Consider the following 56,967-nt stretch of genomic DNA (forward strand, 5'->3'; position numbering starts at 1 on the left):
GCGTCTGCATCGGCATCGGCGTCTGCGTCTGCATCAGCGTCGGCATCCGCGTCGGCGTCTGCATCAGCGTCAGCATCGGCATCCGCGTCGGCATCGGCATCAGCGTCTGCGTCGGCATCAGCGTCAGCATCAGCGTCTGCATCGGCGTCGGCATCCGCATCCGCGTCGGCATCGGCATCCGCATCAGCATCAGCATCCGCGTCGGCATCAGCATCTGCGTCGGCATCAGCATCGGCGTCGGCGTCGGCGTCTGCATCCGCATCAGCATCGGCGTCAGCGTCTGCATCTGCATCAGCATCTGCATCGGCATCTGCGTCCGCATCAGCATCAGCATCAGCATCAGCGTCTGCGTCGGCATCGGCATCCGCGTCGGCATCAGCGTCGGCATCGGCATCTGCATCGGCATCAGCATCCGCGTCGGCGTCTGCGTCGGCATCTGCGTCGGCATCCGCGTCTGCGTCTGCATCAGCATCGGCATCAGCGTCAGCATCCGCATCGGCGTCGGCATCCGCATCAGCGTCAGCATCCGCATCAGCGTCAGCATCCGCATCAGCATCCGCATCTGCGTCAGCATCCGCATCCGCATCCGCATCAGCATCCGCATCCGCATCCGCGTCAGCATCCGCATCCGCGTCGGCGTCGGCGTCGGCGTCTGCATCAGCATCCGCATCAGCATCCGCGTCGGCGTCTGCGTCAGCGTCTGCGTCTGCGTCTGCATCAGCGTCTGCGTCTGCGTCAGCATCAGCGTCGGCGTCTGCATCTGCGTCAGCATCTGCGTCGGCATCAGCGTCTGCGTCAGCATCGGCATCGGCGTCTGCATCGGCGTCTGCATCGGCGTCTGCATCGGCATCAGCATCCGCGTCTGCGTCGGCATCCGCATCCGCATCCGCATCGGCGTCTGCATCGGCGTCAGCGTCAGCATCTGCGTCGGCGTCGGCGTCGGCGTCGGCATCAGCATCGGCGTCTGCGTCGGCATCCGCATCAGCGTCTGCGTCAGCATCGGCGTCTGCATCAGCATCCGCATCAGCGTCGGCGTCTGCATCCGCATCAGCGTCGGCATCAGCATCAGCGTCAGCATCACCGTCACCATCATCAGGATCTACGGGTCCCTTACCGCCCGAGCCACCGGAGGAATGACTGGATGCCATTGCAACACCCGTCAAGCCAGCCAGCAGCAGGCCAAGGACCCACGGTGGAGGTGTGCTAGTGCCAGCGGCAGCAGCGCACACAGTTTCGGAAACAACAGGAGCCGTATTTGCAAATACGGCATCCTGGGCGGAGATTTCTACCAGCTCTCCGCTGCTGTTGAGCCACCACAGTTGGCAGGCTGAATCTTCCAGAACCAGCTCGCTATGTTCGCCGTCTGGGTTTTCGTTGAAGAAACCTTGCAAGGTGACCTGTTGACCATTGGCCATCACCAGGACAAGGTTATTTCCTTGGCGGGTAATACTGACAATATCGCCAGGACTCGCGTTCAATTTGACGAGATGAGGGGTGGCCAGCACTTGATCCGCTAATTGCGTCTCCAGTACTGGCTTTCCCGCTCCCGATCGTTCTGCTAGGATCATTTTCATGAATAGCCCAACCTTTTAATAATAAAAATGGCCACAAGGCCCCTCTTCACAACGGTTAATTCAAGGCAGGCACATTGAATCCAGCGCTCAACAATCCCTGGGAGTAAGCGCACTCAATCTGCGAAGCTTTCAAATCCAACTCACTGTTCAACACCTCGACACGGGCCTGGTGGTATTCCTGTTCGGCATTCAATAAGTCGACCAGTGAACGCGTACCTAAATCCAAATACTGTTTTCTGTACAAGTCTTTCGTGCCGCTAATGTTCACGACACGATTGGCCAGCAGCGCCTTGCGACGCTCCAGCCCTTGATAACGATTGACTTGATCGGCCAGGCGCTGCTCCACCTGCAGGCGGACTTGAGACTTTTCAGCGCTGGCAGCGCGCAAGGCGCCCGAGGCTGCGCGTTTACGCGCCGACAAGCCTCCCCCTTGATAAAAGGGCATGGAGAAATTCAGGCGTATGCCGGTCTCGACACGACTGCCATAGAGCGGGGTCGCGTTCAAAGCGCGGGAGGCATTGGCTTGTAAAGAGAGGGTTGGCCATTCTTCAGAACTGGCCAGATCGACATCAGCCACCGCTTCTTCGGCAGCCATATCCACCATCACCACTTCTGGAACACGCGCCCAGTTAATGCGGGAGATCGTGCAGCTTTGATTGAGCTCGAGAGGGAACTGCGCCAAGGACACGGCGCTAACGTCAGGAAGTTGTGCAAGTAGTGCAATTTCCTGCAACCATTTGCGATATTCTGCATCGACGTTCAATACCAGCGCCTGGACGGAATCCAGGCGGGAGCGCGCTTGTAAAACGTCGGACAGGTTGCTGGCACCTTTTTCGTGGCGCTGCTCGACCAAGCGGGTTAGCTGCTCTACTTCCTGGACGTGCGCTTGGGCCAGATCCAGAAAACCCTGATAACGCACCGCTTCCAGTACCGCGTTGGACGCTTCGCGAACCAATTGCTCGACAACCAAATCCGTTCTGGCTTGGGCTTTCAGTTCCCCGAACTCGGCTTTTTTGACTGAATTGGCGGTTTTGCCGAAGTCGTAAAGTAGCTGTTGTACGTTCAAGTCCAGGCTTTGCAGGGCCTTTTCGTCATAGCGACCGGAACGGTACTTTTCATAGCTACTTGAAACACCTCCGCTAACTTGCGGGTAGTAATGAGCCTTGGCAACATCAATCATCTCGCGTGCGCTTGCTTCGTAACCCATGGCACTTTCCCGCCCGGGGTGACGCGCAAGGACGCGGTCGACAACGTACTGAATACTCAAGGGTGCGTCATGATCGGCTTGTTCCAGAACTGAATTTTCCTGAAGCCGTTCAAGCATCGTTTGTGCCTTGCTCGATGTGGCAAGAACAGCCATAGCCAACACGATCCCCACTGTTTTTGTTCTAGTCATAAGGCACCCAAGCAAGTGACTTTTTGTATCCTCAGCGGAGGGACAAAAAGCCGCACATTCAACACAAACGCACTCTCAAGAGGTAGAATCACCGAACGCAGGGCGCAAAAAAGCCACCTGCCTATCCAAAAAGCAAGCAATGCAAAACTGTCATTTACCTGGATTGCGCGCTACCTCCGACACGCCTCACACAAAGAAGCAGACGCAGCACAACGCGTTCTTATCGAGAGAATCGATTTTGTGACAAAAGAATAAGCTATCGCATGAAATTAGCGTTTTTGTGTAAAAAAGCGTATTTCCGGTTAGTTTTCTGTTCAGGAAGAATATTACGACAAGATCTTGTCGCTATCAAGCGATTACTTGGCGCAATTGAAAATAATTGACAAGAACATGAAGAAAAAGACGCAGAATTGTAAATTAAAACCGTTGGGGCCCCTTACCACCACAACTTTTGGGCAGACCAGACCACAAGCATATGGAAAATGAATTTAAAGACTTCTCGGACCGGATAAATCTAGCCATCGCCCGTGCAGGCGGAGCCAAGAACTTGGCGGACAAAATGGGAATGTCCACTTCTGTACTGCGAAGCTGGCGCTCTGGAAACTCCGACCCATCCCGATCCAGCCTGGTCAAAATGGCTCAGGCCAGCAACTTGTCTGTCAGCTGGCTGGCCTCGGGAGAAGGCAACCCATCCCCCTCGGAACCCTCTTCAACCTTGGTTGATCTGGACATCCTGGAAGAGATCATCGCCAAGACCCAACAACTATTCCAAGGTCAAAACGTGAACTTGAAGCCAGAAGCCGAGGCACGCATCATCCGCTTGGTCTATGAGTTCTACTTGCGCCAGGGGCAACAAATGGATGAAGCCAGTTTGAATAATCTGATTGAATTGGCTTCATTTCGATAAAAACACACCAGAATACTCAGGCTGGGACCGGGAGCCGCCTGCGAAATGACTTCGCTTGAATACGAAAGTCATAGGCAACTTCATGCCTGGCGATAACCCAGCCTGTTATTCACTCCCCTTCTTTAAAACGATCAGGGTTTGCTCACGACTCAAAAAACAAATTCTGGCTAACGAGCAGAAAACACATAACCTACGCCCCATACAGAACGAATGGGCAAACGCTCGCCGTGCTGCGACACCTTACGTTTCAAGCGGCTAATGACGACATCAATGTAGCGGCTAGGTGTTTGATCCCCTTCCTTTTCGCTCAACAGTTTTTCCCGTGCAACAGGCTCAGGGCTTTCAGCCAGCAGTATTCGCAGTACGCGTCGCTCCGCCCCTGTCAAGGTAATGGCATGCCGTTGTGGTGTCATCAAGCGCCACCCGTCCTCCAGCAAGTCCCAGCCGAACACAGGCTCATGACCGATTCCGTTCGACCGGCTTTCTGAAAGCGCGATCGACAGGGACTTGTCGTTTACATCCGAATACTTGGCTCTCAGAGCCAGCTCCCGCCTGCGCAAGGCCTGGATACTAGCCAGCACTTCCATACTGTGAGTTCGTTCATCAAAACAGATATCTGCGCCAGCCAATAGCAAGAGGCTGCTATGTTCAGGAGTCAGCGTTCCCTCAAAGCGCAGGACCACCAAACCCATTGCGGGAGACTGAGCCCGCAAGCGCCCCACATCCCTGAGCAGATCCTCATTCGAAGAGTGCAACATGATCAGCTCACCTGCATCGCTCTGTTCATCGTGAGTGAATGACACCGCACTTTGTACTGTAAGCACTTGCACTGGTATGCCCCACAAGGCCAAATCATCGATCAGCTTTTGTATCAAATCGCCGTTATCGAATAACAGCACGATTCTCTCTGTTTTCAACAGTACCAAGCCTCCCTCTCCCCAAAACCGTGGCTATCATTGCCCTGTAGGCCTGCACGCGTTCATGCGGCTTTGCCCGGCGCTCACCAACGTCTTTTTTTGTGTTTCTTACTCACCCAAGACCTGGCGCGCCTACAGCCGATCTGTTAGCAAGGCCACTCTGTCTTTCTGCTCCTGGCCCTCAAGGCCCGATGCGCATCCCTTCCGTGACGCGCCCCACTCAGCATAAGCACAAAATCTTGCCGAAACAGTCAAGTTCTTAAAACAAAAGTAAGAAAACCACATCATTTACATTTTTTATGCAAATTCTTGTGTAGTTAACTTGGTTTTCTGTTCAAATTGAATAATAAGGCAAGTATATATCACCATCAAGCACTATCTTGGCCAAATAACCAATAACGACAAGAACATGCAATCTCTGGAGGTGGCAATGTATTTCAAACACTCAGTAAAGCGATTAAGCCAGGCCGGTCAAAATAGCGTAGAGGAAAGCTTCCTGAACTTCCCGGAACGAATCAAACTAGCGATTGAGCAGGCAGGGGGAGCACAGAAGCTGGCAGAAAAAGTTGGTGTGTCTCAGCTGATACTACAAGGCTGGCAATCAGGGAAAACAGAGCCATCTCGACTGGCTTTGATTAAGTTGGCAAACGCCTCCAAGCTGCCCATTCAGTGGCTGGCTTGCGGCGATGACAGGCTTGGTAAGCTCGCTTCTCCCCAAACAAATCCCAGCGTGGTGGACATGGACTCCCTGGAAGAGATCATTCTAAAAATCCGGCGGCTGTTTGTGCAGCAAAAGCTCAGCCTTCGTTCTCGAGCTGAGGCCCAAGCGATTCGTCTTGTGTACGAGTTCTATCTGCTTCAAGGACGCCAAATGGATGATGCCAGCCTGAACAGTTTGATTGATCGCCTGACGCCTCAGTAAAGGTCTGCTCACGAAATAAAGCACCTAAGTACAAGCCAATAAGCGGGTGCCCATTCGTCTTTTATTGATTCAACTCCAAGTCTTCCTGTATTGGCGGGCGTTTAACCTGCCCGCCCTGCAAGATACTGCTTTCAAAAAGCATCGTTATGTTCCATCTGTATCAAATTCCATTCTCCGTTCGCCACATGAGTTCTTATTTATATAAGCCTGAAGGTTTCAGGTCTGAACGAAAGAAACGTGAGCTTAAGAAGCGAAATTCATACAAATCTCTCTAGTGGGAGATAAGCATAAACCCTAGGAAAAGTTATAGGCTTCAGTTTTATCCGAGCAGAAAATTGAAGTATCAGGGATCTGATGAGATGCAGAAAAGGAAAGATGAGGTTTAATGAAAACCTGACTTTAAACGCCTTAGCCATTGTTTTTATGTATAGATACCAGGCGGAAATCGAGTCATTTTTTTTGAGCAGTTTAGTGTAGTCAGAGAGCGGACCCAGACCAGGCGCCCAACGACACATAAGGGATTGAGCTAAAGCTTACTGTCCAGTGTTAAACGACATTGCAAACAGGCCCCAGCCCCCTTAGACACACGTTTCCAGTTACTTCGCATCTGCAGATGCAAAAAAGCCTGCAGAATATGCAGGCTTTTTCTTTTACAGCATCCCTAGTTGCAAGCGGGCTGATTCGCTCATGCGCTCCCGGCTCCATGGTGGGTCCCAAACCAGGTCCACCACCGCCTTTTCCACGCCCTGGATGGTCTCCAGCTTGTAGCGGGCCTCGTCGGCAATCATCGTACCCATACCGCAACCCGGAGCCGTCAACGTCATTTCCATGGTGATGGAAAAGGTTTCAGGCCCGGTCTGTTTCACGTGACAGGCATACACCAGCCCCAGGTTCACGATGTCCACCGGAATCTCCGGATCATAAACGCTAGCCAGCACAATCCAGGCGGCGTCTTCAATGGTTTTTTCGCTCAGGGGCAGCTCGGGTACAAAAACCTCGGGCTTGTCCTGGGACTCAAAACCCAGCGCATCGGCATCGACACCTTCAATCCGGTACAGGTTGCCCTCTACCATCACGGTATAGCTGCCACCCAGCTTCTGGGTAATCGTTGCTGTACAACCCGCCTCGATCGTAACGGGAGCACCGTAAGGGATACTGACAGCCGGACAATCCCGGCTGACCAGCACATCATGTCGTTCAAAGTAGCTCATGGCTTGTTTGCGCCTTTATTCGGTTTGCGCGGTTTCTTTGGCCTGATTGATGGCGTTATGCAGGGTATGCCAGGCCAGAGTGGCACATTTAACCCGTGCGGGGAATTCACGCACACCAGATAACACTTCCAGCTTGCCCAGATCTCGATCGGGATGGGCCTCTGTCAACATGGCGTGCATATCTTGAAAAAGAGACTCAAACTCGGCCAGACTCAGGCCTTTTACGGCTTCGGTCATCAAGGATGCCGACGCTTTGGAAATAGCACAGCCATGCCCCACAAAGCTGACTTTCTGCACAATGCCGTCTTCAACCACGGCGTACACAGCCAGTTGATCCCCGCACAGAGGATTGTGGCCATTGGCAAAATGACTGGCGTTTTCTATTACTTCAAAGTTACGCGGGCTACGGTTGTGGTCAAAAATGACCTCTTGGTAGAGCTCGCGCAGCCCGTTGAAATCCTGGCTCATTTAGCCAACTCCAAATAGTTTTTGAGCTTTGCGCAGGCTGCCCAGCAAAGCGTCAATATCAGCGTAATCGTTGTACAAGGCAAAAGAGGCACGAACCGTACCGGGAATGCCAAAGCGCGTCATCAAGGGCATGGCACAGTGGTGACCGGCACGCACGGCAACACCGTCCATATCCAGAATGGTGCCCAGATCGTGCGGATGAATGCCGTCGACCAGGAAGGACACGATGCCTGCCTTGTGTGCGGCCGTACCGATAATGCGAATACCAGGCATGGCCAGCAAGGCCTCGGTGGCGTAATCCAGCAGCAGCGCTTCGTGATCAGCAATACGCTGCATGCCTATGCCCATCACATAATCGATGGCGGCAGCCATGGTAATGGCGCCAGCGATATTGGGTGTACCTGCCTCAAAACGCTGTGGTACAGGCGCGTAATTACTTTGCTCGAAGCTGACCGTGGTGATCATGTCACCGCCGCCCATCCAGGGCGACATGCTGTCCAGAATCTCGTAACGCACGTACAAGGCCCCCATACCTGTGGGGCCGTACAGCTTGTGTGCCGAGAAAGTGTAGAAGTCCGCATCCAGAGCCTGTACGTCCACCACACCGTGGGGAACGGATTGGGCACCATCCACCAGCACCTTGGCGCCGACGGCATGCGCCTGACGGATCATTTCAGCAACGGGGTTGATCGTGCCCAGGGCATTGGATACATGGACCAAGCCCAGCAAACGGGTTTTCTCGTTCAGCAGTTGCTTGAACGCTTCCTGATCCAGATCGCCGTTGTCCAGCACAGGCACCACGCGAATGACCGCGCCCGTGCGTTGAGCCACAAGCTGCCAAGGCACGATATTGGAGTGATGCTCCAGGCCTGTCAGCAGGATTTCATCACCCGCCTTCAGGTTGTCCATGCCCCAGCTATAGGCCACCAGGTTGATGGACTCTGTGGTGCCACGCGTAAATACAATTTCTTCGTCGCGCGCGGCATTCAGAAATGCCCGCACTGTACTTCTGGCCTGATCGTACAGCTCAGTAGCATGCTGAGACAGCCAATGCACACCACGGTGGATATTGGCATTGGACTGCTCATAGAATCGCGCCTCGGCTTCAATAACCGAGCGCGGCTTTTGCGTCGTCGCGCCATTGTCCAGATAGGACAGGCGTTGGCCCCGGATAGGGCGAGCCAGGATAGGAAAATCCGCGCGGTGATTCAGCAAACCAGCAGCAGTTACGGGCATAGGCGCATTCATGCAAGCTCTCCAAGGGCAAGACCGCCAGGCAACAAAGCGTTGATACCGACCGTGGCACGGCTACGCAGGCTCTCGGAAGCAATGCGTTCCAGGGACTGGGCCGCAAATGCGTAGATCAGCATATTGCGTGCATCTTCCATGGTCATGCCGCGCGAACGCAGATAGAACAGACTGTCTGCATCCAGCTGACCCACCGTGGCGCCGTGTGCACACTTGACGTCATCAGCGTAGATTTCCAGCTCGGGGCGGGAGTCCGCACGGGCCATCTTGGACAAGAGCAGGCTGTCCGAGCGCTGTACCGAATCCGTACCATCCGCGCCCTTGCCGACCAATACACGACCGCTGAATACACCACGGGCGGTGTCGGCCAGAATACCGCGGTAAAACTCACGGCTTTGGCAGTTGGGCTGAGCGTGATCAATGATGGTGTTGTGGTCGACGTGACGGCGGCCGTCTACAAAGTACAAACCATTGAACAAGGTTTCGCAGCGCTCGCCATTGAAGACGGTAGCAATGTCGTTACGGGCAATACGGGCACCGAAGGACAGGGAGTGCGAATTGAATACCGAGCCACGACCTTGCTGCACATCGATTGCAGCCAGGTGGAAGTCTTGCAGCGCTTCCTGCTGCAACTTCATATGCGTCAGGTTGGCATCAGGCGCCACGTTCAGGCGAGTCACGACGCTGCTCAAGGAAGCATCCGTTCCTTCCTGACCTACATAGTGTTCAACCACCGTTGCGCTGGCACCAGACTCCAGAGAAATCAGGTTACGCGTGAAGCTGGCGCTGCCACCTTGGGTGCGCACAAAAACCAGATGAACAGGCTGCTCCAGATGCTTGCCAGCAGCAATGTGCAAGGCAGCGCCATCCTGGGCCAAAGCCAGGTTCAAGGCGGCGGTCGAGGCGCCCAGGGACTCGTCCCCGTAAGCCTGCTGCAACCAGTCTGCATCTTGTTCCAGACAGGTACTGAGCGCGGACAAACGCACGCCTGCTGGCAACTCGTTCAGGTGCGACAAGGCCGCATCGTAGTGACCATCCACAAAGACCAGAAAGTACCCGTCTTCTTGCTGGCGTACCGACGCCACCAGTTCTGCGGCCGAAGCCGACTTCTGAGGCGCAAAGCTTTGTTGTTCCAGTAAAGCCAAAGAGGTGTGATGCCAGGCTTCAATACGCGTAGTTGGCCAGCCTTCTTGTGCGAAACGATCCAGCGCGCGCTGACGCACAGCGCTTAGCCATGGCAGGCCGGCTCCAGGTGCTTGTGCAGCCTGAGCGGCAAAGCTGTTGACCCAATCCGGCAGACTCATACCGCAGCTCCCTTGGCTTTTTGTTCGGCGGCTGCTTGTTCCAGCACCCAGCCGTAGCCACGCTCTTCCAGTTCCAGAGCCAATTCACGGCCACCGGAACGAATGATCTTGCCACCGGCCAACACGTGCACAAAGTCAGGCACGATGTAGTCCAGCAGACGTTGGTAGTGAGTGATCACCAGCAAGGAACGCTCGGGGGAACGCAGACGGTTCACGCCGTCGGCAACCACGCGCAAAGCGTCAATATCCAGACCGGAGTCGGTTTCGTCCAGAATGGCCAGCTTGGGCTCCAGCAGGCTCATTTGCAGAACTTCGTTGCGTTTCTTTTCGCCGCCGGAAAAGCCTTCGTTCACGGAGCGGTACAGAAACTCTTCACGCATGCCAACCGTCTTCATTTCCTCTTTGACGCGCTTGAGGAAGTCCATGGCGTCCAGCTCGGGCAAGCCCTGATGACGACGCACGGCGTTCACGGAAGCACGCAGGAAGTAGGCGTTGGACACACCGGGAATTTCGATGGGGTACTGGAATGCCAGGAACAGACCGGAACGGGCGCGGTCTTCAATCTTCATTTCCAGCAGGTCCTGCCCCAGCCAATCAACCGAACCACCTTCCACGGTGTAGTCTTCACGACCAGCCAGAACCTGGGACAAGGTGCTCTTGCCCGAGCCGTTCGGGCCCATGATGGCGTGGACTTCACCGGGTTTGATTTCCAGGTTCAGGCCTTTAAGGATAGGTTTATCTTCAACCGAAGCGCGCAAATCTTTAATCGTCAGCATTTCATTATTCTCCTTAACCTACACTGCCTTCCAAGCTGACGCCGAGCAAATTCTGTGCTTCGACCGCAAACTCCATGGGCAATTCTTTAATCACTTCTTTACAAAAGCCGTTCACGATCATGGAGACGGCATCTTCGGCAGTCAGGCCGCGCTGCATGGCGTAAAAGAGCTGGTCCTCGCCAATGCGCGAAGCAGTTGCTTCGTGTTCCACACTGGCGCTGGGGTTCTGCACTTCCATCGTGGGGAAGGTGTGTGCAGCGCAGCGCTTGCCAATCAGCAGCGAATCACACTGGGTGTAATTGCGGGCATTTTCTGCCTTGGGGGTAATACGAACCAGGCCGCGATAGGTGTTAATACCTTGGCCAGCCGAAATCCCCTTGGAGATAATCGTGCTGCGGGTATTGCGACCCATATGAATCATTTTGGTGCCGGTATCGGCTTGCTGGCGGTGGTTGCTCAGAGCAACCGAGTAGAACTCGCCTTGGGAGTCGTCGCCGCGCAGCACCACACTGGGGTATTTCCAGGTAATGGCCGAGCCGGTTTCAACCTGCGTCCAGGAGATGTGCGAACGTGCGCCACGGCATTCGCCGCGCTTGGTGACGAAGTTGTAAATACCGCCTACGCCGTCCTTGTCGCCGGGGTACCAGTTTTGTACGGTGGAGTACTTGATTTTGGCGTCGTCCAACGCGACCAGTTCCACGACCGCTGCGTGCAATTGGTTTTCATCGCGCATCGGCGCCGTACAGCCTTCCAGGTAGCTGACCGAAGCGCCCTCTTCCGCAATGATCAAGGTGCGCTCGAACTGGCCGGTGTCACGGGCGTTGATACGGAAGTAAGTGGACAGCTCCATCGGGCAGCGTACGCCTTTGGGGATGAACACAAAGGAGCCATCGGAGAACACAGCCGAGTTCAGTGCAGCGTAGAAGTTGTCGCTAGGCGGAACCACCGTACCCAGGTACTTTTTCACCAGTTCCGGATATTCACGCACGGCCTCGGAAAAGGAACAGAAGATCACGCCCACTTCTTCCAGCTCTTTGCGGAAGGTGGTGGCAACCGAGACCGAGTCAAACACGGCGTCAACGGCCACACCGGCCAGACGAGCGCGTTCGTGCAAGGGCACACCCAGTTTTTCATAGGTGCGCAGCAATTCAGGATCCACCTCGTCCAGGCTCTTGGGGCCGTCGGCCTTGCTCTTGGGCGCGGAGTAGTAGCTGATGTCCTGGAAGTCGATAGGTGGATATTCCACAATCGACCACTTGGGATACTTCATGGTCAGCCACTGGCGGTAAGCAGCCAGGCGCCATTCCAGCATGAACTCCGGTTCGCGTTTTTTCGCGGACAGGAAACGGATGACGTCTTCGTTCAAACCTTTCGGTATGGTTTCAGACTCGATGTCGGTGACAAAGCCTGCCTCGTAATCACGATCGAGGAAGGTGTCCAGATGTTCGTTGACGGTACTCATTCGGTTAACTCCACGTTGGAGGTGTTCGCCTTGTTTCTGTTTTTCAATTCGGGACCCGGCTTGTGTGTCAGGGGAAATTCGTTAACGGGCACGCGTATCATGTCTGCAACACTGACCTCTTCGAGGGTGCGCCGGACAATATCGTTGATACGTTGCCAATTACTGCGTATATGGCAATCTGACTCCACGGAACAGGCTCCAGGAGTAGCTACACATTCAGTCAAGCCAAAGGGTTGATCTTCCAGTGCATCAATAATCTGCGCTACACTAATCTGTTTGGCGGGGCGGCCCAACACATACCCTCCGCGTGCGCCTCGGCTGCTGATTACCAGCTCGTGCTGGCCCAGCAGTTTAAGCACCTTGCTGACAGTTGGTTGGCCCAAACCCAGGATGGCGGCCAAGTCAGACGCACTGAACACACGGTCTGGATCGCCAGCCATGTGTGTCAGCACCAAAGTGCCGTAATCAATGATTTTACTGATTCGCAGCATTCCTTCTCTCTGAACAGGTCGTAGAGCCATATAGTACCGCTTTGGTACTATATGGTCAAATTATCCCTCCAGACTTTGCTGGATATTCCACATACGGGCATAGGCGCCATCCAGGGCTAAAAGCTCGCTGTGTGTGCCCTGCTCCACGATCTGTCCGCGCTCCAGAACCAGAATCAAATCCGCGTCCGTAATCGTGGAAAGACGGTGAGCAATGATCAAGGTGGTGCGGTCACGGGCAATCTCGTTCAACTCCGCCTGAATCGCCCGTTCCGTGCGCGTATCCAGCGCACTGGTGGCTTCATCCAGAATCAGCACCGGCGGGTTCTTCAGCAAGGTACGGGCAATGGCCACACGCTGTTTTTCGCCCCCGGACAACTTCAAGCCACGTTCGCCCACGACGGTCTCGTAACCATCGGGCAAGCTTTCGATGAAGTCATGAATACTGGCGGCACGGGCCGCAGCCACGATTTGCTCTTTGCTGGCCTCGGGACGGCCATAGGCAATATTGTGCAAAATCGTATCGTTGAACAGGACGGTGTCCTGGGGAACGATACCGATATGACGGCGCAAGCTCTCCTGCGTCCATTCGCGCAGCTCACGGTCATTGAACAGGATGCGGCCTTCCGTCACATCGTAGAAACGGAACAAAAGGCGCGACAAGGTGGACTTACCCGCGCCCGACGAGCCCACAACCGCTACAGTCTTGCCTGCGGGAATCTCGAAACTCAGGTTCTGGATGACTTTGCGGCGGCTGTCGTAGGCAAAGCTGACGTTCTCGAAACGAACACCTGCCTGCTCACAGGACAAGACCTGGGCATTCGGCGCATCTTTCACCTCTTGCTTGCGACGCAGCAAGGAAAACAGGCGCTCCATATCGGCCAGGGAATTCTTGATCTCGCGGTACACAAAGCCCAAAAAGTTCAAAGGCGCATAAAGCTGGGTCAGAAAGGCAGACACCAGTACAACATCACCTACAGTCATGGTCCCGGCCAACACACCTTGCGCCGACATGAACAGCAAGGCCGTCACCCCGACACTGATAATCGAAGCCTGGCCAATATTGAGCAGATTCAAGGAGACCTGATTACGCACGGCAGCCTGGACCCATTTGCCCATATTCTGGTCATAGCGATTGATCTCGTAGTCCTCGTTACCAAAGTATTTGACTGTCTCGTAGTTGAGCAAGGCATCAATCGCGCGGGAATTAGCGCGACTGTCCAAGTCATTCATGGCTCGTCGATAACGCATGCGCCGCTCGGTCACCAGCAAGGTAAACACAATATAGGCAGCAATCGTCCCCAAGGTCACCGCCGCAAAGGCCCAGTCGTAACGCCAGAGCAAGATGCCACAGACCAGTGCAATTTCCAGCAAGGTAGGCAGGATATTAAAGACCAGGAAATTCAGCAGAAAGCTGACACCTTTGGTGCCCCGTTCAATATCCCGGCTCAAACCACCCGTCTGCCGTTCGGTATGAAAGCGCAAGGACAGATCCAGCAAGTGCCGAAAGACGTGGTTCGCAATCAGGCGCACCGAGCCTTGCGTGACTCGGGCAAACAAGGCATCTCGTATTTCCCCAAAAGCGCTGGAGGCCAGACGTACGGCGCCATAGCCCAACAAGGCCGCCACCGGCAGCATCAGCGCGGTAGCGGGCAGGCTCAGCGCATCGATTACCTGCTTCAGGTAGATCGGCATCATCACTGTGGCGACTTTTGCCAGCAGCAAACAGGACAAGGCCAAGACCACGCGAGTCTTGAATCGCCAAACGTAAGGAAATAAGGATTTCAGGGTGCTCAGACCACCGGAGACACCATCAAGCACTTCAGGACGAGGAGGCACACGCAATAGGTCCGTGTCCATCAGCACAAAGCCGAAGAACCACGGACAGCTTAAAAATAAGTTGCAGCACAAAGCTGAAATCAAGGCAGGACAAGCGCAAACGCTTTCCACTGGCAGGTAGGCCCCTGCTATGTCCTTGATGCGAATACAGAAATGAGGCTCTTTGCCTAAGTAAAGATCAACAACACTCAGGCAGCGCATAACTAATAAGTATAGCCTTTTGCACTGCTCATCCCTGCCAAGACCCTGCCGTCGGCGTGCTTGTTTGGCTGATTATTGGCCTGCAAACCACAGTCGTGAAAGCAATGGCCCCCACCACAAAGCATTCCGTGCTGAAAATCAGGAAATTCACGTCTAGCCACTGCAAAGAAAATGCTGGCAATCCAGCACTTTGTTACCTTCAAGCCTTCAGCGAAAGGCATACAATACCTGCTTGTCTGAAACAGGTGCGGACAGAATGAAAACAGCGCCTGATACCGGACATCTGGCTCATGAATCCCTTTACCGTGCAAAATCCATCCATGCCGTCTTCTTCTTTTTCGTATTCTTCTTCCCTGGATCAGTTAGCCGCACAAGACAGCCAGGCGCTGGATGTGCTGTACGATCAGGAAGCACCCTTGATGCTGGCTTTGGGCCAGGCCGTATTGGGCCGCCGCATCGATGCCGAAGAGGTTCTGCGCGATAGCTTTGTCTTGCTGTGGAAGAACGCTGCCGGCTATGACCCCGATTTGGGCGAGGGGCGCGCCTGGATTTACAGCATTCTGCGCTTCAGGCTGCTGGCTCGCCTGCGCCAACGCACGCAAAGCGGCGACAACAATTACGCCCTTCCCGCCATCCAACCACAAGCCGGTCAGCGTTTCATCCCTGCCCTGGGCAAGCTGGACGGCACCAGTCAACGCGCCATGATCCATGCTTATCTGCATGGCAATAGCTACGAGCAACTGGGCCCTCAACTAAACCGCTCCCCCGCCCAATTGCGCGCGGTGGTTCAGCATGGCTTGCAGCAGCTCACTCCCCTGATCAATGAAGGCAATGCCAACGATCCGCGCCATGCGGTGATGATTGGCGAATACACCTTGGGCCTGCTCAGTCAGCACGAACTGGCTCAAGCTCATACTCTGATGCAGCAGAACGATCAGGCTGCGCGTCTGGCTTTGGCTTGGGAACAAGCCTGGCTGGAACTGGTGGATTGCCTGACCCCAACATTGCCTGCGCCCACTAGCCTGGCTCACATTCACCATACCTTGGGCTTGCCGCCACCCGCTGCACGCCGACAGGCTGGCAGCACAGCCGCTGCCACGGAAGCAACATCCAAACCGGAAAGCACCAGCCCCAATGCGAATGCTCCCGCCAGCAAGCCGGAACGCCAGGAACCGAGCATCAAGACCAGCGCTCCTGCAGACAGCACGACTAAAGTAGAAGCTGCCACCCGCACGGAACCTCGCTGGTCCGCCAACAGTTCGAACGACAAGGCCGACGATCACACGCCGCCCTTCCCCACCTTGTTACGAGCAGACTCCGACCCAGCCACGAAGGCCGCTGCTCTCACCCCCGAGCCAGCGCCGGCTGCCCCGAGCAAAGTGGCCGACAAGAAAAAACCCACTAAAAGCGAGCCTGAACCTGTCGCGGTAGAGAAGAAACGCAAACCCGAAGCTGTCGAAGGAGAACGCCAGTCTCGTGGTTTTGCCATGCCCCTGCCGATTTTATTGGGCGGTTTGGCAGCGGTCGTGATTCTGGGTCTGGTGATTGCCTTGCTCATGAACATGAATTCAGAGCCACCCATCAACGTCATAGAAATGAAGCCACGTCAGGCGGCCATCCTGCAAGCCCCTGGCCAATCCTCTACTCCGGCCTGGATTGCAACGGTGGACCCACAAGGCAATGTCCTGCTGGTACCCAAGGTCAGCACTGAAGTCAAAGCAACTCAGTCGGTACAGCTATGGACACACACCCCACGCGGCACACAAATTCGTTCATTGGGTTTGATTGATCCCAATCGCCCCATCACCGTTCCTGCAGCCTTGATAGGCACCGTGGAAGATGAGCAGATTTTTGAAATGACACTGGAAACGGAAGGTGGCTCCAATAGCGGTGCACCGGAAGGCCCCGTTCTGTATATTGGCCGCATCGTCAGTTTCGGGCAGCTGGATAACCTGCCCAAGCCCAATACCGAAGTTAACTCGTCGGCAACCCGCTCTTGAAAGCGGCATCCAGCCGTTCCAGCTCGTCGATTTCCTCGACAGTGAAGCCCGCCTCCAGGCGGGCTTCGCGATTAAAGGGGCCGCGCAAACGCGGTGCACGATAGCGCTGCGCCAACTCGCCATAGGTGTCAAAATCAGGCAGACCTTGCTCCTGACACACTTTGCGATACCAGTAATTCCCCAAGGCCACGTGCCCGACTTCATCGCGCAAGATGATGGCAATAATCGCAGCGGCTTTTTCATCACCGGCGTCCAGCAGCTTCCGGTGCACCAGGGGGCAAGCATCCAGGCCTCGCGCTTCCAGAGTACGGGGCACCAAAGCCATACGCGCCAGCAGATCAAAGCGCGTTCGCTCTGCCATCTCCCACAAGCCATCATGGACAGGCAAGTCCCCATAGCGGACACCCAGCGTTTGAAGATGGTTGCCAAGCAGTTCAAAATGCAACGCCTCCTCCACCGCCACCTGCAACCAACCTGCATAGAATGCGTCGGGTAACCCGGGATAACGCCACAGCACATCCAAAGCCAGATTGATGGCATTGAATTCAATATGCGCCAAGGAATGCAATAAGGCTGCTCGCCCCTGGATAGTCCGCACCGAACGTTTAGGCACCTGCTGAGGGCTCACAAAACGCAAACCCTCGGGCCGTCCAGGCACGCCTGGCGGCTCCTCCAAATGTTCATCCGCCCCTACGGGCAAGCCATGTGCAATCGCTCGTACCGCTGCCAGCTTGGCAGCCGGTTCTTGCACTAACAAGGCCTTTAAAGCCTGACGACGCAAGTTCACTGCTTATCCCTTCCATGAAAAAAGGCCGGCCCCAAGGCCGACCTTCATTCCTGCTGAACAATCCCGGTTTACTGGGCCGAGCCCGGATCCGTCATCGCCAAGGCTTGATCCAGCATCGCCTGGATCTGGCCCAGATTGGTGCGCAAGGCCTGCATCTCCTGACCGGTCAGTCGCACAGCGGCTTCCTGATCAAAAGGCATATCCGGACCATCGCCCAGACGATTGCGCGCACCACTGATCGTAAAGCCTTCGTCGTACAGCAAGCCGCGAATCCGGCGTATCAGCAGCACCTCATGGTGCTGGTAATAACGTCGGTTACCGCGTCGCTTGACGGGCTTTAACTGCGTAAACTCCTGCTCCCAATAACGCAGGACGTGGGGCTTGACCAAGCAAAGCTCACTGACTTCACCGATTGTGAAATAACGCTTGGCAGGGATAGGTGGCAAGGTCGCCGTCTTTTCGTTTGTGCTCATGGCCACTGATGCTCATCGACAATAGGAGTGATTTTACACGTTCAGTCAGGCAAAACTGTACGCAAACGTACCAAGGCTCAGTCCTGGTCATCCTCAGGCGCCACCGGCGCCCCTTCGACTACACTTTTGAGCTTCTGACTGGCATGGAAAGTCACCACTCGGCGGGCCGAGATAGGGATCACTTCGCCAGTCTTGGGGTTACGGCCAGGACGCGGGGGTTTGTCCCGTACCTGGAAATTACCGAAACCGGACAGCTTGACCTCTACGCCATCGGCCAAAGAATCGCGGATCTCGGCAAAGAAGGTATCCACAATATCTTTGGCTTCACGTTTATTCAAGCCAACACGCTCAAACAAGAGTTCGGCCAAATCCGCCTTGGTCAAAGTACGCTCTACGTTCATTGTGTCTCCTTATGCCCTTGCCCGTGCGCCATGCGCGGATACCAGTGCCGCCAACAATACCTCCAGGCATTGCTCCACGCGTTCATCATCCAGCGTGCTTGCGCTGTCTTGCAGCCAGAAACGAATCGCCAGACTCTTTTCCGATGCATCGTTCTTGTCGCGCCAGACGTCAAACAACTGAATGTCCTTGACGATGGCTGCTTGTGCTGCCGTGCTACGCACCTGGTTCAATGTATCCAGCACAGCTTGATAGGATACGTCCTTATCCAGCCAAACTGCCAGATCTCGTTGCACCACAGGCTGCTTGGATACTTCCTGAGCATGCACTACGTCGTCGTGAGAGATGGCATCTACATCTACCTCAAAGACCACGGGTGCCTGATTCAGGCCAAATTCGCTCAACCACTGAGGATGGATTTCACCAATCCAACCTATGGTTTTACCATCCAGCTTCACACTGGCGCTACGGCCTGGATGCAAGGCGGGGTGAGCCTCAGGCTCGAAACGAACTTGAGCAGCACGTTGGCCCAACAAGGTTTCCAGATCGCGCTTGACATCAAAAAAGTCAACCAGACGATCAGGCTGACCCCACTGCTCAGTCACAACAGGCCCCCAGGCAGCGGCCGCAATGCGGTTGGGCTGATGAATACCCGCCACAGTCAAAGGACCGTTTTCTTGGGAAGCATCGCGCATGAAGACACGGCCGAACTCGAACACACGCACGCGCGACTGACGACGGTTGGCGTTGCGTTCAATATTGGCCAGCAGACCCGGAATCAGGCTGCTACGCATCACCGCCAACTGGCTGGCAATGGGGTTCAGCAAACGGATAGGATCAGCCTGCCCATTAATGTCTTTTTCCCAGGACTCCTGCACAAAGGAAAAGTTGATCACTTCCTGATAGTCCTGGGCAGCCAGCACAGCGCGCAAGGCGTGCGGGCCACGCAAGGACTCGACCGGCACACGCATTTGCGCGGCGGCGACCGGAGGCAGGTCAGGAATATTTTCAAAACCGTAAATACGGGCCACTTCCTCGATCAGGTCTTCTTCAATCGTCAAATCGAAACGGAAGCTGGGAGGGTTGACCGTAAAGACACCGTCAGCCACCGAGAAGTCCAGGCCCAGCAAGGTGAAGATGCTTTCAACCTGCTTTTGATCCAGAGGAATACCCAGAACACGGCGGCAGCGATCCAGGCGCATGGCCACTGGCTTGCGCTCGGGCAAGGCCACAACCTGATCATCCATAGGACCGGCCTTGCCACCGCAGATTTCCAGAATCAATGCTGTGGTGCGTTCCAGATGCTGGGTAATGGAGTCGAAGTCCACGCCACGCTCGAAGCGGTGGCTGGCATCGGAAGAAAACTTGTAGCGACGGGCACGGCCCATGATGGCTTCTGGCCACCAGAAAGCCCCTTCCAGATACACATCCGTCGTGTCCAGCGTGACGGCACTTTGTTCGCCGCCCATGATACCGGCCATGCTTTGCGGTACATCGTTAACCGCGATCACGCCAACATCGGTATCCAGCTCGACGTTCAAACCGCTCAGCAGCTCCAGTTGTTCGCCTTTACGTGCCCAACGCACTTCCAGACCAGACTGTACGTGCTGCAAATCGAACACGTGCGTAGGACGGCCCAGTTCCAGCATGACGTAATTGGAGATGTCCACCAAAGCAGAGATCGAACGCTGGCCGCTGCGCTCCAGACGGGTTTTCATCCAGTCCGGGGTTTTGGCACGCGCATTGACGCCACGAATCACACGGCCGGCAAAACGGCCGCACAGATCAGCGTCTTTCACGGTAACGGAAACGCGATCTTCAATCGTGACAGGAACAGGTGTGAAGTCTGGCAGTGTCAGTGGTTCGCCCGTCAGAGCGGCCACTTCACGCGCCACACCCAGCACGGACAGGCAGTCCGCACGGTTAGGCGTCAATTTCAATTCGATAATCTGGTCGTCCAGATCCAGCAGTTCACGCAGGCTTTGGCCTACCGGCGCGTCTGCATCCAGTACCAGCAAACCATCGTGATCTTGCGACAGCCCCAGTTCGCGACCCGAGCACAACATGCCGGCGGACTCCACGCCACGCATTTTGACCGGGCCAATTTTCATGCCACCGGGCAGTTCTGCACCAACACGGGCGACCGGGATCTTGATGCCTTGAGCCGCATTGGGCGCACCGCACACAATCTGCAGCAGCTTGCCCGAGCCGTCATCGACCTGGCATACGCGCAGGCGGTCAGCGTCGGGATGAGGGGCAATCTCGGCAACAAAGCCAACGACAACATTCTCGAACGCTGGCGCGGCGGCTTGAATTTCTTCAACCTCCAGGCCAGCCATCGTCAATTGATGACCCAGTTCTTCAGTTCCCAGTTTGGGATTCACAAAGCGGCGCAGCCACGATTCGGAAAATAGCATGATGCAAAGATGGAGACGTAAAACGGCGTATACCGGAACCGACCGGGCCTAAGAGGCCCAGCGGCGCGAAGTAGGAATCAACGATTGAACTGCTTCAGAAAGCGCAGATCGCCTTCAAAGAACTGGCGCAAATCGTTAACACCATAGCGCAACATAGTCAGGCGCTCCAGTCCGGAACCGAAGGCGAAACCGATGTAACGCTCTGGGTCCAAACCGAAATTGCGCACCACTTGCGGGTGAACCTGCCCGGAACCGGAGATCTCCAGCCAACGGCCCTTGTTGGGACCGGAGGAGAACATCATGTCAATCTCGGCGGATGGTTCGGTAAAGGGGAAGAAAGAAGGTCGAAAGCGTACGACCAGATCGTCGCTTTCAAAGAAGGCACGCAGAAAGTTCGTGTAAACGCCTTTCAGGTCAGCAAAGGAAATATCCTCGGCAATCCACAGCCCTTCCACCTGGTGGAACATGGGCGAGTGGGTGGCATCACTATCGACACGATAGGTACGGCCGGGGGCAATAACCTTGATAGGTGCCTGATTCATGCGGGCGTAACGCACCTGCATGGGGCTGGTGTGCGTGCGCAGCAAATAGGGCAAACCTTGCTCGTCGTTCATATCGATATAGAACGTGTCTTGCATCGAACGAGCGGGGTGATTCTCCGGATTATTCAGAGCGGTAAAATTTGTCCAGTCATTTTCGATTTCGGGGCCGTCAGCCACATCGAAACCGATAGAGCGGAAAATGGCTTCGACACGCTGCCAGGTCTGGATCACCGGGTGAATACCACCGGTGCCACGACCACGGCCGGGCAAAGTCACATCAATCTGTTCTTGAGCCAGTCGCTGGTTCAATTGTTCTGCCGCCAGGGCAGCACGACGATCGTTCAGCAGATCTTCAATTTCGCGCTTGAGCACATTGATGCTGGCACCTGCTGCTTTTTTCTGCTCCGGCTCCATCTGGGCAAGGCCTTTCATCAAGGCAGTGATGGCACCTTGTTTACCCAAAAATCGAGCTTTAGCGTTTTCCAGCGAGGCGGCGTCCTGAGACTGCTCAAATAAGGCCCGAGCCTGGGCAATCAGATCGTCGTGAGAGGAAGTCATGGCGTGTTACTTTCCAAAAACAAACGGAGCCTCAAAGGCCCCGTTTGTGAACTATACAGTCAGATACCGCTTAAGCAGCCAGAGCGTTCTTAGCCTGTGCAACAACAGCAGCAAAACCTGCCTTGTCTTTAACAGCCAAGTCAGCCAGAACCTTACGGTCCAAAGCGATGGAGGCTTTGTTCAGGCCGGCGATAAACTGGCTGTAGCTCATGCCCAGTTCGCGGCAAGCTGCGTTGATACGGGTAATCCACAGCGAGCGGAATACGCGTTTCTTGTTACGGCGGTCACGGTAGGCGTACTGACCTGCCTTCATGACAGCCTGTTTGGCTATACGGAATACATTACCGCGACGGCCGCGAAAACCTTTGGCCTGGGCAATTACTTTCTTATGGCGTGCGCGTGCGTTAACACCGCGTTTTACTCGTGACATGTTCGATTCTCCCTAATCAAGCGAAAGGCATCATTGCTTTTACGGAAGCGACGTCGGCTTTATGAACCTCGACGGCACCGCGCAACTGACGTTTGTTCTTGGTCGTCTTCTTGGTCAGAATGTGACGCTTGAACGCTTGGCCCCGCTTGATGGAACCGCTACCACGAACCACAAAGCGCTTGGAGGCGCTTTTTTTGGTTTTCATTTTAGGCATGAAATTACTCGACTAATTTGTGTCTGCGGGTGGTCGCCTAGGAAGCTGGCTGACACTTGTATGACCCAAAACAGGCACTTATTTTTTTCTTTGCCCGCCGCCAGAACAGATCCAAACAGGGGAAAAGCTCTTGATTATAGGGTGATTCTTGAAGGATTGTCCAGATATCAAAGGGATTTTTTGCAGTTGAACCGTTGTTGGCAGGCCATCAAGGAAAACAAGAAACGGTGCCCTCGGCCGGATGCGCGTCAGCGTCATGGCGCCTGTCGGCCCTTAGCTTGTCCGATCCTGCCACACCTGGCGACGTCCGCCTTCCTGTTGGCTCGGATTCACGGCAACTCAGGCCTGAACTGCAATGCTTCGGCAATATGCGGTCTGGCAATCTGATCTACTCCGGCCAGATCCGCAATTGTCCGCGCCACCCGCAAGACTCTACCCTGCACGCGCTCAGACCAATGCCAGCGTTTGCGTGCACTGGCCAGCAGTTGCAAGGCCTCCGCAGACAAACGCCCATACTCCTTCAAACTCGCTACCGATAGACGAGCGTTACGTACCGTCTGGCGTGCCAACTGCCTCTCGATCGCCTCCTGTACCCGCAGCCTGACCTGACTGGATGCCTGAGCGGCCTGATCACGCTCCGGATCGGACTCGCTTAAGGTCACCAAAAGATCAATTCTGTCCAGCATCGGCCCCGATAGGCGCTGCCGATACAGCTCTCGTTGAGCAGGAGAACATCGACACGCCCGATGGCGACTTGCCGCCCAGCCACAGGGACATGGATTCATGGCAGCCACAAATTGAAATTGTGCCGGGAAGACTGCTTGCTTCTGCGCACGAGAAATATGTACGCAGCCCTGCTCCAGAGGCTCTCGCAAGGCCTCCAGAGAGCGCCGGCTGAACTCGGGCAGCTCATCCAGAAACAGCACTCCATGATGCGCCAGCGAAACCTCCCCTGGCCTTGGGCGGCTTCCCCCGCCAATCAAGGCAGGAGTCGACACGCTATGATGCGGGGCGCGAAAAGGCGGTCGCCTGCTGAAAAAGTCCTGCTCTTGCACAAAGGAATACAAGGCGGCCACTTCCAGCTGAGCGTACCGATCCAGATCAGGCAATAAACCCGGCAGGCGTTGAGCGAGCATGGTTTTACCCACACCCGGCGAGCCATTCAACAAAAGGCTATGTCCACCAGCCGCAGCTACTTCCAAGGCACGACACGCCAAAGCTTGTCCCTGCACGTCCGACAAACAAAGCTGTTGAACATCATTCGGCTCTGCCCAAGGCTTGGCCAGCGCAGGTTCCAGTTCCTTGTCCCCTCGCAGATACCCCGCTGCCTCAGCCAGACTGGCAACCCCGCAGACCTGCAGATCAGGAACATGGGCGGCAACTTCAGCACTCTGCGCGGGCAAAAGCAAACAAAGTTCCGGATGCCGACGCGCCATACCCAAGGCGATCGTCAAGGCGCTTTGAACCGGAACCACGGCTCCGGTCAAAGACAGCTCTCCGGCCATGACGTAACGCTCCAGGCCTGTAATAGCCTGCTCACGCTGCTTGTCGTCTGGACGGCTAAGTTGGCCGCTGGCCAGCAAAATTGCCAAAGCCACGGGCAAATCAAAGCGCCCCGAATCCTTGGGCAAATCAGCAGGCGCCAGATTGATGGTCAGTCGGGCTGCAGGAAAGTCAAAACCACTGGCTTGCAAGGCGGCGCGTATGCGCTCCCGGCTTTCGCGAATACCGGCATCGGGCAAACCAACAATATGGAAGGCGGGTAATCCTGGAGCGACATGCGCCTCGACACGCACGTCTATAAAATCCAGGCCCGACAAAGCGCAGCTATTTAAAACGGCCAAGGACATATGCCCTTCTCCCTTTCCAAGGCAAACGTTCAGTCTGCCTGTCAGGAAAAAGAAGCTCCAGATATCTGCCTTAAAACATCACTGGGTACTTGTACGACACACAGGTCTTACTGAACCTGCACGCCCATGGAGCTGACCAGCTGGACGGCCTGCTCTACGGACAAACATGCGCCTTGGAAAGAGTTATTCAAGTCGTACAAGGTGATGCTGCCCAGTTCCACACTGCGAAGGTCTGCTCCCTTGAAGTTCACCCCTCTCAGGCTGGCGCCCCTCAAGCTGCCGCCTTCAAATACGGCATCCTGAAAATTGCAGCCGCCCAGATCGGCATCGGAGAAATCCAGTTGCACCAGATTTTGTTTACGGAAGTTAATCGCACGCAAGGTGGCACCGACCAGCTTGCATTCACGCAGACTCAAATCCAGACCACGGGTTTCGTTGAAGATGGCCCCGCTTAGTTTGGAGTCCTCGATGTGCATGGAAGCAATCTGGGCACGCACCCACTTGCTCAAGTGCAGATCACACACCCGAAAGCGCGCCGAACTTAAATCAGCCAGGCTGAAATCCACTTGTCCCAGCTTGCAGCGTTGCCAGACTGTGTCTTGCAGATGCGCCCGTGCAAAGCGGGTATTCAAAAAGCTGCAGCCCGAAAACTGCACACCGTCCAGTTCCAGACCCGACAGATCCTCATCATCAAAGGTGCAGTTCTCGAAATTCAAAGACTCATGCGAGGCGGCCAAAAGATCGACCAACTCATCTCTTGTGACCTGGACATTACTGGCGAGCATCTTGCTGCTTTCCCCTCAAAAAAAACAGAGCCAGCATTATCGAGCTGGCTCCTTCATGATCTGATTCAGACGACCCGACTCCGATCAGAGCAACGCTTAACGGCCATTTGGCAGAACCAATCGAGACAAGCACCAGGCAATGATCAAGCCCAAAACAGCAAAACCAACTGTCGCGATCCAGGCCCACTGCCATCCGCCCAAAACATGCACAACCGATGCCACAACAGGCGGCCCTACAAACTGCCCCAATGAAGAACATTGCTGCACCCAGCCCACCGAGGTTGAGGTGGTCTCTGGCGAGGGGGCTGCCGTGACTGCCAGGAAGAACAAGGTAGCGGGAATTAAGCCACCCACAATCGAAAACAGCAGGATGGCGACAAACTGAACCACCAAACTTTGTGTCAGCCCGAACGCAACGATAGCACACGCGATCATACCCAAATAGCCTGCTTGCAGCAGCCTATGGGGCGGAATACCCGCATGCAGACAACGCCCTGCGCCCAGATTTCCCACGACATTCCCGGCCGCAATCAGGGCCGTCAGCAAACCGGCGGTGCCGACTGCTATCTCTGCCTGGTTATAAATAGTGGGCATAAAACCGACGACCGCCGCCCACTGTGCGGCATACACACCGAAGGCCAAGGCCAGCAACCAAACCCGGCCGGAACTTAAAGTGGTGCGCAGCAGACTGGACCAGCGATGAGCGGAGGCATGCTGTGCTGCACTTCTGGTTTGAGTCTGAGAGTCTGGCGGCACCAGCAGAAAGGTCAGGACCATGAAAATGACCGTCAATATGCCCAGAACCACCCACAAGGTACGCCAGGAACCAACTGCCAACCAGGCAGCGCCAGCCCACAGCATCAAGACTGCCCCGGCAGGCATGTAACAGCCCCACAAGCCCATGACTCGGCTCAACCGCGCCGCATCAGTAATACGCTTGATCAAGGCCGGAATGGGCAGCACCACCATCAGAAAGCCACAGCCTTCTATCATGCGGCCCAGTAAAACCAGAGAACTGTGCTCAAACACGGAGCCAATCAGCGAGGCTAGGCTCAATATACCCAGCCCGATCAAGATACAGCGGCGCAGGCCGATTTTCTCGGAAATCAGGCCTATGCATAAGCCCAGCAACATGCCAGCCATCTGTACGCTGGCCAGCAGGAACCCGGATTGCACCAGGTCCATGCCTAATTCCCGCTGCATAAAAGGCAAAGCCGGGGGTACCTTCCACACATGCAGTGCGGCGCACACCCCGGTCAAGACAAGAAAAACAGCAATGAAAAAGGGGCTGGCCGATTGTGTGCCCCCAGGCCTGGTGACCGTATTCAAATGAAGTGATCAGCCTTGGCTGCCCTCTTGAGCAGAGGTATCGCCATCTTGAGGAACAGGAGTTTGACGCCCTTCCAGGGCTTGCAAACGTGTTTCCAGAGCCGCCACACGAGCCAGTGCGCGTTCCAGCATCAGCTTGTAGGTATCAAATTCTTCACGGGTGACCAGGTCCATACGATTGAAGGCCTGACCCATAAAGGCTTTTACATTGCGCTCAATATCGGCAGCCGGACTTTTGGCGATCAGCTCCGAGACGTTTTTTTGCAAATCTTCCAGCCACTCGCTACGATTAATCATGGTCCTCTCCTGAAAATATTGACACTACCAGCAGTATAGAAAAAGCGGGTGCCAAAGGCACCCGCTTTTTGCATCTGGCCAGACAATCAGCCGAATTATTCAAACCTTAAGGTTTGGATTGCTCAGAAGGAACCGAAGATGGCGAGGAATCTACACCATTACCCAGCTTGTCCTGGATGGCTTTGTCCGCTTTGGCTGCACCATCTTTAATGGCATCACCAGTACGGCTGGCCGCATTGGCCACAGCGTCCTTGGCTTCACCTGCTTTTTCAGAGACTTTGTCGCCGGCAGCCTTGGCATCTTCCTTCAAGGAATTGGTATTTTCCTTGGCGTTTTCTTTCTGTTCCTCTGCTTCTTTTTTGACGTCGTCAGCAACTTTAGCGGCGTCCTGCTTCAGTTCTTCCGTTTTTTGCTCCAAGGACTTGTCAGCCTCAGGTGCGGGTGGAGTGGCAGGTGCTGTCGATTGTGGAGCAGCGGCAGGAGCAGGTGGCGCGCTCGTAGCGGCTTTATCGTCCTCTTTGGAACACGCAGCCAAAAGAGTCATCGAAGCAGCAGCGGCCATGACAGCAAAATGAGCACGAGTCAGTTTCATAAGATTTCCTTCCTACTATTCCAAGGTCGCTAGATAGAATGGGCCGATGCCTGGTGCGACTTCCGGCTCGGCCTTGGGTCTGTTACAACTCCCCTAAAAGCCATTCTATCGGTGCTGAGCACGCAGACCAATCTATTAGTGTAAATCCTGATTTCAATTATTCTGACGATATAGCTCAAGCTTCATGACAAACCCTTTAACAACAAGCACCTAGCGAGCGACCAGGCTCCGATACGCTGTTACAAATGGAATCCCTCATAGGACTACAGCCGGGCTTTGTTACATATTTGCCAACTAAATTGGCCTGTTTTCAATTACTTAGGCGGCTAAGGTGGCCAGATCGATGCGCTCGGCACGGTTCAAGGCACTGGCCACTTTCACGCGCAAGGCATTGGAATGCGATAGACGCACTTCTTTTTTCACATCCAGCAGTTGCTGCGGATGCATGGAGAATTCTTTCAGGCCCAGCCCCAGCAACATGCGAGTCACCGACGCATCCCCCGCCATTTCCCCACAGACCGCCACCGGTTTGCCAGCACGATCAGCCGCATTGATCGTGTGTGCAATCAAACGCAAGACGGCTGGGTGCATGGGGTCGTACAGGCTGGCAACCTCGGCATCGCCCCGGTCTACAGCCAGAACATATTGAATCAAGTCATTGGTGCCGATGGACAGAAAATCCAGTTCCTGTACAAAGGGCTCAATGGCGATGGCTATGGCGGGCACTTCCACCATGGCCCCCAACAAATAGTTGCGTGCGAATGGGGTACCGGATTTTTCCAGTTCCCGAGCTGCCGATTCAATAGCCTGACGACTGGCATGCACCTCGTTCATGGAGGAAATCATGGGGATCAAAATACGGATTTGTCCATGCAAGCTGGCACGCAACAAGGCGCGTAGCTGGGTGGCAAACATCTCGGGCTTGTCCAGACAGTAGCGAATTGCACGCAAGCCCAAGGCCGGGTTAGTCGCTACCGTAGCATCTCCATCCAGGGTTTTATCGGCCCCAATATCCAGTGTACGGATAGTGACGACCTTGCCTTTCATGGCCTTCACCACACGGGAATACGCTTCGTACTGTTCCTGCTCGGAAGGCAGATCCGTGCGCCCCATGAAGAGAAATTCGCTGCGAAACAGGCCAATACCGTCGGCACCCGCCTTCAAGGCCAGCTCGGCTTCTTCAGGAAGCTCGATATTGGCTTCCAGGCGAACGTTAATGCCATCCAGTGTCACTGCAGGCGCATCCAGCAAGGCTTCCAGCTCGGCTCGCTCACGACGATAGGCTTCCTGACGCTCCCGGTATTCAGCCAGAACCAGCTCGGACGGATTAACAATAACCGCACCTGAAAAGCCATCCACGATCAGAAAATCGCCATCGCGAATCAGACTGCGGAAGCTACCCAAACCCACTACGGCTGGAACACTCAAGCTGCGAGCCACAATGGCCGTGTGCGAAGTGGGCCCGCCCAAATCTGTCAAAAAACCGGCGAAATGACCACCGCGCAAGCGCAGCATATCTGCTGGGGAGATATCACGTGCCACCACGATCAGCGGCTCTTCCTGGGCTGCTGAAAAACCGGGAAGCAATGCTGGCTTACCGGCCAGAACACGCAATACGCGCTCGATGACCTGGCGCACATCAGCGCCACGCTCGCGCAGGTATTCGTCTTCCATTTGGGAGAACTGCTCGACCAGCATCTGACCTTGCGAGGTCAGAGCCCACTCCGCGTTGTAGTGACGCTCGGCAATGATGGCACAGGTTTGCTGCGTCAGCATGGGATCATCCAGCAGCAGGCTGTGCACCGTCAAAATAGGTGCCAGCTCGCGTGGCGCATCCACAGGCAACTGATCAACCATGGCTCGAAGTTCGTCGCGAGTGCTAGCCATGGCACTTAACAAGCGCTGGCTTTCAGAATCGACGTCTTCGGCGGCAATCCGGTAATGAGGAACTTCCAGTGCTGCTGCGCTCATCACCACGGCTTTGGCGATGGCATACCCCTTACCGACTGCTTGGCCTTGAGCGGTGAACATCGCGGGCAAATCAGAGGCCGGGGTTCGAGCTGCAGCACTATTCATGACCAGATTTCTTCCTTATTCGTTTTCACCAAACTTGGCGTCAAACAACGCCTGAATGTCATTAAGGGCCTGATCGGCATCATCGCCCTGGGCGTCCACAACCACGGTGACCCCCATTCCGGCGGCCAGCATCATGACACCCATAATACTTTTTGCATTCACGCGCTGAGAGCCACGCGCGATAAAAATCTCACTGCTATAACGGCCGGCCAACTGTGTAAGCTTGGCTGCTGCCCGTGCATGAAGACCTAATTTATTACTGATCGTGATGGATACGCTAGGCATAAGGGCAACTGGAAAAATGAAAGTGAAAATTCAAATTAGCAATGGCAGTCGGCGTGGACAATGCCACGCAACGCGCCTGCCATGACATCCTGAGCGAACTGCTCAGGATTGTCACGTCGCTCGGTCAAGGCTTTCAACACCATGCACATATTGGTGCCGGTCAATAAATAAGCGCCCTGCCCTTGATCTTGCAAAGCTTGCTGGACTCGACGGGCCACGTTAAAGGGCGTGGCACCGTAAAGATCACACAGTATCAGTGTGGCGGGCGAGTCCGGCGCTTGCGTTTGCAGTTGCCCCAGCAAGCGGTCCACCGCCGTATCCATGCATTCGTCGGCCTGAATGTCAAAGACAAACAGATCAGGCTTTTCGCCCAGGACGTGCTCGGCACAGCTGGCAAACGCACTGGCCAGAGGCTCGTGCATGATCAAGGCAAGGCGTATCACGCGCGTCCCGTCGCTTGTTCGACGGCCTCGGCAAAACGCTGTGCAACGTCAAAACCTGTCTGCTCAGTAATTTCAACGAAACAAGTTGGGCTGGTCACATTGATTTCGGTAACGTAGTCACCAATCACATCCAGACCAATCAGCAGCAAGCCACGTGCGGCCAGCACAGGGCCCAGGGTACGGGCAATATGCCAATCGTGTTCGGACAAGGGTTGGGCAACCCCGCGACCACCGGCTGCCAGATTGCCGCGAGTCTCGCCCGCCAAGGGAATACGAGCCAAAGCATAAGGCACAGGTTCGCCGTCAATAATCAGGATGCGCTTGTCACCCTTGACGATTTCAGGGATGTAGCGCTGCGCCATAATGGTTTGCGTCCCATTGGCCGTCAACGTTTCCAGGATCGCGCCCAGATTGGGCTCGGGATCTTGCAGACGGAAAATACCCATGCCACCCATGCCGTCCAGCGGCTTGACGATCACATCCTTGTGTTCCTGGTGAAAGGCACGCAAGCGGGCCATGTCACGGGTAACCAAGGTGGGAGGGGTAAATTCCGGAAATTCGGTAATAGCGAGTTTTTCAGGGTGATTGCGAATGGCCGCACCCGAATTGAATACCTTGGCCCCCTGCTCCTGTGCAAAGCTGAGCAAGTGTGTGGAATAGGAATATTCCATATCAAAGGGCGGGTCCTTGCGCATGATGACTGCGTCAAAGACATTCAATTCCTGCTCGGTAGCAGCTTCGGGATAAGTCCACCACGACGGCGCACGCAAATCAGCATCAGCGGCAATGCTGACAGCCTGACTGCGCGTACGAACCCGGCTTTGGGAAATGTACAAATCAGACTGCAAGGTCACGCTGACGCGATGACCACGCGCCAGGAATGCACGCATCATGGCAACGGAGGAATCCTTGTAAGCCGACAGGCTGGGCAAGGGATCAATGATGAATAAAACGTGCATATCACACCTAGAGAAAAACGCCTTTGCAGACGGGCTGCAAAGGCGATTGTGCCCGACTCGCTACTTGGGAGCGAATCGGGCGACGCATAATGCTCCTGGGCGGACCCAGGCAGTATCGTGCAAGAGTATCAGGACGCTTTCTTGCGAGGCGCCAAGACCATGACCATTTGACGGCCTTCCAGCTTGGGCATGGCTTCAACCTGACAGATTTCGCTGACTTCGTCGCGAATCCGTTCCAGCACACGCATCCCCAATTCCTGGTGAGCCATTTCACGACCACGGAAACGCAAAGTCACTTTGACCTTGTCGCCATCATCGATGAAACGCTTCACATTACGCAGCTTGACCTGGTAGTCGCCTTCATCCGTACCGGGACGGAATTTGACTTCCTTGATCTGAATGATTTTCTGCTTGGCCTTGGCTTCTTGTTGGCGCTTCTGTTCCTGATAGCGGAATTTGCCGTAATCCATCAAACGGCACACCGGTGGCACAGCCGCAGGGGCGATTTCCACCAGGTCCACATCATGCTGTTCTGCCATAGCCAAGGCGTCAGGCACCTTGACGATACCTAGCTGCTCACCCTCGACTCCAATGAGTCGCACCTCTGGAATACGAATTTCACCATTGATGCGATGTTTTTTCTCGGTTGCGATGTCGAAAACTCCTAAAAATGTCGATAAAAACGATAGCGTTCCTGTTTTACTGACGGCTATCGATCTCTTGCTTCAATCGTGCTGAAAAATCGGCTACTGGCATGACGCCCAAGTCCACGCCACCACGCGCACGTACGGCAACTGCGCCGTTTTCACGCTCTTTCTCGCCCACGACCAGAATATAGGGCACTTTTTGCATACTGTGCTCACGGATTTTACGAGTGATTTTTTCACCACGCAAATCAGAGGAGGCACGGAATCCCATTTTCTTCAGGTTTTGCGCCACGGATTGGGCATAATCCGCTGAACTTTCGGAAATGCAGCATACCACCACGTGCTCCGGCGCCAACCAGGCAGGCAAGGCGCCGGCGTGGTTTTCAATCAGCATGCCGATAAAGCGCTCGAAGGAGCCCAAAATAGCACGGTGCAACATCACGGGCACGCGACGTTGATCCTGAGCATCCACATACTCGGCACCCAAACGGGCCGGCATGGAGAAGTCCACCTGGATGGTGCCGCACTGCCAATGACGACCAATGGCATCTTTCAGTGTGTATTCAATCTTCGGGCCATAGAAAGCGCCCTCGCCTTCCGAGATCTCGAACTCGCAGCCGGTACGGCGCAAGCTTTCGATCAGGGCTTGTTCAGCCTTGTCCCAGACCGCATCGTCACCGATACGCTTTTCCGGGCGAGTAGCCACTTTGTACAGAATTTCGGTAAAGCCAAAGTCCGCGTAGACGGCTTGCAACTGAGCGGTAAAGGCAGCGCACTCGTCTTGCAGTTGGTCTTCGGTACAGAAAATGTGGCCGTCGTCTTGGGTAAAACCGCGTACGCGCATCATGCCGTGCAAGGCACCCGAGGGTTCGTTGCGATGGCACTGACCGAACTCACCGTAGCGGATAGGCAGTTCACGGTAAGAATGCAGACCGGAATTGAAGATTTGCACGTGACCGGGGCAGTTCATGGGCTTCAAGCCGTAAACACGATTCTCCGACTCAGTCGTGAACATGTTTTCAGCGTAGTTGTCCCAGTGGCCAGTTTTCTTCCACAGCGACAAATCCAGAATTTGCGGTGCTTTCACTTCCTGGTAGCCATTGTCCTGATAGACACGGCGAATGTATTGTTCGACCTGTTGCCAGATCACCCAACCTTTGGGGTGCCAGAAAATCAGACCAGGGGCCTCTTCCTGGAAGTGGAACAGATCCAGTTCACGGCCCAGTTTGCGGTGGTCGCGTCGCTCGGCCTCTTCCAGCATGGTCAGATAAGCTTGTTGATCTTCCTTGGTCGCCCAGGCAGTTCCGTAAATGCGTTGCAGCATTTCGTTATTGCTGTCGCCACGCCAGTAAGCCCCGGCTACTTTCATCAGCTTGAATACTTTCAGCTTGCCAGTAGATGGCACGTGAGGGCCACGGCACAAGTCAATGAAATCGCCTTCGCGGTACAGGCTGATCGGCTCGTTGGACGGAATGGAGGCAATGATCTCTGCCTTGTAGTCCTCGCCGATGCTCTTGAAGAACTCGACGGCGTCGTCGCGCAACCACTCTTCGCGGGTAACCACTTCGTCTTTCTTGGCCAGTTCCGCCATTTTCTTTTCAATGGCTTCCAGATCCTCGGGCGTAAAGGCACGCTTGTAGGAAAAGTCGTAATAAAAGCCGTTGTCAATCACCGGGCCGATGGTAACTTGGGCATCCGGAAACAAGCTCTTGACCGCGTAAGCCAGCAAGTGAGCGGTGGAGTGACGAATCAAATCCAGACCGTCAGCGTCTTTGGCGGTAATGATGGCCAAATTGCTGTCCTGGTCGATCACATACGAGGTGTCCACCAGACGCGACTCGGTGCCGGGCGTGCCGACACGGCCAGCCAGGGCGGCGCGGCCCAAGCCAGTACCAATCGAGTTCGCCACTTCGCTGACGGAAACCGGGCCCTGAAACTCTCGCTGGGAGCCATCGGGCAGTGTGATTCGGACCATAACACTTCCTGAAATAAAAAACGCGGCCTTGAAAAAGCCGCGCTTTTGAATTGAACGTTCTTGGAAAGCAAACGAAACGCTACGCGGCCACGGCTAGATTTGCCGACGGGTAGTTCGCGTTGAGTTCATAAGATTCTGCTTCCCAAATAACACATTTGATTGGATAAGTTTATCACCTTCGCCCGCTATCGCGGCGTTGTATCGCCACAAAAACCACATTTGGCAAAGAATTCAGTCCATCCGGGGATACCAGCTACGGTAAAAGGCCCATTCTTCGGATTCCGAACCATCTTTCATCAAGCAGGTTCCGTAGGCACCACGCCCACTTTCATGAACAATGGTTTGCCCGCCCATGCGCTGACAAAAAGTGGAAGCCAGATTGGCCTGCCCGACTGGTTTGGTGGCCGTTTGGGTGGAGCTGGCGCATGCCGACAACATCAAAGAACCTGCACAGGCAGAAACTAAGCGGAAAAACATGATTTCCTTCTCCTTGACCTGATGTTTGCTGATGCCTGACAAATCATTCGAGATGAAGACTGTCCAGGCCGCGTCTGCTGTTAGCGCAGGGTTAAAACCCTCAAGCGCTGGTCGCGAAACAGATCGTGGAAGTAGCTTACTACACTTGTTTGATATGAAAAGTGTGCGAAGGCAAGCGTGCAGCAAAAGCAACACGTCAGGTAAAAGAAGCTGCTGAAATCAAGCGTAAATATCGGTGCTTTATTGCAAAGCACGACAAGGCTGGGTGTAGATCAAGAGCGATGCAGCCAAAAAGACAACAAAATAAAGCCCAAAATACCGCAGCCAGCCAGCATTAATACCATAGGTACATAATCGATCAGATTCGAGGCATTAATCATGGCGTACATCCCAAAGTCCCAACTAAAACAAGCTTGAGAGTATGGTAGCGGGCCACCTTCAGAACATGAAGTCAACGATTGTCAAGATCCGACACAGAGACAACACAAAGACTAGGATTAGGCTACACAAGCTTACTTTTGCGGCAAAAATCTTTGCAAAAGTGCATAACATGCAACAAAAGGCCAGGAAAAGACGTTTTGTGCCTGCCCCTTATCCATTGAGCATTGTAAAAATGGCGTAAACCACAGGAACAGCCAAGGGGGTAATCATTAATAAAGCCGTATCTCGTTTCCACGTCTTGGGACGGGTATAACAGAGTGTGACCCCCAGCAGGACTGTCACCAGCAGATACAAGCCAATAATAATGATAGTGGCTGCCATATCCTCTCCCCTTTGTTATTTATTTTGCTGTGCTTTTGGTATTTACAAAGTCAGGGCTTGCGCTGCGTCTTGTCCAAACATGGGCGGAAAGGTATTAGCCGCCCACTGTCCTAATCGTGCCGCCGCTGCCTGGCTGGCCAGCTTCAAGGCTTCTGTCGGTTCCAAACCCCGTTTCCAGGCCAGGGCAAAGCTGGATAGAAAGGCATCCCCTGCCCCCACCGTTGAGCACACCTCCACCTTGCACGCAGGCTCCACATACTGCTGACCATTAAAAGCCAACACCGCCCCCTGCACACCCAAGGTGATCAACAAGGCTTGTTGAGGGTGATGCTGCAGACGCGCAGCCAGTTCGCACGCTTCCTGAATCGATAATTCCAGCTGAATATCGGCGTCCTGAACGCCTGCCAGCATTTGGGCCTCCACCGCATTCAAGCCCAGCACATCTGCGCGTGCGTAGACCTGCTTGAATCCCTGGCCTTGATGCTGCAAACACGCCACACTGGGATTTACCACCAGGCAGGCCGAGGTATCACTTCTTTCCGCCAAGGCCTGCGCCACGCTTTCCATAGGCTGCAAGGCCAAGGGAGCCACATAAATCAGGTCTGCTTGCAAGTCTTGAGCCTGGACACGCAGGCAGGCATTTGCCCCACGTCGTGCCAGCACCGAAGCACTGCCGGACGGCTCGACCAGGACGATGGCTTTACCGGTGGGCTGATCAGGACAGATCTGCATACTGCTGACGTCCACTCCCAACTGCTCGATATGTGAACGCAAACGCTCACCCAAGCCGTCTCGACCCAGCGCCCCCAGTAGCCGAACCGACTCGCCTTGCTCCATGAAGCTGGCTGTCGCATTAAGCGCCCCACCACCTGGATACAAGTCGATTGAGCCCACTTCCTGCTTGTCGCCACGCGCCAGCTCGGCTGGCATGCCTGAGACCACAATATCAACGGTAATACTGCCAATCGCTACAAGCTGCACCCTGAACCTCGGCCATGAAAAAAGAGAGCATGAATCTGCTTGGAGCAGTATACCCACGGGCGCAAGCAGATAGTCTATGGTGGAAAATCAGGGCTGGGCGAGCCGTGCAAAGCCGAACAAGCGCCCACATCTTTTCAGCCTGTTTGGGGGCGCAGAAGAAGCCGACTAATAGTTGATGCAACAGACATCACAAAAATCTGGCTCAAGATAAAAAGACATGCTAAATTACTGTTCATCCATACAGCAAAAAGAAGCATCATGTCCTATACCATCACTTTGCACGACGCTCCTTCCGATATCACCGAACGCGGCCGCCGCGAGGCTGAGGAGCGTTTTCGCCGCAGCTTAGAAAAAATCATGCAAGGCCCGGAGGCCGTGGTCCAGGCCTATCGAGCGTGGCAACTGGCCGAAGAAACGGCAGAGACGGAATTGTCCGGGGAAGACATTGCCCTGGCCAAAAAATGGATTGCCGCCGCCACACGCGCCATGAGTGATGGCTTTCGTGATCTGGGCGAGTCCGAAGCGTACTTTGAGGTCCGTATCGAACGCTAATATAAAAGCCAGCGAGTAGCTGGCTTTTATGATCTGGCATCAGGACTTTGCCGAAGGGTGGTCACGGCGCATCAGCTCCCACTCCTCGATCACCGTGCCATCCGGCAAGGTGCACATGCCCACTTGCCCTGTTGGTGTGTTGACGATATCCAAACGCCCGCCCTTCTCCACGCAATAAGCCGAGGCCGGATTGGCAATACCTACGGGTGGCTGTGTCGAGGCTTGATTGGCGCAAGCAGACAAGACGCCGACCAGTCCCAGGATTCCCCATTTCTTCATCGTGTTCTCCGGATAAACTCTGTACTGCAGTGTACTGTGCACGGACTAGTTTTCGGGCTGATCTTTTGGTGCTGTCAAAGGATTGGAAATATTTTCCCAGTGCTGGCAGTGAACTGAATGATGTTCACCGTGTGGAATGAGCTTGCAATCCATGCCGACCTTGGCTTTGCCATCCACAAAAGGAAAGGCAAAATCGTAACGGGCCGGAATCCAGATTTTCAATGATTGATCGTGAAAGCCCATTTTCCCTTTGGCGACGAAACGAGCCAGACCCTCTTCAAAATAATCAGGGCCGTTGTCGTAAATAAAGGGACGCAGAATTGCTTCGCCCCTTTCATTCACATAAACCCAGCCTTGTTCATCCTGTATCAGGCTTTGCCCTTGAGCGACGGGGACAAATACAGGCAGTAGCGCCAACATCAAAGCGAACAGGGTTGAAACAACCCGACGCCCGGATCCCAGTCCAGCAGCTTGCAACCCTGCAATTACCGTTGCTGTTGCTGTTGCTGTTGCCGCACCAGTATCCATGTACGACCCCATGCCATTGCTCATATCGCGTACAGTTTCCACCTTGGCCACCACACTAATACGATTACTGGCACCAAGCCCAGTCCCAGTCCCAGTCCCAGTCCCAGTCCCAGTCCCAGTCTTACAGCTTGCGCGCTTCAAACGAAATAATTCCGTCCGTGTCCTGCGGTGTCTTGCCGTACTGATACCCGCCGGAGATAACAATCTCGCCAAAACCCACTTGCTCCAGCGCCATGCGCAGTTCCTGAACACCCCACCAACGCAGCGAGAACTGTTCCAGCTGGGTTTCCAGCAAGACACCATGCTCCCACAACTCGTAGCGATGCATTTCACGGCTTACCTGAGCGCAATAGTCCTTGTCCAAGGCGGTAGCATTGAGAGTAATAAGCCCATGCGGAGCGGCCGACCAAGTCCGCATGCCTGGATGCACACTCAAAATCGCCGCCACCGGGTCCAGATCCAGCAACAGTCGCCCACCTGACTTCAGGCTGGCATGAAAACGGCTTAGCGCGGCCATGCCTTGCTCAAACGAATCCAGAAGCTGAAAAGAGCCAGCCGGCACCACAATCGCCTCCAAGGAGCGGTCTGCTGTGAAATCCGTAAAACCGGCCAGTTGAAGCTGTGTCGTCAAAGAGCGCAGCTCCAATTCACGGTGGCAATAATCCAGCATTTCCTGCGACAGATCGAAGCCGCTGATATCCAGCCCCGCCTGCAACAAGGGAATCAGAATGCGCCCTGTTCCTACTGCGGGTTCCAGAATGGGCCCGCTTGTGCCTTGCAAGCGCTCCAGGTAGTACTCCACATCCCCGAAAGAGCGTCCTACCGGCTTGTCCAGGTGATATACCAAAGAAGCCAGCTTGCCGTAGCGATTGTTCATCATTGTTCTACATCCTGCTATTTGTCTTACTCAACAGCCTGAACACGCATTTCGGCGCCTTCCACCGCCAAGACCACAACCGCAGCGCCCTGCTCCAGGTTTTGGGTCGCTGTGGCACTGTAATAACTATCGTTGAGCCGAATACGTCCACGGCCGTTCACAAAGCTTTCGCTGACCTGCGCGCGAGCCCCCACATAGGCGCTCAAGCCGGTATTCAAAATATCAGGCTGATTGGCCCGGCTGCGTCGTTGCCAACGTACACCAACGACCACCCACCCCAACATGGCCACGGCCAGAATCAGCCATTGCAACCAGGAGGGAGCATCCGGCCAGGCGGCGGCAAACAAGCCCACCGTCAAAGCCCCCAAACCCAGCCACAGCAGATAGACGCCAGAGATGACGACCTCGGCAGCGATCAGCACGACGCCAGACACCAGCCAGTACCAAAAGGAATCAAAAATGAATGACAAGATCAGCACCTCCAGCTATCCGCTTAGCCTTGTCCCAACTTGCTGCCGGTGGTCTTGAGCAGCTCGGTCACACCTGCCACCGCACCGGTAATGCCGCTGGCCTCCAAAGGCATCAGCACCAGCTTGCTATTGGGGCCCGTGCCCACATCACGCAAGGCTTCCACATACTTCAGGCCCACAAAGTATTGCAGGGCTTGTACATCACCGCTCTTGATGGCTTCGGACACTTCGCGGGTTGCACGGGCTTCAGCCTCGGCTTCACGCTCACGCGCTTCAGCACGCAAGATAGCGGATTGCTTTTCACCCTCCGCACGCAACACAGCCGCTTGCTTCTCCCCTTCGGCTTGCAGCACTTCGGCTTCTTTCTGGCCGCTGGCCTTGGTCACGGCAGCACGACGATGACGCTCAGCCGTCATCTGCAGGTTCATGGCTTCCTGCAACTCGGGAGCCATATTCAAATCACGGATTTCCACGCGGGTAACTTTCACCCCCCAAGGTGTCGTCGCTGCATCCACCGCTGCCAGCAGGCGATCGTTAATCACTTCGCGATTGGACAGCATGTGATCCAGTTCCATCGAACCCAGGACCGAACGCAAGTTGGTGGTGGTCAGGTTCACAATCGCCATTTCCAGGTGATCAATCTCATAGGCAGCCTGGGCAGCATTGTCGATGCGATAAAACACGACACCGTCAGCCGTCACGGCCACGTTGTCGCGGGAAATCACATTTTGCGAGGGAACATCCAGCACGGATTCCATCATTTTGAGCTTGCGACCCACGCGGTCCATAAAAGGGACCAGCAAGGACAAGCCCGGCGTCAGGGTGCGGGTGTAGCGACCAAAGCGCTCGACCGTCCATTGCTGGCCCTGAGGCACAACTTTGACCCCAGCCATCACCACGACCACAGCCAAGAACGCCAACATCACCACAAAAGTAAAGGAGCCACTCATGTCGTCACCATCTCCAAGAACACAACTAAAAAAGCGATTCTAGCCCAGCCTTAATGACAGATCTGCTAAAGCGGATGTTTGACCGCCCTATAGCCTATCCATGCCCCATTTGACCGGGCAGGAGCTAAAGAGAAATGCGGACAAGCTAGACGAAAGGGGCGCAGCCGGAGAAAACCGTTGCGCCTTTAAGGACAGATAGAACCCGAAAAAACGAGCGGCTGACTCAATTCAAAATATCGTACAAACGGAAAATCCACAGCCCTTTATAGACTATCGTCAGCACCACCAAGGCCGCCTGATAGCGCTTGCTGGGCACCACCATGGCGATCAGGCCCATGACAATGAACACGGCTTGCTGCAAGGGGTATTCCACACCCAGCGACAAGAAATACTCTTTTCCTTTAATGGCTGTATCGACCAGGTCCATAAGCTGAATCAGCACAAAAAAGCCGTAAAGCGAGCGCCGCCGGGTCTGGAAATAATCCTCGAAACCGCGGTATTCCTCCATATTGGACGGAAACAGCAAGGACGCCATGATGGCAAACACACAGGTATACAAAATCAGGAAAAAATACAGCTGAAAGGACCAGACCTGCACTTTCACCAGACTGAACTCATACCACCAAAAATGGATAATCGTCAGGAACAGATACAGCACCCACCCCAAGTGAATGGGATAGACACGCTTGGCTTTGGGGTGTTGGATGAATTCAGAGACGCCTACGATCAGTCTGGAAATGCTGATACCCAGCACCATGCCAATGATGATGCGTACGTGGACAAAATGCTCTGGATGGATCAACTCTGGCGGCACGCGCTGTCCTTGCAAAGTGGCTAATCCTGGCACACCTTAACAGAGTCATTGCAGGGCTCCAAGCGCGTAATTTCCCGCTAAGAGCCCTGATATTTGCGTGAATATCTTTCGTCCCTTCGTCAAAATCCATCTACTCTTTAGCCAAAGAGAGCGGTCAAGTCTTAATAACGCGGCGCAGGCGCGTATTGCCCATTGCCTTTGTCAGCAGGAAAAGGATTGGGCGACGGCACGGTAGTTTGAGCCGGAGTCACCGGGCGTACTTCGTAAAGCACCGTACCGATCACACCGATATTGCGTTTGTCACCCGCCAGAGTGTTCGCCGCGTAAGCCCGGTCCTTGCCCGAGAAACGGAAAGCGGCCACTTCATCAGCACTTTTACGAAAGCCCTCGATACGCAAGACGGCCCCGGCCTGCAAGAGATAGCCGTTATAGCTGCGGCTGCCCGGCTTGCCCGACAAGACATCCAGACCATCTACCGTGGTGATGATTTCATAAGGCGTAGCGCTGCGATTGGTATAGACCAGAACGTAACGTTCCCCTGCTTTGCCCGCCAGCTGATAGTTTTTCTGCCCGATGCTGCTGAAAATTGTCAAAGGCGCGTCGCGCCCATCATGCACAGACAATTCCACCTTGCCTTGATCCAGCAAAATACTGCGCTGGGCATCCAGGTTTTGACCCAAAGCCTGGCGAATACTGCGTTCATCGGAATAGGCTAATTGCAGCTCATCACGCAGAGGCTCGACGCGCTGAGCCTGGACCGAATAGGCCCGTGACTCACGCCCTTCTCCCCATTGCGTCCCCAAAGTCGAGGCCGTTTGTGGGGCTGCCGCTGAGACCGCCTCACGCTGTGCCGATTGTTGAGGCACACTGCTGCAAGCTGATAGCAACAAGGCAGCGGCCAGCACGCTCCACCGTCCACGGTGCCGTGCGAATAATGTTGATTGAGACAGACTCATGCGCTTCCCCTTTTTGTCAGTACAAGTGCCATGACAAGCCCCTGTTGAGCGCGAGTATTCCTGATCTCTCTGCGTTTGTGACGTCAGCAAATTTCTAAATTGAAATTGCCTGTATCAGGAGAAATTAGTATGGCAACGAACCAAGCCTCACAAAGAGGCCTACTATAAACGTCATTCCTCCTCACGAGCCGCAAGCATGGATATTCAGAACCTACCCTTTTGCACCGTTAACTGGTCAGACATTACTCCTACAGAACACAAAGGCGAAACAGGCATGGCCCTGTGGCGCACCCAGCAATTTGGCCCCATTCGCGTACGCATGGTGGAATACAGCCCCGGCTATCTGGCCGACCACTGGTGCGTAAAGGGCCATATGTTGCTGTGTCTGGAAGGCCGGCTGGATACTGAACTGGAAGACGGCCGCCGCTTCACCCTGGAACCGGGACAGTCTTACCATGTGGCTGACAATGCCGAGCCGCACCGTTCTTCCACCCAGACGGGCGCCAAACTCTACATCGTGGATTAAAGCCTGTTACGTAAAAACACCCTTTAGATGGTCGGAACTGGCTATCTAAAGGGTAAACAATCCCTCTGTGCTGACGTTCATTTTTGTCATCTACGCCTCATAGTTTGTCCCTCCCGCTTTTTAAACCAGCGATCGCCTCACTCCCCGTAACGGCGGCCCTCACCATGCCGCGTCCTGCATCTGCATAAGATCGCCAGGCAGGCTGCCCAATGCCCCGATCTGCCTCTGCCTCTGCCTCTGCCTCTGCCTCTGCCTCCAACAGGCTAGTTCAGCCTGCAGAAATAATCCTTATTTGATTTGCGCATCGACTTTTCAGCCAAGCATAAATACACTACCAAAACGTTTTGGTTGAGCATAAAATCAAAACCAAATCGTTTTACTCATAAATTCGATAAAAACCTAAAGGACTGCAGCAGGCTCTTTAGCACCTGACAATGCAGCACAGGAGACACTGATGAAAGACACCCCCACTGCGCAAGTGGATGAGCTGTATTCCCCTCAGCGCATGATTGCCTTCGGGCTGCAACACGTACTGGTCATGGCCGCCTCCCCTATCGCCGCCGTGTTCTTGATGAGCAAGGCCCTGGGCTTTGATGCTGCCCTGACCACTCAGCTGCTGAGCGCCACCTTTCTGGTCTGTGGCATAGGCACCTTGATCCAATCCTTCGGCCCAGCCGGTATAGGCGCCAAACTACCTTTTGTGATGCTGCCCGGTGGTGCGCCCATCATCCTGTTCATTCTGATCGCGCAACAAACCGATCTGCCCACCGCCTCCGGGGCGGTGATTCTGTCCGCCCTGCTGTACTTTCTGATCGTCCCCATCTTCAAACGCTTTTTGCGTTACTTCCCTTCGCTGGTCATCGGCATCATGCTCTTGCTGGTTGCCATCAACCTGGCGCAGATATCCGGCAAATTAATTGCCGGCACACCCGGCTCGGCCAATTTCGGTAATACCGACAATTTGCTGCTGGCCCTGATCACCATTGCATCTACGGTGCTGTTTGCCCGTTTGCTCAAAGGCATGTGCCGCCAGTTGGCTATCTTGCTGGGCTTGATTGTGGGTGCCTTGTCCGCTGCCTTGATGGGCGACATCAGCTTGAGCGGCGTGGGCAGTGGCCCACTGCTGGCCCTGCCATCGCCTTTCCCCTTTGGCCCGCCCAACTTTGATCTGATTGCCGCTTTGCCGCTGCTGCTGTTCACCTTGATTTCCATGGTGGAAGCCACTGGCCAGACCATTGCCTTGAATGAGGTCCTGGGCAAGGAAAACGAGGCCGAACAACAGGCACAAGTCCCCAATACGATCCGTGGCGACGGGCTGGCTTCTTTGCTGGGCGGTATTTTCGGGACCTCGCTGATCATTACCAGTGGTGAAAACATCGGCATCATTCGCGCGACCCAAGTGCGCTCCCGCTATGTCACGGCCGTCGGCGGACTGTTCCTGATTCTATTTGGCGTGTTCTCGCCGCTCTCCGCGCTGATCAGCGTCATTCCTGCCTCTGTCATTGGCGCAACCGGGCTGGTGGTCTTTGCCATCGTGGGCACCATGGGCATAGACATGTTGCGCAAGGTAGACCTGCGCGGCCATGCCGCCATGTATGTGGTTGCCACGGCTCTGGCGGTCGGTTTGCTGCCCATCGTCGTTCCCGGCATTTACGACCAACTTCCCTCCCAAGTGCGATTGCTCTTGTCCAACGGCGTTGCTATGGGTGCGCTGACGGCGGCTGTTTTGAACTACCTATTCATTCACGTCGGCCAGCGCTCGCCCAAAACCGCCCCCCTTCAACATTCTTGATGAGCTGTGCCATGAATCACGCATCTTTATTTCAATCCCACGACCTGGCTCAGGCCCGCATTCTGGAACCCGAACACCTCTTGCTGCCGCAAGGACCTGTCAGCGGACACGCTGTACTGATTGAAGAAGGTCGCTTCAGCGATATTGGCACGGTAGAAGAGATTGCCGCCCGTCACCCTGGGCTGCCACGTCTGAGCTTGCCCGGTCATTTGTTGATGCCCGGTTTTGTGGATGCACACCATCACGTCACCCAGTCATATGGGAAGTCGCTGGTGTATGGCGAGCCCTCGGAGATTTTCCGCCGGGTCTGGGTGCCGCTGGAAAGCACCTTGAACGCTCGCCATCTGTATGCCTCCAGCAAGCTGTCGGCACTGGAAGCCTTGCGGGGCGGGTTCACGACGGTTTGCGACGCTGGCACGCGATCGTCCGAAGATCTGGACGCGATTGTGCAAGCCACCACAGACGTAGGTATACGCTGTGTTCTGGGCCTGATCTGCAACGACAAGCACAGCGCGGTACTATTGGACGCCGAGCCTATTGTGGCTCGCGCCCAGGCCCACCTTCAGCAATGGGAGCACCATGCTTTGATCAGCCCTTCACTGGCTATCTCTATTCCCGAAGCCGCCAGTGATGCAATGTTGCATCGTATCTATTCCATGAGCGAAGAAGCGGGCCGTGTGTTCCAGACCCATGCCAACGAGCATTTGGTCGCGGTGGAGCGTTCCTTGAATGCCCATGGTCGTCGCCCGATCGAGCATCTTGCCCATATTGGTGCCCTGGGTTCGGCTTCCTTGCTGGCCCATGCCACCTTGGTTACCCCCAGCGAAATCCGGCTGCTGGCTGATTTGAACGCTGCCGTTTCCTACAACCCGGTTGCCAGCGCCTGGAAAGGCAATGCCGTCGCTCCTGCCGAAGCCATGCGCGTTCAAGGCATACGTTTGGGCATGGGGACGGACGGCACTCGCAGCGATGCCTTTCGCATGATGGATTATGGCGAGGCGGCGCAACGCTTTGCCTTCGGCATGATGGTGGGCGACTCCTCTTGCGGTGCGGGTTGGACCTGGTTGGATATGGCGACCCGAGGGGGGGCCGAAGTCATAGGCCTGGGAGCTCAAACCGGGCAGATTCGGGTGGGCGCCCAAGCCGACTTCCTCGTGGTCGATCTGCAAGTGCCCGAGATGACGCCCTCCTGGGATCTGCCTTGGGAACTGGTTCGGATTGCTGCTCGCGATCAGATTCGGGCTGTCGTTGTCCAAGGCAAGCTGCGTCTGTGGGAAGGCCAGCCTGTGGATTGGGATCCCCTGCCCTTGTTGGAAGAAGTGCGTGAGCTGGCTCGCCATGCGGTCGCGCAATCGGATATCCGCAAGCTGCACGCCCCATCCACCGAACACCTGGCTCGTCACGCCGAGCAGGAAAAGGCCTTGGCATGACAGTGGGTTTGCTGATTGCTTTTGCCGCCGTGCTGGCGGGTGCCTTTATTCAGGGTGCCAGCGGGATGGGTTTTGCCCTGATCGTAGTCCCGGTACTGGCTTTGGTTCATCCCGAGGCCATACCAGGAGCGCTCCTGTTTCTGATGCTGCCGCTGAACGCCTATGTTGCCTGGCGTGAACGTGGAGCGATCGACCGCAGCGGCGCGGGCTGGATCACCGTCGGACGTTTTGCGGGGACTTTTGCCGGTTTGGGGATTTTGCTGGTGCTGTCGACTTACTGGTTAAACCAGTTTGTCGGTATCAGTACCTTGCTGGCCGTGCTGGCATCGGTACTGGCTCCAAGCTTCACGCCCGGCAAGAAGGCCTTTATTGCCACAGGTCTGGTCACCGGCATCACTGAAACCGCCACCGGCATTGGTGGCCCGCCTTTGGCTCTGGTGTACCAGCACGCCCCTGTCGCCACCTTGCGCTCGACAGTGGCCTTGTGCTTTCTGGTGGGGGAAGTGATTTCGCTGGCCGTGCTGGGTATCTCCGGCGCGCTACAGTGGTCCCACCTGAGCTACGCCGTGTTGTGCCTGCCCGCATTGCTGCTGGGGATGGGCTTGAGCAGCCTGGTACATCACAAGCTGGATCAACGCCGTTTGCGCATCGGAGTTCTGGTGTTTGCGACCGTCTCCGGTCTGGCCGTCATGCTGACTTAATCGTCCAGCTGTGTGGAGGCACGGGCCCGAAGCTCCGGCTTTGGGCCCAAAGCCGACAGGCGGCTCTTATCACCCGATAGATGTTCGAACAGCAGTTCTACCGCCAGGGTTGCCACTTGTTCCAGATGAAGATCCACAGCTGTCAACGCCGGTTCTGCGGTACGGGCACGCAAGCCATCGTAACGGGTGGCAATCATTACATCCTGCGGGACACGCAAACCGGCCTGCTGCACAGCCGCCAAGGCGCCCACTGCAAAGGCATCCACAGGCACACATAAGGCATCCGTATCAGGATACTGTGTTAAAAGTCGGGCGCAGGCATCAAATCCACCGGCTTCACCCAAGCTTTCCTCTACCTGCATATAGCGCACTGGCATGGCGTGCGCAGCAGCGAAATTCTCGTAGGCTTTTTTATGGCTGGCGTAAGAGTCACGTGCGGCACTGCTTTGCACCAGGGCGATACGTCGCCGTCCTTGCTCCCACAAGTGATTCAATAACAAATGCGCGGTTGCGGTCGATTGCAGATCAATAAAGGGAATGCTGTCTACGCTCCCGCCTTGACGCCCAATCGACACCAAGGCCACACCACGCTCTTGCAACAAGCGCACATTGGGATCATCCGTCATGGGCTCCAACAGAATCGCCCCATCAATATCCAGACCTTCCAGAAAGGCCTGGGCATTTTCCAAAGGCGGTACGAACACCAGAGCCAGGCCACGCCGCATGGCCGCCTCGGCCGCAATGCCCGCCACTTCCATCATGAAGCCCAGACGCGAAACGCCACCCGACACGGCAAAAGGCATGGACGATACCAGGGCAATGCTGTTGGCCGCCCCCGAGCGTAAGCGCTGCGCTCGTACATTGGGCCTATAGCCCATATCAGCCGCGATCTGTTTGACCTTGGCACGCGTTAACGGGTCCACCACCCCTCTGTCATTCAAAGCGTGTGAAACCGTAGTCAAAGACACCCCTGCCGCCTTGGCGACATCGCGGATGGTGATACGACGAGGGGGGGTAGCAGAGGAACGTGGCAAGGCTGGATCAATCAGAAAAGGGAGAGAGAGGAAAATAGCATAGCGCTGGGAGCTTGTTTACGTAGAGCAAAGCAGTGAATCAGCCAAATTTAAAAACAAAGAATCTTAGCTAGAGTGTTTGGCCAAGCTCGTTCAGGAGCCATATTACAAGTTAATACCTACTCAAGGGGACACTATCATTTCGACGCCCCCTCCAGCAGACCGTTAATTATCAGTGGCGTCTCGCCATAGGCACTGCCATTGCAAACGACAGTGGCTCCTTCGGGATCGCCAGGATAAGTGACGGCGATACAGGAACAAGCAACAGGAAGCAGGGAAAAACACAAAGCAAACAAGGCCTTGATGTCATTCATTCTTTTCCTGCTCCGTATTTTTCCAAGCCACTCCATGCATTAAAATGCAATAAATCCCAATTTAAGGTAGCCCAGTGAAACTTTCCAATCCTGAGCAATTCAGAATTTGAATCTTATCAATAAACGGGCAGCTCAATCTCAAGACATATCGATCTAAAAATAATAACAGTAAGGCGCCAATGAAAAAGCCGCCCATAGGGCGGCCTGGCTAGTTAACGGTCTCCGTTTTTTTTGAGGTTTTATATTGAATCGTGTTTGCTCGGAAAATCACTGGGCCAGTTCATGGGCGTGTCATTCATATCCAAACCTCCTGCTGTTTATTTAATCGAGAAAGCCTAGAACGAATTTTTATCCTAACAAAAAATTTACAAACTTCAAGCACTAAATAGCATATTCAGTGTTTACCCTGTACAAATAGAAACATCAAAAAGGCTCTCGCAAGGAGAGCCTTTTATTTTCCGACTTGTGCCCCCCAGATCGGGGCTTACATCAGGAGCGTCGAGCCATGGCCAGGATCACGCCAAAACCTATCATCATGCTGCCGCTAATGCGGTTCACCCAACGCAGACCACGCGCATTTTGCATCACGCCGGACAAACGAGTGCCTACATAGGCATACGCCGCAATCGCGATCACTTCCAGCAGCAGGAAAATCACACCCTGTGTCATGAAGCTAGCCCAATAGTTGTTCATATCTACAAACTGCGGGAAGAAGGCGGTGAAGATCAGAATGGCTTTAGGATTGCCGATAGCCACAAAGAACTCCTGGCGCACCAGGCCCCAGATATCTTTTTTGCTCACCTCGGTTTGCTCTGCTGATGTTTTGTTACTGGCACGCAGCACCTTGATACCCAGCCAGATCAGATACGCCGCTCCCGCAAGCTTGACCACGGTAAAGGCCGTCTCCGAAACCATCAACAAGGTTCCCATTCCCAAGGCCGCCACCACAATCATGATGGCAAAGGCGACCAGACGCCCCATGGCCGCTACCATGGCAGTCGACACCCCTTGCTTGGCCCCTACCGTCATGGACAGCAGATTATTGGGTCCGAAGGCCATATTCAGGGCAAAACAGGCGGGCAGAAACAGCAAAAGACTACTAGCGGTCATGATTCCGGCAGGCTCCATAGATAATGCCAGCCATTCAATTTGAAAGGCTGGCATTCGTCGATTGAAAACAGTGTGTATGAACTTTACTCCAGTCAGCTTTAAAATTCAGCCCTCTCAACCGGCCACGGCATTCAGCGCCACTTTGGGCGATGAACGCAAGGACACCATAAACACCAGGAAAGCCAGCATTGCCACGACACCCGGCACGGCAAAGGCCATGAAGTTCATCTGCAAGGGCAACTTGGCCGCCATTAGCGTGCCGCCCAGAAAAGGCCCGGCAATCGCACCGATCCGCCCCACGCCTGAAGCCCAACCTAGTCCCGAGGAACGCATGGACAAGGGATAGAACTGCGCAGTATTGGCGTACAGCAGGATCTGCGTGCCAATGGTGGTTGCACCGGCAATCACGATCAACACATACAGCACCAGAGTCGGGCTCTTGAAACCTAGCAAGGTAATGGACACCGCCGACACCAGAAAGAACCAGGCCACCACTTTAGGCAAGCTGAAACGATCCCCCAGCCAACCACCCAGAATCGCACCAAACATGCCGCCCAGGTTCAAGGCCACCAGGAAGGACAAGCTGGAACCCAGGCTATAGCCCGCGTTGGCCATCAATTTTGGCAACCAGGAACCCAGTGCATAGACCATCAAGAGGCAGCAGAAAAACGCCACCCAAATCATCAAGGTGCCAAGCAAGCGCCCTTCCTTGACCAGATCCAGCATGGGCACACCCGTCTTTTTCTGCTCATGCAAGGTCAAGACGGTATCTTGGGACACACCCATTTCAGGGGCCAAGGTGTGCACAATGCGGCGTGCTTTTTCCTCTTGCCCCTGGCGCATCAGAAACGCCAGTGACTCCGGCAGTTTCCAGACAATAAAAGGCAGCAGCAACAGCGGAATGGCCGCACAGAAAAACATGGACTGCCAACCAAAGCGAGGCAGCATGTAGATGCCAATCGCTGCCGATAACAAGCCACCCAATGAATAGCCGCTGAACATGATGGCGACCAAGGTGCTGCGCGAACGCTTGGGCGAATACTCATTCATCAAGGCCACGGCGTTGGGCATCAAGCCGCCACAGCCCAAGCCGGCCAGAAAACGGTAGACACCAAACTCGGTCGGTGAGCTCGCAAAGCCATTCAGGAAGGTAGCCAGACTGAACAAGGCAAAGCAGATCGTCACGCCTTTTTTGCGGCCAATCTTGTCTGCCAACGGCCCGAACACAAAAGCGCCAAACATCATGCCAAACAAGGCGTAGCTACCCAAGGCTCCAGCTTGTACTGGCGTCAGATTCCACTCATCCATCAGCACCGGCAAGACCACACCGTAAATGAACAAGTCATAGCCATCAAATATCAGCAACAAGGCACACAGGCTCATCACCATCCAGTGAAAGCGCCCGAAGCGCGCCTGCTCAATCACTTCATTAACTTCTAGTGTTTTCATGATTTGTCTCCCCCAAATGGAGTTTTTTTGTCTTGATGCCATTCGCTCTACAAGCCGCCTGCATCGTTTGATCAGCCCTGGTCGCCGCCTCCTACTGGCAAGACAGTGCCGGTGATATACGAAGCCTCATCCGAGGCCAAAAACAAAATGCTGGCGGCCTGTTCATCCAGGCTGCCGTAACGCTTCATCAAACTGCTGGCCACGGTCTGATCCACAATCTGCTGATACCAGATCGCTTCTTGGGGATCTTCCTGGTTCTGGGTATTGCGGGGAATACGCCGCGGAGGTGCCTCGGTCCCGCCGGGCGAGACAGCATTGACCCGAATACCGCGCTGGGCATTCTCAAAAGCCAATGAGGCGGTCAAGGCATTGACACCCCCTTTAGCCGCTGCATACGGCACGCGGTTAATGCTGCGAGTGGCAATCGAGGACACGTTCACAATGGCCCCACTACCCTGCTCCTGCATGCTGGGTAAAACGGCATGACAGGACCACAGGGTTGGAAACAGGGAGCGGCGTATCTCGGCCTCGATCTGTGCCGGTGTGTAGTGCTCGTACGGGCGCGTCCAGATCGTTCCCCCGACGTTATTGATCAAAATATCAATACGCCCCCATTTATCCAGCGCCGCCTGGGCCGCAGCCTGCGCACCTTCAACGGTTTCCAGATCCACTTCCAGCGTCAGGACCGTCTCGCTGGCCAGTTCCCGCACCAGCTCAGAGCGGTCTACAGCCAGCACCCAGGCTCCTTCGGCCTGCAAGCGCTCGGCAACGCGACGGCCAATGCCTTGGGCCGCACCCGTCACAATGGCCACTTTTTGATGAAAACGCACAGGCGCAGTCATGATCTTTCCTTGTAGGAGTCATCCAACACAGGGCGCCCCGCAAAGGGGGTGCTGCTTGAATACATTTATTGGCTGGTGATGAATTTTTCGTAATAGAAATTCGCAGGAGCATGGGCTTGCGCATCAATGAACTGGCTGACCGCATCCACCATGGGTGGCGGCCCGCACAGGTACACATCCACCTGCCCTTCATGCCAATGCGCCAGATCCAAGTGCTGGGTGACGTAGCCTTTACGTTCGTGGCTGGATTCCGGGTCCACCACGCAGGTGGTGTAACTGAATCCGGGCAAACGCTGGGTATAGGAATCCAGCTCAGCCAACATCACCAGATCCTGATCACGGGTGACGCCATAAACCAGATGCACAGGCTGCGTACAGCCTTGCTTGACCAGGACTTCCAGCATGGACAAAAACGGAGCCAGGCCCGTGCCACCAGCCAGGAACAACAAGGGGCGCGTCACCTGTCGCAGATAAAAACTGCCCAAAGGCCCCGTCATTTCCACCTGCTGACCTAGCGGCTGCGCCGCCAGCCAGGAGCTCATCAGACCGCCCGGAACCTGCTTGATCAAGAAGCTCAAGCGCGACTCGCCCGGTGCAGAGCTAAAGGAATAGGAACGATGCGCCTGCCCGCCGGGCACCGTAATGTTCACGTACTGCCCGGGCAGAAAAGGCAAGGCTTCATCGGCGGCATCAATCTTCAGCTCGTACGCCGCATCCTCATACTGACGGCATTCCGACACCTGCCCCTGCCACTTGGCCACGGCCGTCTTGCACACACCCGATGAAATCGGCACGGCAATCACGCAGTCCGACTTGGGAATCATCTGGCAGGTCAAGACCAAACCCTTGTCCGCCTCCTCTTGCGTCAGGGCGTCCTCGATATAATCGTCGCCCTGCTCATACTGACCACTTTCGGCCTGACATTTACAGGTGCCGCACACCCCGTCCGAGCAATCCATGGGCAGATTGATCTGATGGCGATACGCGGCATCCAGCACTTTCTCGTGTTCACCACAATCCACGAAACGGGTGACACCGTCCTCAAAATTCAGCGCAATACGATAGCTGTTCACGGCTAGCCCCCGACTTTAAATGTGATACACATCAATCACTTGACGGATGTAGTCGTTCTTGAGCACCACCTTCTTTTGCTCAATCAACCAGCTCTGCTCCTGAGGCGACAAGGTCAGGTAAATCGTGCCGAAGAACTGATCCGTCACCCGGTAGCGATGGTTCAACGTCAAAAAGTTGTAGCGAACATCCACCTGTCCATCACGCTCGGCCAGAATCTCTATATTGCTGAGCATGTGAGCGGTACGCGGCTCAGGTGTGGAAGCACCGGAGCGCTCGGTCTTGATGCGGAACACCCGATCTTCCAGACCGTTACGGTTGGGGTAAAAGATCAAGGAAATCTCGCTATGCGGATCTTCGGTCAGCTGATCATCATCGTCCCAGCAAGGCATCCAGTACTGAGCGTTGGGGCTATAGCACTCCAACCATTCATCCCACTGGCGATCGTCCAGCAAGCGGGCTTCGCGATACAGGAAGGCGCAAATTGAGTGATACGTTGCGTTCATGGTTTAGGCCTCCCCGTTTTCTGCTTTTAACGCCTGGCTCATGGTCTTGGCCCAGTACTCGTGCTGGCAGACAAACAAGCCTTCGTCTTCACTGCGCCCCCCGCTGATCAAGGGCTTCATGCCCATGGCAGTGGCATTCTCATCCGGCCCGTGCACCCACAAAGGCGCACCTCGGCTCAAATCATTCCAGGGCGCCGCAATACCGGCATAACCTTCCTGGCAGGCGCGGAACTCTTCCAGATCGTCTGCCGTCCCCATGCCGGACACGTTGAAAAAATCTTCGTATTGACGGATACGGATGGCACGTTGCTCGGCGCTTTCACCTTTGGGGCCAAAGCAGTAGATGGTGACTTCTGTCTTGTCCACGCTGATGGGACGCGTTACCCGAATCTGGGTAGAGAACTGATCCATCAAATAGACGTTCGGGTACAGGCACAGATTGCGGGTCTGGTTGACGATGAACTCGGCACGGTCCTCGCCCAGACGCTGCTTCAGCTCCTCGCGGTGCTCGTAGACCGGACGCACAGTTGGATTCATGGTCTTGGTCCACAGCAGGATATGCCCGTAATCAAAGCCATACACGCCGCCCAGGCTCTTGCTCCAGCCGTTCGCATCCACCGCTTGCGTACCGCCCTCTTTGCGGCGACCCATGGTGGCGGAGTAATTCCAGTGCACGCTGCTGACGTGGTAGCCGTCCGCGCCGTTTTCCATCTGCAGCTTCCAGTTGCCATCGTAGATATAGGAAGAATTGCCGCGCAGCACTTCCAGGCCTTCAGGGGCTTGATCCACGATCTGATCGATGATGACTTTGGTTTCACCCAGATACTCGTCCAGGGACACCACATCCGGATTCAGGCTGCCAAACAGAAAGCCGCGATAGTTCTCAAAGCGCGCGACACGCTTCAAGTCGTGCGAGCCTTCGGTATTGAACTGCTCGGGATACTGGGTATTTTTCTCGTCCTTGACCTTCAGCAGCTTGCCCGCATTATTGAAAGTCCAGCCATGAAAAGGACAGGTAAAGCTGCCTTTATTGCCATGCTTGCGACGGCACAACATGGCTCCACGGTGAGCACAGGCATTGATAAAGGCATTCAAGCCACCGTCTTTACCACGCGTCAAAAACACGGGTTGACGACCAATATAGGTAGTGAAGTAATCATTCACATTGGGCAGCTGGCTTTCATGCGCCAGGTAGACCCAATTACCTTCAAAAATATGCTTCATCTCCAGCTCGAACAGATCCGGATTCGTGAAGATGTCACGACGGCAGCGATACACGCCTGTTTCTTTGTTTTCTTCCAGGGCGGTATCAAGCAAGTGCCTGATATCTTTGGTTTTATCCATAAGGACTGACATGATGTGGCCTTTATGAGAGTTGCAGCCGTCCCTGCCCATGCCCATGAAGGCATAGCAAGTACGCGTGTAGAAAAAGAAAAATCGCTCCGGATTGAGACCGGACTGACTCATGGCAGCGTATTGCTGGCTGAACCTTGAGTCTGATTCAAGCCCGATAGGGGCACCGTCGAGCTGATACTGCCCAGCCCACTTTAGCCAGGTAATTCGGGGCTGTTCTGCATGGCTTTCATTACAGTCTTTGCACCAGCGGGCTTCCAATACAATATCGGTCCCGCTCTATAGCAAAATGCTATAGTTTGTTTTTTTATGAATAAAATCAGTAGCTTGAAGAAAGCAAAAGACAAAACCTATCGTTAACCCTAGAGCCTGTCAGGCATATGCTTGAAGCTTGGATGGTCGAGATAGGTGATATATTGGTTCGGATTTTCTGGATCTGGACCACGGGCAAAGCATATGGACTTGAAACAAATCCGCTACTTTGTTGCGGTCGCCAAAGCGCGCAATTTCACTCGCGCTGCCGAGCAGTTGCACATTGCCCAACCTGCACTCAGCAGACAGATTCAGTTGCTGGAACAAGAGCTCAATGTTTTGCTGCTGTCACGCGAAAGCCGCCCCCTGCAACTGACTGAGGCGGGCCGCATCTTTTACGAGCAATCACTGCAGTTACTCAATCGTGTGGAAGTCATGAAAGCGGCGACCACCGAAGTCGGTCTGAACCAGCGCCCGCAATTATCGATTGGCTTCGTGGCCTCCACCCTGTACGGCGGCCTGCCCATCCTGATTCAGAAATTTCGCCACGCCTACCCGGATATCCGATTTCACTTTCTGGAGCTAACCAGCAGCCAGCAGATTGCCGCCTTGCGCGCCGGACGCATTGACATTGCTTTTGGACGTGTGCGTATTCATGACAGCGCGGTGTGCCGTACTGTCTTGCGTGAAGAGCGCCTGGTGCTGGCGATTCCGCCGAAAATTGACCTGGCCAAGGATCGGGGGCCGGTGTCCTTGCAGGTCATCGCCGATCACGCCTTCATTGTGTATCCCAAGTCCCCACGCCCCAGCTTTGCCGATCATGTGCTGAATATCCTGCATGACAACGCCATCTTCCCCACTGAAGTCCATGAAGTGATGGAATTACAGACCGCCATGGGCCTGGTTGCCGGCGGCGTAGGACTATGCCTGATTCCCTCCGCAGCACAGATACGCAGCGATCTGGTGTACCGGCTGATTGACGACGAGAAAGTGACTTCGCCCATCATTTTCAGCCACAGGAAAAACGACAATTCCTGGTACATCGCCCAGATGCATGCCTTTATTGAGGAGATGTATGCGGAGAAACCGCCCTGGCTGATTCCGGGGCACAGTGCCCTGAGTAACGGGCCGCCACCCTGTTGATTTCACCAGCAGGCCTTTTCATTACAAAAAGGCCCGACTGGTGGTAACACTCAAGTACTTAGATACGCTTGAACAGCGCCGAGCGCACCTTGCCGGTGGCGCCATCCGCGGCTGTCAGGAACTGCTCCATGTGAATATCACGCTCGAACAGGCGGCTTTGCATCAAGGTGGAGATAGCGGCTTCGATCATGGGAGGCGGACCACACAAGTAGGCCTTGTTGCCAGAACAGCGCTGTTCGAAGAACTGCCCCACGGCCTCATGCACAAAGCCCACAAAGCCTTCCCAGGCATCATCCGGCAAAGGCGCATTCAAGGCCGGAATGTAGTGGAAATTGTCGTGCTTTTCAGCCAGCTGATAGAAATGATCCGCGTGATACAGCTCGGCTTTATTGCGTGCACCCTGGAACAGATAAATCGGACGGGTATCGCCCTCTTCCAGCATGTCCATAATCATGGATTCGGGGCTGGACAGACCCGAGCCACCAGCGATGAAAATCGCGCCTTGCGTATCAGACTTGCGCACAAAGAATTGACCGTAAGGGCCGGACACGTCCAAAGACTGCCCCACTTCCAGTTCCTCGTGTAGCCACGTCGTACCTGCGCCCCCCTCTACCTTGCGTACATGCAAATCAATAATGCCGCTCATGGACGGCGGATTCGCGATGGAGAAGGCACGGGTGCTGTCAATGGACGGCACATGCAGGTTGATGTACTGCCCGGCCTGAAACGCCATCGGGCGATCCAGCTCCAGACGGATGTGCTTGATCGTGGGTGACAAGTCTTCAATCAGGACGACCTTGCCCTGATAGTCCTCCACCGGCAGGCCCTGGAAGTCCGGGTCTACGTCGATATCGGCCTCGATGACCATATCGGATTCGGGCAGGCAACAGCAAGCCAGCAGCTTGCCTTCGTCCCGCTCCGAATCCATCAAGGCAAAGCTGGACGCATCACCTGCGTCTGCATAGCCTTCCAGCACCTGCACCTTGCAGGTGCCGCACGTGCCATGTCCACAGGCAAAAGGCAACCAAACCCCTTGTCGCAACGCAGCGTCCAACAAGGTTTGTCCATCTTCCACCTCTACCACATCACCTGTGGGTTCTACGGTTACCTGATACGTCATTGCTGCCTCCGCCTCTTATACGCCCGTACCCTTGTAGCCATTCAGGCCAGGGGTCTTGAAACGCAACAAGGACTTGTGATCGAAGCCCTTGGCACCCAAGGTGTCGTCCGGATTCAGCTCAACGGCTTCGCCATTCAGATTCCATTGCACCTTGCTCCATTCGATCTGCTCAAAGTCAGGGTGCTGGGCAAAGCCGGCAGGCAACAGTTGCTGGATCATCTGAGACACGGTCATGTCGGGCTGAACCAGAAAGGCCTTGGCCGAGCAGAACAAAAGGTGCTCGTCCCAGCCTATATACAGCAACATGCTGTCGCCATAGTGCGACTGCTGGTCGCGCGCATAGCCTTGGTAGTCCGGGGTAATTGCAGTAACTGCCATATTGATCTCCAATTTTTATAGGTAGTGGCAGTGCCCACCGAGGCACTGCCCTTTTTCTCGTGTGACTAGGCCGTCACTCCTTTCCATTCGTTCCAGCGCGCTTCGTCCACCGAACCCTTGAAGTCCATATTGTCGACACCCACGTTCAACTGGTAGTAGTCGCTCAGGATCTTCTCCAGCTCGGGGCCACCGCAGCCACCTTGCAGGATCTGGTTCACCGGCAGCCAGGCCTGGATGTACTTTTCAGGCTCGTGCTCGAAAATGTCGCGGCAGCCGTCCGAGCACGTGTGATAGCGCTCGCCCTTGTAATGGCTTTGGCGGTAGGTGATTTCGTCGGGTTTTTCCATGTCGGTAAAGGTCATGGGCACCTGACATACTTGGCACAGCTGTGGCAGACCGCTGGAATAGAAGCGCTTGCCTTCGGCTTCCATCTTCTTGGCCATTTCCCAGCGTGGGCGGTAGTACTTGTCGAAGGTATCGGGGTACTTGG

At 55.0% G+C, this 56,967-nt stretch carries 60 protein-coding genes (1 of these 60 only partly in view); 9 read left to right on the top strand and 51 right to left on the bottom strand.

From position 1 onward, the window contains the following. Together KOE80_RS07425 and KOE80_RS07430 are read right to left on the bottom strand one after the other, a co-directional pair. Positions 1–1,574: BapA/Bap/LapF family prefix-like domain-containing protein (locus KOE80_RS07425; RefSeq protein ID WP_226348793.1), on the bottom strand; the 1,574-nt coding region annotated here is incomplete at its 3' end. Between the two features lie 55 nt (positions 1,575–1,629). Then, a complete protein-coding gene (locus KOE80_RS07430; protein ID WP_170978542.1) occupies positions 1,630–2,898 on the bottom strand; it encodes a TolC family protein in 1,269 nt (422 codons plus the stop codon). Between the two features lie 547 nt (positions 2,899–3,445). Here KOE80_RS07430 and KOE80_RS07435 point away from each other — a divergent pair. After that, positions 3,446–3,877 carry a helix-turn-helix domain-containing protein gene (locus KOE80_RS07435; protein WP_109089743.1) on the top strand — a complete coding sequence of 144 codons (432 nt, stop codon included), beginning with the start codon at positions 3,446–3,448 and terminating at the stop codon, positions 3,875–3,877. A 167-nt stretch (positions 3,878–4,044) separates the two neighbouring features. On the opposite strand, the gene KOE80_RS07440 is transcribed toward KOE80_RS07435, so the two are convergent. Next, positions 4,045–4,776 (bottom strand): winged helix-turn-helix domain-containing protein, encoded by a 732-nt coding sequence (locus tag KOE80_RS07440; protein WP_226348794.1) that lies wholly within the window; start codon positions 4,774–4,776, stop codon positions 4,045–4,047. A gap of 427 nt (positions 4,777–5,203) precedes the next feature. Here KOE80_RS07440 and KOE80_RS07445 point away from each other — a divergent pair, with 427 nt between their 5' ends. Beyond that, entirely contained in the window at positions 5,204–5,716 is a 513-nt protein-coding gene (locus KOE80_RS07445) for a helix-turn-helix domain-containing protein (protein WP_226348795.1), read from the top strand. Between the two features lie 650 nt (positions 5,717–6,366). Here KOE80_RS07445 and sufT read toward each other — a convergent pair. The 9 genes from sufT to KOE80_RS07490 all read right to left on the bottom strand — a co-directional run bounded on the left by sufT (position 6,367) and on the right by KOE80_RS07490 (position 14,934). Continuing rightward, positions 6,367–6,927, bottom strand: coding sequence for a putative Fe-S cluster assembly protein SufT (gene sufT, locus KOE80_RS07450; RefSeq protein ID WP_226348796.1), 561 nt, complete (start codon positions 6,925–6,927; stop codon positions 6,367–6,369). 15 nt (positions 6,928–6,942) lie between these two features. Next, positions 6,943–7,395 (bottom strand): Fe-S cluster assembly sulfur transfer protein SufU, encoded by a 453-nt coding sequence (sufU, locus tag KOE80_RS07455; RefSeq protein WP_009454366.1) that lies wholly within the window; start codon positions 7,393–7,395, stop codon positions 6,943–6,945. Then, on the bottom strand, positions 7,396–8,643 hold the full coding sequence (locus tag KOE80_RS07460) for a cysteine desulfurase (protein WP_226348797.1): 1,248 nt from the start codon (positions 8,641–8,643) through the stop codon (positions 7,396–7,398). It abuts the gene before it with no gap. After that, complete coding sequence (gene sufD / locus KOE80_RS07465; RefSeq protein WP_226348798.1) at positions 8,640–9,947, bottom strand: Fe-S cluster assembly protein SufD; 1,308 nt, start codon at positions 9,945–9,947, stop codon at positions 8,640–8,642. Before sufD ends, KOE80_RS07460 begins: the two co-directional genes overlap by 4 nt. Beyond that, on the bottom strand, positions 9,944–10,723 hold the full coding sequence (gene sufC / locus KOE80_RS07470) for a Fe-S cluster assembly ATPase SufC (protein WP_009454372.1): 780 nt from the start codon (positions 10,721–10,723) through the stop codon (positions 9,944–9,946). The genes sufD and sufC overlap by 4 nt, the downstream gene beginning before the upstream one ends. 13 nt (positions 10,724–10,736) lie before the next feature. Beyond that, the gene (sufB, locus tag KOE80_RS07475) at positions 10,737–12,185 is read right to left on the bottom strand and encodes a Fe-S cluster assembly protein SufB (protein ID WP_009454374.1); all 1,449 of its coding nucleotides are present in this window, start codon (positions 12,183–12,185) and stop codon (positions 10,737–10,739) included. Then, positions 12,182–12,676: an SUF system Fe-S cluster assembly regulator gene (locus tag KOE80_RS07480; protein ID WP_003800349.1), complete on the bottom strand. Its 495-nt coding sequence runs from the start codon at positions 12,674–12,676 to the stop codon at positions 12,182–12,184. The genes sufB and KOE80_RS07480 overlap by 4 nt, the downstream gene beginning before the upstream one ends. A 60-nt stretch (positions 12,677–12,736) precedes the next feature. Next, positions 12,737–14,533: an ABCB family ABC transporter ATP-binding protein/permease gene (locus tag KOE80_RS07485; RefSeq protein ID WP_226348799.1), complete on the bottom strand. Its 1,797-nt coding sequence runs from the start codon at positions 14,531–14,533 to the stop codon at positions 12,737–12,739. Positions 14,534–14,715: 182 nt separating this feature from the next. Beyond that, positions 14,716–14,934: a hypothetical protein gene (locus KOE80_RS07490; RefSeq protein ID WP_226348800.1), complete on the bottom strand. Its 219-nt coding sequence runs from the start codon at positions 14,932–14,934 to the stop codon at positions 14,716–14,718. 69 nt (positions 14,935–15,003) lie between these two features. Between KOE80_RS07490 and KOE80_RS07495 the strand changes: the two genes are divergently transcribed. Further along, positions 15,004–16,713, top strand: a complete 1,710-nt coding sequence (locus tag KOE80_RS07495) for an anti-sigma factor domain-containing protein (RefSeq protein ID WP_226348801.1) — start codon at positions 15,004–15,006, stop codon at positions 16,711–16,713. Here KOE80_RS07495 and KOE80_RS07500 read toward each other — a convergent pair. From KOE80_RS07500 to KOE80_RS07600, 21 genes are all read right to left on the bottom strand, one after another. Beyond that, positions 16,688–17,500 carry a ferritin-like domain-containing protein gene (locus KOE80_RS07500; RefSeq protein ID WP_063692780.1) on the bottom strand — a complete coding sequence of 271 codons (813 nt, stop codon included), beginning with the start codon at positions 17,498–17,500 and terminating at the stop codon, positions 16,688–16,690. The two genes, KOE80_RS07495 and KOE80_RS07500, sit on opposite strands and share 26 nt — an antisense overlap. A 68-nt stretch (positions 17,501–17,568) precedes the next feature. Next, a complete protein-coding gene (locus KOE80_RS07505) occupies positions 17,569–17,973 on the bottom strand; it encodes a MerR family transcriptional regulator (protein WP_003800357.1) in 405 nt (134 codons plus the stop codon). 77 nt (positions 17,974–18,050) lie between these two features. Beyond that, positions 18,051–18,374 (bottom strand): integration host factor subunit alpha, encoded by a 324-nt coding sequence (locus tag KOE80_RS07510; RefSeq protein ID WP_009454385.1) that lies wholly within the window; start codon positions 18,372–18,374, stop codon positions 18,051–18,053. Positions 18,375–18,383: 9 nt separating this feature from the next. Continuing rightward, on the bottom strand, positions 18,384–20,789 hold the full coding sequence (pheT, locus tag KOE80_RS07515; protein WP_226348802.1) for a phenylalanine--tRNA ligase subunit beta: 2,406 nt from the start codon (positions 20,787–20,789) through the stop codon (positions 18,384–18,386). Positions 20,790–20,866: 77 nt separating this feature from the next. After that, positions 20,867–21,889, bottom strand: a complete 1,023-nt coding sequence (pheS, locus tag KOE80_RS07520) for a phenylalanine--tRNA ligase subunit alpha (protein ID WP_003800363.1) — start codon at positions 21,887–21,889, stop codon at positions 20,867–20,869. A 70-nt stretch (positions 21,890–21,959) separates the two neighbouring features. Then, positions 21,960–22,319 carry a 50S ribosomal protein L20 gene (rplT, locus tag KOE80_RS07525; protein ID WP_226348803.1) on the bottom strand — a complete coding sequence of 120 codons (360 nt, stop codon included), beginning with the start codon at positions 22,317–22,319 and terminating at the stop codon, positions 21,960–21,962. A 16-nt stretch (positions 22,320–22,335) separates the two neighbouring features. Next, a complete protein-coding gene (gene rpmI / locus KOE80_RS07530) occupies positions 22,336–22,533 on the bottom strand; it encodes a 50S ribosomal protein L35 (RefSeq protein WP_003800367.1) in 198 nt (65 codons plus the stop codon). 329 nt (positions 22,534–22,862) lie between these two features. Further along, positions 22,863–24,383 carry a YifB family Mg chelatase-like AAA ATPase gene (locus tag KOE80_RS07535; RefSeq protein WP_125304339.1) on the bottom strand — a complete coding sequence of 507 codons (1,521 nt, stop codon included), beginning with the start codon at positions 24,381–24,383 and terminating at the stop codon, positions 22,863–22,865. 107 nt (positions 24,384–24,490) lie between these two features. Further along, positions 24,491–25,168, bottom strand: coding sequence for a pentapeptide repeat-containing protein (locus KOE80_RS07540; protein ID WP_226348804.1), 678 nt, complete (start codon positions 25,166–25,168; stop codon positions 24,491–24,493). A 96-nt stretch (positions 25,169–25,264) separates the two neighbouring features. After that, positions 25,265–26,419, bottom strand: coding sequence for a CynX/NimT family MFS transporter (locus tag KOE80_RS07545; RefSeq protein ID WP_226348893.1), 1,155 nt, complete (start codon positions 26,417–26,419; stop codon positions 25,265–25,267). An 87-nt stretch (positions 26,420–26,506) separates the two neighbouring features. Further along, positions 26,507–26,794 (bottom strand): accessory factor UbiK family protein, encoded by a 288-nt coding sequence (locus KOE80_RS07550; RefSeq protein WP_009454398.1) that lies wholly within the window; start codon positions 26,792–26,794, stop codon positions 26,507–26,509. A gap of 106 nt (positions 26,795–26,900) precedes the next feature. Further along, complete coding sequence (locus KOE80_RS07555; RefSeq protein WP_226348805.1) at positions 26,901–27,386, bottom strand: hypothetical protein; 486 nt, start codon at positions 27,384–27,386, stop codon at positions 26,901–26,903. A gap of 318 nt (positions 27,387–27,704) precedes the next feature. Then, positions 27,705–29,417, bottom strand: a complete 1,713-nt coding sequence (ptsP, locus tag KOE80_RS07560) for a phosphoenolpyruvate--protein phosphotransferase (protein ID WP_226348894.1) — start codon at positions 29,415–29,417, stop codon at positions 27,705–27,707. A 60-nt stretch (positions 29,418–29,477) separates the two neighbouring features. Next, the gene (locus KOE80_RS07565; RefSeq protein WP_003800381.1) at positions 29,478–29,747 is read right to left on the bottom strand and encodes an HPr family phosphocarrier protein; all 270 of its coding nucleotides are present in this window, start codon (positions 29,745–29,747) and stop codon (positions 29,478–29,480) included. Between the two features lie 35 nt (positions 29,748–29,782). Further along, positions 29,783–30,190 (bottom strand): PTS sugar transporter subunit IIA, encoded by a 408-nt coding sequence (locus tag KOE80_RS07570; RefSeq protein ID WP_226348806.1) that lies wholly within the window; start codon positions 30,188–30,190, stop codon positions 29,783–29,785. Further along, the gene (gene gshB / locus KOE80_RS07575; protein WP_042480343.1) at positions 30,187–31,149 is read right to left on the bottom strand and encodes a glutathione synthase; all 963 of its coding nucleotides are present in this window, start codon (positions 31,147–31,149) and stop codon (positions 30,187–30,189) included. The genes KOE80_RS07570 and gshB overlap by 4 nt, the downstream gene beginning before the upstream one ends. Before the next feature lie 128 nt (positions 31,150–31,277). Continuing rightward, positions 31,278–31,802 (bottom strand): translation initiation factor IF-3, encoded by a 525-nt coding sequence (gene infC / locus KOE80_RS07580; protein WP_080584954.1) that lies wholly within the window; start codon positions 31,800–31,802, stop codon positions 31,278–31,280. 46 nt (positions 31,803–31,848) lie between these two features. Then, positions 31,849–33,771, bottom strand: a complete 1,923-nt coding sequence (gene thrS, locus KOE80_RS07585; protein ID WP_042480340.1) for a threonine--tRNA ligase — start codon at positions 33,769–33,771, stop codon at positions 31,849–31,851. Between the two features lie 231 nt (positions 33,772–34,002). Further along, positions 34,003–34,248, bottom strand: a complete 246-nt coding sequence (locus KOE80_RS07590) for a DUF333 domain-containing protein (RefSeq protein ID WP_026482683.1) — start codon at positions 34,246–34,248, stop codon at positions 34,003–34,005. A 591-nt stretch (positions 34,249–34,839) separates the two neighbouring features. Further along, positions 34,840–35,010 carry a hypothetical protein gene (locus KOE80_RS07595; RefSeq protein WP_021446650.1) on the bottom strand — a complete coding sequence of 57 codons (171 nt, stop codon included), beginning with the start codon at positions 35,008–35,010 and terminating at the stop codon, positions 34,840–34,842. 42 nt (positions 35,011–35,052) lie between these two features. Then, complete coding sequence (locus tag KOE80_RS07600; RefSeq protein WP_226348807.1) at positions 35,053–35,991, bottom strand: carbohydrate kinase family protein; 939 nt, start codon at positions 35,989–35,991, stop codon at positions 35,053–35,055. A gap of 258 nt (positions 35,992–36,249) precedes the next feature. Here KOE80_RS07600 and KOE80_RS07605 point away from each other — a divergent pair, with 258 nt between their 5' ends. Beyond that, the gene (locus KOE80_RS07605; RefSeq protein WP_035267706.1) at positions 36,250–36,543 is read left to right on the top strand and encodes a hypothetical protein; all 294 of its coding nucleotides are present in this window, start codon (positions 36,250–36,252) and stop codon (positions 36,541–36,543) included. A gap of 39 nt (positions 36,544–36,582) precedes the next feature. Here KOE80_RS07605 and KOE80_RS07610 read toward each other — a convergent pair whose 3' ends face one another. The 7 genes from KOE80_RS07610 to KOE80_RS07640 form a co-directional block, all read right to left on the bottom strand. Further along, complete coding sequence (locus KOE80_RS07610) at positions 36,583–36,822, bottom strand: DUF333 domain-containing protein (RefSeq protein ID WP_026482686.1); 240 nt, start codon at positions 36,820–36,822, stop codon at positions 36,583–36,585. A gap of 45 nt (positions 36,823–36,867) precedes the next feature. Beyond that, complete coding sequence (locus tag KOE80_RS07615; RefSeq protein WP_226348808.1) at positions 36,868–37,350, bottom strand: WG repeat-containing protein; 483 nt, start codon at positions 37,348–37,350, stop codon at positions 36,868–36,870. Between the two features lie 121 nt (positions 37,351–37,471). Then, positions 37,472–38,230: a class I SAM-dependent methyltransferase gene (locus tag KOE80_RS07620; RefSeq protein ID WP_083053597.1), complete on the bottom strand. Its 759-nt coding sequence runs from the start codon at positions 38,228–38,230 to the stop codon at positions 37,472–37,474. A 23-nt stretch (positions 38,231–38,253) separates the two neighbouring features. Next, positions 38,254–38,706: an NfeD family protein gene (locus KOE80_RS07625; RefSeq protein ID WP_026482689.1), complete on the bottom strand. Its 453-nt coding sequence runs from the start codon at positions 38,704–38,706 to the stop codon at positions 38,254–38,256. 14 nt (positions 38,707–38,720) lie between these two features. Next, complete coding sequence (locus tag KOE80_RS07630) at positions 38,721–39,647, bottom strand: SPFH domain-containing protein (protein WP_009454414.1); 927 nt, start codon at positions 39,645–39,647, stop codon at positions 38,721–38,723. 223 nt (positions 39,648–39,870) lie between these two features. Further along, entirely contained in the window at positions 39,871–40,476 is a 606-nt protein-coding gene (locus KOE80_RS07635) for a hypothetical protein (RefSeq protein WP_021446654.1), read from the bottom strand. Positions 40,477–40,622: 146 nt separating this feature from the next. Then, a complete protein-coding gene (locus tag KOE80_RS07640; protein ID WP_060185798.1) occupies positions 40,623–41,417 on the bottom strand; it encodes a hypothetical protein in 795 nt (264 codons plus the stop codon). Positions 41,418–41,613: 196 nt separating this feature from the next. Between KOE80_RS07640 and KOE80_RS07645 the strand changes: the two genes are divergently transcribed. From KOE80_RS07645 to KOE80_RS07660, 4 genes are all read left to right on the top strand, one after another. After that, entirely contained in the window at positions 41,614–41,943 is a 330-nt protein-coding gene (locus tag KOE80_RS07645; RefSeq protein WP_026482692.1) for a DHCW motif cupin fold protein, read from the top strand. A gap of 454 nt (positions 41,944–42,397) precedes the next feature. Beyond that, complete coding sequence (locus tag KOE80_RS07650) at positions 42,398–43,735, top strand: uracil-xanthine permease family protein (protein WP_226348809.1); 1,338 nt, start codon at positions 42,398–42,400, stop codon at positions 43,733–43,735. A gap of 11 nt (positions 43,736–43,746) precedes the next feature. Next, positions 43,747–45,165, top strand: a complete 1,419-nt coding sequence (locus tag KOE80_RS07655) for an amidohydrolase family protein (protein ID WP_035268685.1) — start codon at positions 43,747–43,749, stop codon at positions 45,163–45,165. Further along, a complete protein-coding gene (locus KOE80_RS07660; RefSeq protein WP_035267713.1) occupies positions 45,162–45,866 on the top strand; it encodes a sulfite exporter TauE/SafE family protein in 705 nt (234 codons plus the stop codon). Before KOE80_RS07655 ends, KOE80_RS07660 begins: the two co-directional genes overlap by 4 nt. Here the strand turns inward: KOE80_RS07660 and KOE80_RS07665 are convergent. The 8 genes from KOE80_RS07665 to KOE80_RS07700 all read right to left on the bottom strand — a co-directional run bounded on the left by KOE80_RS07665 (position 45,863) and on the right by KOE80_RS07700 (position 53,587). After that, a complete protein-coding gene (locus KOE80_RS07665; RefSeq protein ID WP_031232111.1) occupies positions 45,863–46,900 on the bottom strand; it encodes a LacI family DNA-binding transcriptional regulator in 1,038 nt (345 codons plus the stop codon). The genes KOE80_RS07660 and KOE80_RS07665 overlap by 4 nt on opposite strands. 176 nt (positions 46,901–47,076) lie before the next feature. Then, complete coding sequence (locus KOE80_RS07670) at positions 47,077–47,253, bottom strand: hypothetical protein (protein WP_226348810.1); 177 nt, start codon at positions 47,251–47,253, stop codon at positions 47,077–47,079. Positions 47,254–47,742: 489 nt separating this feature from the next. Then, positions 47,743–48,363 carry a LysE family translocator gene (locus KOE80_RS07675; RefSeq protein WP_226348811.1) on the bottom strand — a complete coding sequence of 207 codons (621 nt, stop codon included), beginning with the start codon at positions 48,361–48,363 and terminating at the stop codon, positions 47,743–47,745. A gap of 114 nt (positions 48,364–48,477) precedes the next feature. Next, the gene (locus KOE80_RS07680; RefSeq protein ID WP_226348812.1) at positions 48,478–49,812 is read right to left on the bottom strand and encodes an MFS transporter; all 1,335 of its coding nucleotides are present in this window, start codon (positions 49,810–49,812) and stop codon (positions 48,478–48,480) included. A 71-nt stretch (positions 49,813–49,883) separates the two neighbouring features. After that, the gene (locus tag KOE80_RS07685; protein WP_226348813.1) at positions 49,884–50,654 is read right to left on the bottom strand and encodes a 1,6-dihydroxycyclohexa-2,4-diene-1-carboxylate dehydrogenase; all 771 of its coding nucleotides are present in this window, start codon (positions 50,652–50,654) and stop codon (positions 49,884–49,886) included. Positions 50,655–50,719: 65 nt separating this feature from the next. Further along, entirely contained in the window at positions 50,720–51,727 is a 1,008-nt protein-coding gene (gene benC, locus KOE80_RS07690) for a benzoate 1,2-dioxygenase electron transfer component BenC (RefSeq protein WP_226348814.1), read from the bottom strand. 15 nt (positions 51,728–51,742) lie between these two features. Then, positions 51,743–52,231, bottom strand: coding sequence for a benzoate 1,2-dioxygenase small subunit (gene benB, locus KOE80_RS07695; RefSeq protein WP_088452761.1), 489 nt, complete (start codon positions 52,229–52,231; stop codon positions 51,743–51,745). Between the two features lie 3 nt (positions 52,232–52,234). Continuing rightward, on the bottom strand, positions 52,235–53,587 hold the full coding sequence (locus tag KOE80_RS07700; RefSeq protein ID WP_226348895.1) for a Rieske 2Fe-2S domain-containing protein: 1,353 nt from the start codon (positions 53,585–53,587) through the stop codon (positions 52,235–52,237). 453 nt (positions 53,588–54,040) lie between these two features. Between KOE80_RS07700 and KOE80_RS07705 the strand changes: the two genes are divergently transcribed. Then, complete coding sequence (locus tag KOE80_RS07705) at positions 54,041–54,979, top strand: LysR family transcriptional regulator (RefSeq protein WP_083053606.1); 939 nt, start codon at positions 54,041–54,043, stop codon at positions 54,977–54,979. A 58-nt stretch (positions 54,980–55,037) separates the two neighbouring features. Here the strand turns inward: KOE80_RS07705 and KOE80_RS07710 are convergent, their stop codons facing one another. From KOE80_RS07710 to KOE80_RS07720, 3 genes are all read right to left on the bottom strand, one after another. Continuing rightward, positions 55,038–56,099 carry an NADH:ubiquinone reductase (Na(+)-transporting) subunit F gene (locus KOE80_RS07710; RefSeq protein WP_226348815.1) on the bottom strand — a complete coding sequence of 354 codons (1,062 nt, stop codon included), beginning with the start codon at positions 56,097–56,099 and terminating at the stop codon, positions 55,038–55,040. Positions 56,100–56,114: 15 nt separating this feature from the next. Continuing rightward, positions 56,115–56,477, bottom strand: a complete 363-nt coding sequence (locus KOE80_RS07715; protein ID WP_226348816.1) for a phenol hydroxylase subunit P4 — start codon at positions 56,475–56,477, stop codon at positions 56,115–56,117. Between the two features lie 65 nt (positions 56,478–56,542). Further along, positions 56,543–56,967 carry the 3' portion of an aromatic/alkene/methane monooxygenase hydroxylase/oxygenase subunit alpha gene (locus tag KOE80_RS07720; RefSeq protein ID WP_226348817.1) on the bottom strand. 1,081 nt of this gene lie beyond the right edge of the window, so only the last 425 of its 1,506 coding nucleotides appear in the window; the start codon falls outside the window, past its right edge — the gene reads right to left on this strand; its stop codon occupies positions 56,543–56,545.

This window comes from Alcaligenes sp. 13f (genome assembly GCF_020496585.1).
Classification (GTDB): domain Bacteria; phylum Pseudomonadota; class Gammaproteobacteria; order Burkholderiales; family Burkholderiaceae_B; genus Alcaligenes; species Alcaligenes phenolicus.

Bases quoted from the DNA above. Each gene is read 5' to 3' on its own strand.
- KOE80_RS07445 (WP_226348795.1), top strand. From the start codon at position 5,204: ATGCAATCTCTGGAGGTGGCAATGTATTTCAAACACTCAGTAAAGCGA.
- KOE80_RS07645 (WP_026482692.1), top strand. From the start codon at position 41,614: ATGGATATTCAGAACCTACCCTTTTGCACCGTTAACTGGTCAGACATT.
- KOE80_RS07490 (WP_226348800.1), bottom strand. From the start codon at position 14,934: ATGCCTTTCGCTGAAGGCTTGAAGGTAACAAAGTGCTGGATTGCCAGC.
- KOE80_RS07610 (WP_026482686.1), bottom strand. From the start codon at position 36,822: ATGAAGAAATGGGGAATCCTGGGACTGGTCGGCGTCTTGTCTGCTTGC.
- KOE80_RS07630 (WP_009454414.1), bottom strand. From the start codon at position 39,647: ATGAGTGGCTCCTTTACTTTTGTGGTGATGTTGGCGTTCTTGGCTGTG.
- KOE80_RS07620 (WP_083053597.1), bottom strand. From the start codon at position 38,230: ATGATGAACAATCGCTACGGCAAGCTGGCTTCTTTGGTATATCACCTG.
- sufC (WP_009454372.1), bottom strand. From the start codon at position 10,723: ATGCTGACGATTAAAGATTTGCGCGCTTCGGTTGAAGATAAACCTATC.
- KOE80_RS07565 (WP_003800381.1), bottom strand. From the start codon at position 29,747: ATGCCTAGCGTATCCATCACGATCAGTAATAAATTAGGTCTTCATGCA.
- KOE80_RS07535 (WP_125304339.1), bottom strand. From the start codon at position 24,383: ATGTCCTTGGCCGTTTTAAATAGCTGCGCTTTGTCGGGCCTGGATTTT.
- KOE80_RS07615 (WP_226348808.1), bottom strand. From the start codon at position 37,350: ATGGATACTGGTGCGGCAACAGCAACAGCAACAGCAACGGTAATTGCA.
- rpmI (WP_003800367.1), bottom strand. From the start codon at position 22,533: ATGCCTAAAATGAAAACCAAAAAAAGCGCCTCCAAGCGCTTTGTGGTT.
- KOE80_RS07655 (WP_035268685.1), top strand. From the start codon at position 43,747: ATGAATCACGCATCTTTATTTCAATCCCACGACCTGGCTCAGGCCCGC.
- sufT (WP_226348796.1), bottom strand. From the start codon at position 6,927: ATGAGCTACTTTGAACGACATGATGTGCTGGTCAGCCGGGATTGTCCG.
- sufD (WP_226348798.1), bottom strand. From the start codon at position 9,947: ATGAGTCTGCCGGATTGGGTCAACAGCTTTGCCGCTCAGGCTGCACAA.
- KOE80_RS07510 (WP_009454385.1), bottom strand. From the start codon at position 18,374: ATGAACGTAGAGCGTACTTTGACCAAGGCGGATTTGGCCGAACTCTTG.
- KOE80_RS07715 (WP_226348816.1), bottom strand. From the start codon at position 56,477: ATGGCAGTTACTGCAATTACCCCGGACTACCAAGGCTATGCGCGCGAC.
- KOE80_RS07460 (WP_226348797.1), bottom strand. From the start codon at position 8,643: ATGAATGCGCCTATGCCCGTAACTGCTGCTGGTTTGCTGAATCACCGC.
- KOE80_RS07700 (WP_226348895.1), bottom strand. From the start codon at position 53,587: ATGTCAGTCCTTATGGATAAAACCAAAGATATCAGGCACTTGCTTGAT.
- KOE80_RS07555 (WP_226348805.1), bottom strand. From the start codon at position 27,386: ATGAAACTGACTCGTGCTCATTTTGCTGTCATGGCCGCTGCTGCTTCG.
- KOE80_RS07430 (WP_170978542.1), bottom strand. From the start codon at position 2,898: ATGCTTGAACGGCTTCAGGAAAATTCAGTTCTGGAACAAGCCGATCAT.
- pheT (WP_226348802.1), bottom strand. From the start codon at position 20,789: ATGCTATTTTCCGAATCGTGGCTGCGCCGCTTTGTGAATCCCAAACTG.
- KOE80_RS07640 (WP_060185798.1), bottom strand. From the start codon at position 41,417: ATGAGTCTGTCTCAATCAACATTATTCGCACGGCACCGTGGACGGTGG.
- KOE80_RS07650 (WP_226348809.1), top strand. From the start codon at position 42,398: ATGAAAGACACCCCCACTGCGCAAGTGGATGAGCTGTATTCCCCTCAG.
- KOE80_RS07660 (WP_035267713.1), top strand. From the start codon at position 45,162: ATGACAGTGGGTTTGCTGATTGCTTTTGCCGCCGTGCTGGCGGGTGCC.
- KOE80_RS07675 (WP_226348811.1), bottom strand. From the start codon at position 48,363: ATGACCGCTAGTAGTCTTTTGCTGTTTCTGCCCGCCTGTTTTGCCCTG.
- thrS (WP_042480340.1), bottom strand. From the start codon at position 33,771: ATGGTCCGAATCACACTGCCCGATGGCTCCCAGCGAGAGTTTCAGGGC.
- KOE80_RS07590 (WP_026482683.1), bottom strand. From the start codon at position 34,248: ATGTTTTTCCGCTTAGTTTCTGCCTGTGCAGGTTCTTTGATGTTGTCG.
- KOE80_RS07480 (WP_003800349.1), bottom strand. From the start codon at position 12,676: ATGCTGCGAATCAGTAAAATCATTGATTACGGCACTTTGGTGCTGACA.
- KOE80_RS07670 (WP_226348810.1), bottom strand. From the start codon at position 47,253: ATGAATGACATCAAGGCCTTGTTTGCTTTGTGTTTTTCCCTGCTTCCT.
- KOE80_RS07495 (WP_226348801.1), top strand. From the start codon at position 15,004: ATGAATCCCTTTACCGTGCAAAATCCATCCATGCCGTCTTCTTCTTTT.
- KOE80_RS07710 (WP_226348815.1), bottom strand. From the start codon at position 56,099: ATGACGTATCAGGTAACCGTAGAACCCACAGGTGATGTGGTAGAGGTG.
- KOE80_RS07550 (WP_009454398.1), bottom strand. From the start codon at position 26,794: ATGATTAATCGTAGCGAGTGGCTGGAAGATTTGCAAAAAAACGTCTCG.
- sufU (WP_009454366.1), bottom strand. From the start codon at position 7,395: ATGAGCCAGGATTTCAACGGGCTGCGCGAGCTCTACCAAGAGGTCATT.
- pheS (WP_003800363.1), bottom strand. From the start codon at position 21,889: ATGACTTCCTCTCACGACGATCTGATTGCCCAGGCTCGGGCCTTATTT.
- sufB (WP_009454374.1), bottom strand. From the start codon at position 12,185: ATGAGTACCGTCAACGAACATCTGGACACCTTCCTCGATCGTGATTAC.
- KOE80_RS07605 (WP_035267706.1), top strand. From the start codon at position 36,250: ATGTCCTATACCATCACTTTGCACGACGCTCCTTCCGATATCACCGAA.
- ptsP (WP_226348894.1), bottom strand. From the start codon at position 29,417: ATGTTCACCGCTCAAGGCCAAGCAGTCGGTAAGGGGTATGCCATCGCC.
- KOE80_RS07595 (WP_021446650.1), bottom strand. From the start codon at position 35,010: ATGGCAGCCACTATCATTATTATTGGCTTGTATCTGCTGGTGACAGTC.
- KOE80_RS07540 (WP_226348804.1), bottom strand. From the start codon at position 25,168: ATGCTCGCCAGTAATGTCCAGGTCACAAGAGATGAGTTGGTCGATCTT.
- rplT (WP_226348803.1), bottom strand. From the start codon at position 22,319: ATGTCACGAGTAAAACGCGGTGTTAACGCACGCGCACGCCATAAGAAA.
- KOE80_RS07680 (WP_226348812.1), bottom strand. From the start codon at position 49,812: ATGAAAACACTAGAAGTTAATGAAGTGATTGAGCAGGCGCGCTTCGGG.
- gshB (WP_042480343.1), bottom strand. From the start codon at position 31,149: ATGCACGTTTTATTCATCATTGATCCCTTGCCCAGCCTGTCGGCTTAC.
- benB (WP_088452761.1), bottom strand. From the start codon at position 52,231: ATGAACGCAACGTATCACTCAATTTGCGCCTTCCTGTATCGCGAAGCC.
- KOE80_RS07505 (WP_003800357.1), bottom strand. From the start codon at position 17,973: ATGAGCACAAACGAAAAGACGGCGACCTTGCCACCTATCCCTGCCAAG.
- KOE80_RS07435 (WP_109089743.1), top strand. From the start codon at position 3,446: ATGGAAAATGAATTTAAAGACTTCTCGGACCGGATAAATCTAGCCATC.
- KOE80_RS07485 (WP_226348799.1), bottom strand. From the start codon at position 14,533: ATGGACACGGACCTATTGCGTGTGCCTCCTCGTCCTGAAGTGCTTGAT.
- KOE80_RS07705 (WP_083053606.1), top strand. From the start codon at position 54,041: ATGGACTTGAAACAAATCCGCTACTTTGTTGCGGTCGCCAAAGCGCGC.
- KOE80_RS07685 (WP_226348813.1), bottom strand. From the start codon at position 50,654: ATGACTGCGCCTGTGCGTTTTCATCAAAAAGTGGCCATTGTGACGGGT.